Annotated in this window: 55 protein-coding genes (1 of these 55 running past the window's edge); 26 read left to right on the top strand and 29 right to left on the bottom strand. The window is 68.1% G+C overall.

Annotation, left to right across the window (positions count from 1 at the left end):
- The 3 genes in view from ACI3KU_RS13485 to ACI3KU_RS13475 are tightly spaced (each overlapping or abutting the next) and all read left to right on the top strand, a layout consistent with a single transcriptional unit that may run on beyond the window.
- Positions 1 to 367 carry the 3' end of a VWA domain-containing protein gene (locus tag ACI3KU_RS13485; RefSeq protein WP_404922822.1) on the top strand. 638 nt of this gene lie to the left of the window's left edge, so 367 of the gene's 1005 nt are visible here — the last part of the coding sequence; the start codon falls outside the window, past its left edge; its stop codon occupies positions 365 to 367.
- Positions 364 to 1143 carry a tetratricopeptide repeat protein gene (locus tag ACI3KU_RS13480; RefSeq protein ID WP_404922821.1) on the top strand — a complete coding sequence of 260 codons (780 nt, stop codon included), beginning with the start codon at positions 364 to 366 and terminating at the stop codon, positions 1141 to 1143. The genes ACI3KU_RS13485 and ACI3KU_RS13480 overlap by 4 nt, the downstream gene beginning before the upstream one ends.
- On the top strand, positions 1137 to 2450 hold the full coding sequence (locus ACI3KU_RS13475) for a hypothetical protein (protein WP_404922820.1): 1314 nt from the start codon (positions 1137 to 1139) through the stop codon (positions 2448 to 2450). Before ACI3KU_RS13480 ends, ACI3KU_RS13475 begins: the two co-directional genes overlap by 7 nt.
- Positions 2451 to 2673: 223 nt before the next feature.
- Here ACI3KU_RS13475 and ACI3KU_RS13470 read toward each other — a convergent pair whose 3' ends face one another.
- The gene (locus ACI3KU_RS13470; RefSeq protein ID WP_404922819.1) at positions 2674 to 3717 is read right to left on the bottom strand and encodes a LacI family DNA-binding transcriptional regulator; all 1044 of its coding nucleotides are present in this window, start codon (positions 3715 to 3717) and stop codon (positions 2674 to 2676) included.
- 70 nt (positions 3718 to 3787) lie between these two features.
- Here ACI3KU_RS13470 and ACI3KU_RS13465 point away from each other — a divergent pair, with 70 nt between their 5' ends.
- Positions 3788 to 5005, top strand: a complete 1218-nt coding sequence (locus ACI3KU_RS13465; RefSeq protein WP_404922818.1) for an MFS transporter — start codon at positions 3788 to 3790, stop codon at positions 5003 to 5005.
- A 142-nt stretch (positions 5006 to 5147) separates the two neighbouring features.
- Here ACI3KU_RS13465 and ACI3KU_RS13460 read toward each other — a convergent pair whose 3' ends face one another.
- The 9 genes from ACI3KU_RS13460 to ACI3KU_RS13420 form a co-directional block, all read right to left on the bottom strand.
- Positions 5148 to 6926 (bottom strand): DNA/RNA helicase domain-containing protein, encoded by a 1779-nt coding sequence (locus tag ACI3KU_RS13460; RefSeq protein WP_404922817.1) that lies wholly within the window; start codon positions 6924 to 6926, stop codon positions 5148 to 5150.
- A complete protein-coding gene (locus tag ACI3KU_RS13455) occupies positions 6913 to 7215 on the bottom strand; it encodes a nucleotide pyrophosphohydrolase (RefSeq protein WP_404922828.1) in 303 nt (100 codons plus the stop codon). The genes ACI3KU_RS13460 and ACI3KU_RS13455 overlap by 14 nt, the downstream gene beginning before the upstream one ends.
- 256 nt (positions 7216 to 7471) lie before the next feature.
- The gene (locus tag ACI3KU_RS13450) at positions 7472 to 8641 is read right to left on the bottom strand and encodes a Gfo/Idh/MocA family protein (RefSeq protein ID WP_404922816.1); all 1170 of its coding nucleotides are present in this window, start codon (positions 8639 to 8641) and stop codon (positions 7472 to 7474) included.
- Positions 8638 to 10782: an alpha-N-acetylglucosaminidase TIM-barrel domain-containing protein gene (locus tag ACI3KU_RS13445; RefSeq protein WP_404922815.1), complete on the bottom strand. Its 2145-nt coding sequence runs from the start codon at positions 10780 to 10782 to the stop codon at positions 8638 to 8640. The genes ACI3KU_RS13450 and ACI3KU_RS13445 overlap by 4 nt, the downstream gene beginning before the upstream one ends.
- A complete protein-coding gene (locus ACI3KU_RS13440) occupies positions 10782 to 11822 on the bottom strand; it encodes a LacI family DNA-binding transcriptional regulator (RefSeq protein ID WP_404922814.1) in 1041 nt (346 codons plus the stop codon). The genes ACI3KU_RS13445 and ACI3KU_RS13440 overlap by 1 nt, the downstream gene beginning before the upstream one ends.
- 1 nt (position 11823) lies before the next feature.
- Positions 11824 to 12702: a carbohydrate ABC transporter permease gene (locus ACI3KU_RS13435; protein WP_404922813.1), complete on the bottom strand. Its 879-nt coding sequence runs from the start codon at positions 12700 to 12702 to the stop codon at positions 11824 to 11826.
- Positions 12695 to 13651 carry a carbohydrate ABC transporter permease gene (locus ACI3KU_RS13430; protein ID WP_404922812.1) on the bottom strand — a complete coding sequence of 319 codons (957 nt, stop codon included), beginning with the start codon at positions 13649 to 13651 and terminating at the stop codon, positions 12695 to 12697. Before ACI3KU_RS13430 ends, ACI3KU_RS13435 begins: the two co-directional genes overlap by 8 nt.
- Before the next feature lie 10 nt (positions 13652 to 13661).
- A complete protein-coding gene (locus ACI3KU_RS13425) occupies positions 13662 to 14906 on the bottom strand; it encodes an ABC transporter substrate-binding protein (RefSeq protein WP_404922811.1) in 1245 nt (414 codons plus the stop codon).
- A gap of 142 nt (positions 14907 to 15048) precedes the next feature.
- On the bottom strand, positions 15049 to 15600 hold the full coding sequence (locus ACI3KU_RS13420) for a helix-turn-helix domain-containing protein (RefSeq protein ID WP_404922810.1): 552 nt from the start codon (positions 15598 to 15600) through the stop codon (positions 15049 to 15051).
- Positions 15601 to 15666: 66 nt separating this feature from the next.
- Between ACI3KU_RS13420 and ACI3KU_RS13415 the strand changes: the two genes are divergently transcribed.
- Both ACI3KU_RS13415 and nucS read left to right on the top strand, forming a co-directional pair.
- Positions 15667 to 16605: an NAD(P)/FAD-dependent oxidoreductase gene (locus ACI3KU_RS13415; protein ID WP_404922809.1), complete on the top strand. Its 939-nt coding sequence runs from the start codon at positions 15667 to 15669 to the stop codon at positions 16603 to 16605.
- Between the two features lie 75 nt (positions 16606 to 16680).
- The gene (gene nucS, locus ACI3KU_RS13410; protein WP_404922808.1) at positions 16681 to 17376 is read left to right on the top strand and encodes an endonuclease NucS; all 696 of its coding nucleotides are present in this window, start codon (positions 16681 to 16683) and stop codon (positions 17374 to 17376) included.
- On the opposite strand, the gene soxR is transcribed toward nucS, so the two are convergent.
- The gene (gene soxR / locus ACI3KU_RS13405; RefSeq protein WP_404922807.1) at positions 17377 to 17829 is read right to left on the bottom strand and encodes a redox-sensitive transcriptional activator SoxR; all 453 of its coding nucleotides are present in this window, start codon (positions 17827 to 17829) and stop codon (positions 17377 to 17379) included.
- A gap of 91 nt (positions 17830 to 17920) precedes the next feature.
- Between soxR and fdxA the strand changes: the two genes are divergently transcribed.
- From fdxA to ACI3KU_RS13375, 6 genes are all read left to right on the top strand, one after another.
- Complete coding sequence (gene fdxA, locus ACI3KU_RS13400) at positions 17921 to 18244, top strand: ferredoxin (RefSeq protein WP_404922806.1); 324 nt, start codon at positions 17921 to 17923, stop codon at positions 18242 to 18244.
- A complete protein-coding gene (locus ACI3KU_RS13395) occupies positions 18241 to 19599 on the top strand; it encodes an FAD-dependent oxidoreductase (RefSeq protein ID WP_404922805.1) in 1359 nt (452 codons plus the stop codon). Before fdxA ends, ACI3KU_RS13395 begins: the two co-directional genes overlap by 4 nt.
- Entirely contained in the window at positions 19596 to 20102 is a 507-nt protein-coding gene (locus ACI3KU_RS13390; protein ID WP_404922804.1) for a flavin reductase family protein, read from the top strand. Before ACI3KU_RS13395 ends, ACI3KU_RS13390 begins: the two co-directional genes overlap by 4 nt.
- 62 nt (positions 20103 to 20164) lie before the next feature.
- The gene (locus ACI3KU_RS13385; RefSeq protein WP_404922803.1) at positions 20165 to 20764 is read left to right on the top strand and encodes a superoxide dismutase; all 600 of its coding nucleotides are present in this window, start codon (positions 20165 to 20167) and stop codon (positions 20762 to 20764) included.
- Positions 20765 to 20873: 109 nt separating this feature from the next.
- Positions 20874 to 21536: an HAD hydrolase-like protein gene (locus tag ACI3KU_RS13380; RefSeq protein ID WP_404922802.1), complete on the top strand. Its 663-nt coding sequence runs from the start codon at positions 20874 to 20876 to the stop codon at positions 21534 to 21536.
- Position 21537: 1 nt separating this feature from the next.
- Positions 21538 to 22779 carry a hypothetical protein gene (locus ACI3KU_RS13375; protein WP_404922801.1) on the top strand — a complete coding sequence of 414 codons (1242 nt, stop codon included), beginning with the start codon at positions 21538 to 21540 and terminating at the stop codon, positions 22777 to 22779.
- Between the two features lie 21 nt (positions 22780 to 22800).
- On the opposite strand, the gene ACI3KU_RS13370 is transcribed toward ACI3KU_RS13375, so the two are convergent.
- On the bottom strand, positions 22801 to 23007 hold the full coding sequence (locus ACI3KU_RS13370) for a cold-shock protein (RefSeq protein ID WP_404922800.1): 207 nt from the start codon (positions 23005 to 23007) through the stop codon (positions 22801 to 22803).
- Positions 23008 to 23168: 161 nt separating this feature from the next.
- The gene (locus ACI3KU_RS13365) at positions 23169 to 24008 is read right to left on the bottom strand and encodes a DsbA family protein (RefSeq protein WP_404922799.1); all 840 of its coding nucleotides are present in this window, start codon (positions 24006 to 24008) and stop codon (positions 23169 to 23171) included.
- A 144-nt stretch (positions 24009 to 24152) separates the two neighbouring features.
- On the opposite strand from ACI3KU_RS13365, the gene ACI3KU_RS13360 reads away from it, so the two are divergent.
- Complete coding sequence (locus ACI3KU_RS13360; protein ID WP_404922798.1) at positions 24153 to 24938, top strand: hydroxypyruvate isomerase family protein; 786 nt, start codon at positions 24153 to 24155, stop codon at positions 24936 to 24938.
- A gap of 152 nt (positions 24939 to 25090) precedes the next feature.
- Here ACI3KU_RS13360 and ACI3KU_RS13355 read toward each other — a convergent pair whose 3' ends face one another.
- Positions 25091 to 26014, bottom strand: a complete 924-nt coding sequence (locus tag ACI3KU_RS13355) for an aldo/keto reductase (RefSeq protein WP_404922797.1) — start codon at positions 26012 to 26014, stop codon at positions 25091 to 25093.
- Between the two features lie 181 nt (positions 26015 to 26195).
- The gene (gene trxA / locus ACI3KU_RS13350) at positions 26196 to 26582 is read right to left on the bottom strand and encodes a thioredoxin (RefSeq protein WP_404922796.1); all 387 of its coding nucleotides are present in this window, start codon (positions 26580 to 26582) and stop codon (positions 26196 to 26198) included.
- Positions 26583 to 26773: 191 nt separating this feature from the next.
- On the opposite strand from trxA, the gene ACI3KU_RS13345 reads away from it, so the two are divergent.
- The 8 genes from ACI3KU_RS13345 to ACI3KU_RS13310 all read left to right on the top strand — a co-directional run bounded on the left by ACI3KU_RS13345 (position 26774) and on the right by ACI3KU_RS13310 (position 35638).
- Complete coding sequence (locus ACI3KU_RS13345) at positions 26774 to 27454, top strand: Abi family protein (RefSeq protein WP_404922795.1); 681 nt, start codon at positions 26774 to 26776, stop codon at positions 27452 to 27454.
- Between the two features lie 229 nt (positions 27455 to 27683).
- Positions 27684 to 29096, top strand: coding sequence for a hypothetical protein (locus ACI3KU_RS13340; protein ID WP_404922794.1), 1413 nt, complete (start codon positions 27684 to 27686; stop codon positions 29094 to 29096).
- A 37-nt stretch (positions 29097 to 29133) separates the two neighbouring features.
- Complete coding sequence (locus tag ACI3KU_RS13335) at positions 29134 to 30216, top strand: dihydrodipicolinate synthase family protein (protein WP_404922793.1); 1083 nt, start codon at positions 29134 to 29136, stop codon at positions 30214 to 30216.
- Entirely contained in the window at positions 30213 to 31271 is a 1059-nt protein-coding gene (locus ACI3KU_RS13330) for an NAD-dependent epimerase/dehydratase family protein (protein WP_404922792.1), read from the top strand. The genes ACI3KU_RS13335 and ACI3KU_RS13330 overlap by 4 nt, the downstream gene beginning before the upstream one ends.
- A gap of 10 nt (positions 31272 to 31281) precedes the next feature.
- Entirely contained in the window at positions 31282 to 32448 is a 1167-nt protein-coding gene (locus tag ACI3KU_RS13325; protein ID WP_404922791.1) for a CaiB/BaiF CoA transferase family protein, read from the top strand.
- Entirely contained in the window at positions 32445 to 33218 is a 774-nt protein-coding gene (locus tag ACI3KU_RS13320) for an enoyl-CoA hydratase/isomerase family protein (protein WP_404922790.1), read from the top strand. Before ACI3KU_RS13325 ends, ACI3KU_RS13320 begins: the two co-directional genes overlap by 4 nt.
- A 4-nt stretch (positions 33219 to 33222) precedes the next feature.
- Entirely contained in the window at positions 33223 to 34614 is a 1392-nt protein-coding gene (locus ACI3KU_RS13315) for an FAD-dependent oxidoreductase (RefSeq protein WP_404922789.1), read from the top strand.
- Positions 34615 to 34624: 10 nt separating this feature from the next.
- The gene (locus tag ACI3KU_RS13310) at positions 34625 to 35638 is read left to right on the top strand and encodes a LacI family DNA-binding transcriptional regulator (protein WP_404922788.1); all 1014 of its coding nucleotides are present in this window, start codon (positions 34625 to 34627) and stop codon (positions 35636 to 35638) included.
- A 141-nt stretch (positions 35639 to 35779) separates the two neighbouring features.
- Here ACI3KU_RS13310 and ACI3KU_RS13305 read toward each other — a convergent pair whose 3' ends face one another.
- Genes ACI3KU_RS13305 through ACI3KU_RS13285 form a run of 5 tightly spaced genes read right to left on the bottom strand, consistent with a single transcriptional unit; the run spans position 35780 to position 40970 of the window.
- On the bottom strand, positions 35780 to 36661 hold the full coding sequence (locus ACI3KU_RS13305) for a PmoA family protein (protein ID WP_404922787.1): 882 nt from the start codon (positions 36659 to 36661) through the stop codon (positions 35780 to 35782).
- On the bottom strand, positions 36648 to 37754 hold the full coding sequence (locus tag ACI3KU_RS13300; RefSeq protein ID WP_404922785.1) for a Gfo/Idh/MocA family protein: 1107 nt from the start codon (positions 37752 to 37754) through the stop codon (positions 36648 to 36650). The genes ACI3KU_RS13305 and ACI3KU_RS13300 overlap by 14 nt, the downstream gene beginning before the upstream one ends.
- An 8-nt stretch (positions 37755 to 37762) precedes the next feature.
- Entirely contained in the window at positions 37763 to 38650 is an 888-nt protein-coding gene (locus ACI3KU_RS13295; protein WP_404922784.1) for a carbohydrate ABC transporter permease, read from the bottom strand.
- Complete coding sequence (locus tag ACI3KU_RS13290) at positions 38640 to 39647, bottom strand: carbohydrate ABC transporter permease (protein ID WP_404922783.1); 1008 nt, start codon at positions 39645 to 39647, stop codon at positions 38640 to 38642. Before ACI3KU_RS13290 ends, ACI3KU_RS13295 begins: the two co-directional genes overlap by 11 nt.
- 6 nt (positions 39648 to 39653) lie before the next feature.
- Complete coding sequence (locus ACI3KU_RS13285; RefSeq protein WP_404922782.1) at positions 39654 to 40970, bottom strand: ABC transporter substrate-binding protein; 1317 nt, start codon at positions 40968 to 40970, stop codon at positions 39654 to 39656.
- A gap of 237 nt (positions 40971 to 41207) precedes the next feature.
- Between ACI3KU_RS13285 and ACI3KU_RS13280 the strand changes: the two genes are divergently transcribed.
- On the top strand, positions 41208 to 43670 hold the full coding sequence (locus tag ACI3KU_RS13280; RefSeq protein WP_404922781.1) for a hypothetical protein: 2463 nt from the start codon (positions 41208 to 41210) through the stop codon (positions 43668 to 43670).
- 97 nt (positions 43671 to 43767) lie between these two features.
- On the opposite strand, the gene ACI3KU_RS13275 is transcribed toward ACI3KU_RS13280, so the two are convergent.
- Both ACI3KU_RS13275 and ACI3KU_RS13270 read right to left on the bottom strand, forming a co-directional pair.
- Positions 43768 to 44550 (bottom strand): ABC transporter ATP-binding protein, encoded by a 783-nt coding sequence (locus ACI3KU_RS13275; RefSeq protein WP_404922780.1) that lies wholly within the window; start codon positions 44548 to 44550, stop codon positions 43768 to 43770.
- 64 nt (positions 44551 to 44614) lie between these two features.
- On the bottom strand, positions 44615 to 45568 hold the full coding sequence (locus ACI3KU_RS13270; RefSeq protein ID WP_404922779.1) for an ABC transporter substrate-binding protein: 954 nt from the start codon (positions 45566 to 45568) through the stop codon (positions 44615 to 44617).
- Between the two features lie 40 nt (positions 45569 to 45608).
- Between ACI3KU_RS13270 and ACI3KU_RS13265 the strand changes: the two genes are divergently transcribed.
- From ACI3KU_RS13265 to ACI3KU_RS13255, 3 genes are read left to right on the top strand one after another with little or no spacing between them, the layout of a single operon-like run.
- On the top strand, positions 45609 to 46658 hold the full coding sequence (locus tag ACI3KU_RS13265; RefSeq protein ID WP_404922778.1) for a FecCD family ABC transporter permease: 1050 nt from the start codon (positions 45609 to 45611) through the stop codon (positions 46656 to 46658).
- Positions 46655 to 47692, top strand: coding sequence for a FecCD family ABC transporter permease (locus tag ACI3KU_RS13260; RefSeq protein ID WP_404922777.1), 1038 nt, complete (start codon positions 46655 to 46657; stop codon positions 47690 to 47692). Before ACI3KU_RS13265 ends, ACI3KU_RS13260 begins: the two co-directional genes overlap by 4 nt.
- Positions 47685 to 48485, top strand: coding sequence for a siderophore-interacting protein (locus ACI3KU_RS13255; protein WP_404922776.1), 801 nt, complete (start codon positions 47685 to 47687; stop codon positions 48483 to 48485). Before ACI3KU_RS13260 ends, ACI3KU_RS13255 begins: the two co-directional genes overlap by 8 nt.
- An 11-nt stretch (positions 48486 to 48496) precedes the next feature.
- Here ACI3KU_RS13255 and ACI3KU_RS13250 read toward each other — a convergent pair whose 3' ends face one another.
- The 6 genes from ACI3KU_RS13250 to ACI3KU_RS13225 form a co-directional block, all read right to left on the bottom strand.
- Positions 48497 to 49045 (bottom strand): HutD family protein, encoded by a 549-nt coding sequence (locus tag ACI3KU_RS13250; RefSeq protein WP_404922775.1) that lies wholly within the window; start codon positions 49043 to 49045, stop codon positions 48497 to 48499.
- A gap of 72 nt (positions 49046 to 49117) precedes the next feature.
- The gene (locus tag ACI3KU_RS13245) at positions 49118 to 49459 is read right to left on the bottom strand and encodes a P-II family nitrogen regulator (protein ID WP_404922774.1); all 342 of its coding nucleotides are present in this window, start codon (positions 49457 to 49459) and stop codon (positions 49118 to 49120) included.
- 28 nt (positions 49460 to 49487) lie between these two features.
- On the bottom strand, positions 49488 to 50759 hold the full coding sequence (locus ACI3KU_RS13240; RefSeq protein ID WP_404922773.1) for an ammonium transporter: 1272 nt from the start codon (positions 50757 to 50759) through the stop codon (positions 49488 to 49490).
- Between the two features lie 60 nt (positions 50760 to 50819).
- On the bottom strand, positions 50820 to 52043 hold the full coding sequence (locus ACI3KU_RS13235) for an allantoate amidohydrolase (protein WP_404922772.1): 1224 nt from the start codon (positions 52041 to 52043) through the stop codon (positions 50820 to 50822).
- Complete coding sequence (locus ACI3KU_RS13230) at positions 52044 to 53237, bottom strand: FAD-dependent oxidoreductase (protein WP_404922771.1); 1194 nt, start codon at positions 53235 to 53237, stop codon at positions 52044 to 52046.
- Between the two features lie 2 nt (positions 53238 to 53239).
- On the bottom strand, positions 53240 to 54382 hold the full coding sequence (locus tag ACI3KU_RS13225; protein ID WP_404922770.1) for a tyramine oxidase subunit B: 1143 nt from the start codon (positions 54380 to 54382) through the stop codon (positions 53240 to 53242).
- 147 nt (positions 54383 to 54529) lie between these two features.
- Here ACI3KU_RS13225 and ACI3KU_RS13220 point away from each other — a divergent pair, with 147 nt between their 5' ends.
- Positions 54530 to 55438 carry a LysR family transcriptional regulator gene (locus tag ACI3KU_RS13220; RefSeq protein WP_404922769.1) on the top strand — a complete coding sequence of 303 codons (909 nt, stop codon included), beginning with the start codon at positions 54530 to 54532 and terminating at the stop codon, positions 55436 to 55438.
- A gap of 94 nt (positions 55439 to 55532) precedes the next feature.
- Here the strand turns inward: ACI3KU_RS13220 and ACI3KU_RS13215 are convergent.
- On the bottom strand, positions 55533 to 56087 hold a 555-nt coding region (locus ACI3KU_RS13215), incomplete at its 5' end, for a hypothetical protein (protein WP_404922768.1).

The following is a 56087-nucleotide window of genomic DNA, read 5'->3' as shown; positions in this document are numbered from 1 at the left end:
CTACGGCACGGCCGAAGGCGGACCGATGAAGATCACCACCGGTCGCGCGGACGGCGAGGATCCGGGATACATCGAGTACGAGGGCGCGAACGCGATGTCGGTGATCGACGAGACCACCCTGAAGCAGATCGGCACCGACCTCGGCCTCGAATACGAGCACCGCACCGCCGATGCGGAGATCTCCCTGCCGGACGCTCCGCAGTCGTCGACGAACTACGCGGAAGCGGGAAGCACCGGCAACGTCACGGAGCTGTTCTGGATCTTCGCTCTCGCGGTGGTCGGCCTCCTGGCGTTCGAGCTCGCGCGCGCGGCCATGATGATCGCCAGCATGCGTGGTCTTCGCGCGACGAAGGCGGGTGAACGATGACCGCTCCGCATGCCTCCGCCGACGCGCTGATCCGCGGCAATCGGACTCGGCGACGCGTTCGGTTCTGGGTCGCGATCGGAACCCTGCCGCTGACGATCGCCGCCCTGCTGCTGGTGGTGAAGCTGTTCAGCATGTTCGTCTTCGCGCACTTCGCGATCACCGACTATGTCGGCGGCGACGGCGAAGGAACCGTGCGAAACGCGGGATGGCAGAAGCCGCTGAACTGGTTCGAACCGTACAAGGCGCCCTACAACGCCGGCGACGGCTACGCGCTGTCGGAGAAGCTGCCCGAGGCGCGCGCGGAGTTCGAAGACGCGCTGTCCCTGGCTCGCGGACTGGAAGTGTGTGCCGTGCGCATCAACCTGGCGTTCGTGATGGAGCGTCAGGGCGACGCCGCCACCGAGGCGGGAGATCTGAAGGGGGCCCAGGCGTTCTACGCGGAGGCGCTCACCATCAACGCGGAGACGCCCGAGGAGTGCAAGAGCGACGAGGCGCAGGACCAGTCCCCGGATCCCAATCGCGATATGTCAGACACCCTTGAGCAGCAGCAGAAGGATCTGTCGGAGAAGCAGCAGCAGAATCAGCAGCAGCAGGACAGCCAGCAGAACGGTGAGCAGGATCCGCAGCAGCCCACCGAGCCGGACCAGGAGCAGCAGGACCAGCCGTCGCAGGATCAGCTCGATGAGCTGCAGCAGAAACTCGAAGAGGGCCAGCAGGAGCGGGACCAGCGCGGCGACGACGGCACCGGCGGCGGCGGAGCGGAGAAGCCATGGTGAACGACTCCGACCCGCGGCCCGAGGACATCGGTTCCGAGTCTGAAGCTGCCGCCCTGGCTAAGGGCTCTCCGGAAGGTCAGCCGCCCGCATCGGCGCCGGCTCCGCCACCGGCTGCGGTCGGTGTGCCGGCGGTGCCCGATTCCGTGCTGGCGGCGGACGGGGTGAGATCGATCCCGGTGCCCGACGGGCCCGAACGGCCGGGAACCCGTTACGTGACGAGTTCGGAGGGCGCGCCTCCCCTCCCGCCGCCCGGGGGTTATCGCGGCGCACGCAATCCCGACCTGGAAAAGGCGCGACACGCCCTCGTCTCGCCTGTCGATCTGCTGGCGCGTCCGGTCGTCTCCTCCACACCCGTCGTCGACGGGCCACGACCTCTCCGTCGCGTCGGTATCGTCGCACTCGTGGCCGCCATCGGCTGGGCTGTCGTGCTGCTCGGAGCACTAGCGGTCTCAGCGACGGACTTCCTCTTCAACCTCAATGTCGTCGTCATCCAGCTGCTGATCATCGGCGTCATCGTCGCGGCTGTGATCCTGAAGGATGCGCGCCGGCTCGGGGGCATCGCGCTCGCGATCGCACTGGTGTTCAACGTGGTCACGATCGGCGGCGTCAGTGCGGTCCGCACGGCGGCTCAGGGCAGCTACGAGGGCCAGAAGACCGAGCAGCAAAAGCTCTGGGAGCGCTACCCCGGGGTGAAAGGGATGTCGACGGCCGAGATCAAGGCTCAGCCGTCGCTCGAGGAGGTGCGCGCACGCACGGAGGAAGTCCTCGGTGCGGTGCGCGAACGCCTGAGCGCCGACTACGGCGTCACCTGGGTCGAGCAGCCCGTCGCCGAAGACGTCTCGCCCGAGCGCAACGGCTACGGCGGTGAATCGATGCTGCGGACCTACACGTCGACGATCTGGTCCACGAATGAGGCGATCACAGACAACGCCCTCAAGCTGCAGATGATGCACAGCATCGACGACGTGCTGTTCTCGTATGGCATGTCGGAGTACTACCCCGTGAACGATCCGTCGGAGTCCACCATCGATCCGTCGATCATCGAGAAGATGTTCGGCTCCACCGATCCCGATCTGCAGGCGCAGTGGGAGTGGGCGGCATACGACTACGACACCGGCGGTTGGTTCTACGGCGATCTCTACGATCTCTCGAAGGACACCACCGGCCGCTTCCGAACCGAGCGGCAGGCCGACCACGATCGCACCGGGGTCCCGATGGAGGGCTTGTCGATCATGCTCCGCGCGGAGAAGCTGCTGTCCGAAGGCGACGTCACCGCGTTCGATCAGCGTATGTCGGAGTACGAGTAGGTCCGCTGCCCTCGGCGCCAGGGGTGTCGGCGTCGGCGCACCGCTCCGCTTCGCGAAACGAGGAGATTTCGCCCGGACAGGCGTCGTAGCCCCGGTTCCGTCCTCGATTCGGGGAAATCTCCTCGATTCACGACATCACGCGTCGAAGCTCGGGCCTGCCGAAGTCTGCGGGGCGACGACGGGCGTGGGTATCCGCACGGCGGGCGGCTCAGGAGCGCGGGACTCAGGAGGGGGCGGGGCCGGTGGTGTTGCCCTCGACGAACTCACACGTGAAGCGGAAGGAGGCGGCGGGCTCGTCGGCAAGCAGCCGCGCCAGCGCCTCACCGGCCGCACGACCTTTCTCGAATGCCGGCTGCGCCATCGTGGTGAGCCGGTACGGGGCGATGCCATCCACCGTGATGCCGTCGAAGCCGGTGATCGAGACGTCCTCGGGTACGCGCAGACCCGCGTCGAGGGCCGCGCGCAGCACCCCCGCAGCCAGGATGTCGCTCTGGGCGAGCACGGCGGTGGGTCGTTCACCGGAGCCGAACAGCAGTCGTCCAGCCTCGTAGCCGTTGTCGATCGTGGATCGCGCGGTACTGACGACCACGGCATCCGGAAAGATCTCGCGGGCACCCTCCAGACGCTCACGCGTGACGTCGACCTCCGCCTGCACGGCGTGAGCGGCACCCGCCACCGACGTGCCTGTCCGACGACTCAGCGGCAGAGTGACCAGCGCGACGCGCTCATGACCGAGGGAGCGGATGTGGCGCGCCAGCTGACGCTGCGCCTCCAGCGAGTCGATCGTGATCTGCGGGACATCCGGTCCGGCATCGCCCTCGATCACGACTATCGGAATCCCGCGAGAGCGCGCGGCATCCAGGGAGTCACGAAGTGTGGGGTTGCATCCGATGAGCGCCACCGCATCGATCGGGGCCGTGGCGAGGGTGGGGCCGCCCCATTCCGGCTCGTCCCGCAGCAGCAGAATGCCCGCGCCGGACGAGGCGATGGACTCCGCGACGCCGTCCATCGTGACGGTGAGGATCGGATCCGCGAACGCGCTGCGAAGATCGGAGCCGACGACCACCCCCACGATTCCGCTTCGTCCGCGCCGCAGCGAGGCGGCGCGCGGGTCCGGGCCGGCGTAGCCGAGCTCGGCGGCGGCGGCCAGCACCTTCACTTTCGTGGTCTCCGCGACGGCGACCTTGCCGCTGTAGACCACGGATGCGGTCGAGGCGGACACCCCCGCTCGGCGGGCCACGTCTGCGAGCGTCGGCTTGCGCGTCATTCCGTCAGTGTAGCCCGAGCCGCTGGGGCTCGACTCGGAAATCGAATCGATTCGATATAGGGTGTTGCCTATGCAGGTCACCCTCACCCACTCGCAGTTCGTGCGCTGGCGCACGGCCATTTTCGTGATCTTCGCGGCCTGTGGCCTCGGATTCGCCACCTGGGCATCGCGCGTTCCCGCGATCAAAGAAGGTCTCGACATCACGAAGTCCGAGGTGGGTCTGCTCCTCGTCTCCAGCGGTATCGCGTCGATCATCGGCCTGTCGGTGTCATCCGTCCTCATGCTGCGCTTCGGGGCACGTCGAGCGATGCTCGCTCTGCTGCTCGTCGCGGCTGCCGGCATCATCACGATCGGCCTGGGCGTCGACGTGTTCCACTCGTTCGGCGTCGTGATCATCGGCCTCGCGCTGTTCGGCTTCGGCAATGGATGCTGCGACGTGATCATGAACGTCGAGGGCGCCGGCGTCGAGAAGCACGGCGGCAGGACGGTGCTCCCGATGATGCACGGCTTCTTCAGCCTCGGCACCTTCGCCGGTGCCGGTCTCGGTGCCATCGCCGAGGGCATCCGCCTGCCGGTGAGCGTGCACATCGGCATCATCGCCGCGCTGATCGTCGCCTGCGCCGTGTGGGCGGTGGCGAACATCCCCACCGCGACCGACTCCGAGACGGCGCCCGACGAAGGAGCCGAGCACCAGAGCTTCGGCGTTCGTCTGAAGGTGGCGCTGTCGGCGTGGACCGAGCCGCGCACCTATGGCCTCGGCCTCATCATGCTGGGCATGGCTTTCGCGGAGGGCGGCGCGAACGACTGGCTCGCACTCGGGATCGTCGAAGGTCACGATGGCTCGCCGTCGCTCGGCGCGGTCGGCCTGGCCGTCTTCTCCGGTGCGATGACGGTCGCGCGCATGCTCGGCGGCCCGCTGGTCGACCGGTTCGGCCGCGTTCCCTCGCTTCGCGTCCTGGCAGCCCTCGCGGTCGTCGGCCTCCTGCTCTTCATCTACGCGCCGAACATGCCGCTGGTGATGGTGGGCACCGTGCTGTGGGGAATCGGCGTCTCGTTCGGCTTCCCGCTCGGCATGTCGGCCGCGGCCGATGACCCGGCGAAGGCGGCGTCCCGAGTGGCCGCAGCATCGACGATCGGCTATGTCGCGTTCTTGGCGGGCCCGCCGGTGCTCGGCTTCATCGCGGACCACATCGGCCTGCTGAACACGCTGCTGATCATCGTGGGGCTGGCCCTCGTGTCCGGCCTCGCGTCCAACGCCGCGAAGCCGATCTCGCCCGCGAAGACCTGAACTCATCCGTGCAGTTGGCGCTCTGATCACGAAGTACTGAGCGGTGACGTGCGGTCGCACGCGCGAGTACACGCCACTCAGATCCAGATACGCCCACCCTTCCCTTCGGCGTGTTCGAACGAAAAGGTCTCAGTCTGCCGTGTCAGGCGCTGGGGATGAATGCACGAAGGTGCTCTCGCAGCGGCTTGTCGCAGACATACACGTAGGTTCCCCGGATGCCCCGAGTCAGGAGCACGGCGTAAACGTTCTTGATGTACCGCTCGAAATCGGCATCGGTGTAGAAGATCCCGCGCTGACGGTTGTTCTCGAGGCCCTTCCTGTCCCGATACTGGGTCCGGTCGAACCGGATCTGCCCCGTCATCGGATCAAGGCGCAGGTCCGGCCCGATGATCACACCGGCATAGTTGAGGTCGTATCCCTGGACGGTGTGGATCGATCCGACTTCGTCGAGCGCATCCGGCGAGTTGATCCAGTCCTTGTCGGCAGAGTTCCAGCGCCAGCGATGTCCATCGATCTCGATGTCATACGGGCGCTCCGCGAGTGGAACGCGCTTCATGCCCTTCTTCTTCGGGTCCGATTCCCACGTCCACGCGTACCCCGCAGCGAGGCGCGCGAGACCGTCACTACGATCGCGTTTGCGGATGAGCTTCTTCATCGCCCCGATATCGTCGAACAGCGCGAACTCGTAGTCACCAAGATCCGGTCGCTCGACGTTCCGACCGGCCAGCATGTCTCTCACGAATCCGACGTAATCGGCGCCAGCCTTGACGCGCATCTGGGTCTTCAACGCGAAGAAGTGGTGGCTGACTTTCGCCTCACCGACCACTTCGCCGACCACCTCGGGCGGGAGGTCTGCGGGCCGAACGCTCTGCTCCGCGTCCATCAGCAAGATGGTGTGCTCACTCTGCTCGCGGATCCAGTCGAGCTGCGTGTGCTCGGTGGAGTCGTTCCCGAAGAGCCGTTCGTTGATCTCCGTGAACGCTTTGTTGAGCGAGCCCGACGACTGGTTCGCGCGTTGGTTGAGGCGGTGCGCCTCGTCGACGATGAGGACGTCATACGGTTTGCGGTCCTTAGCGCGGTCATGCGGTCTGGCGGCCCTTCCGACGTCATAGGCGGTGAGAACCATGGATCGATCGAGCCCTGGGGTGCGGTCGAAGATCTTGGCGATGGACGTGCGGAGCGATTGCTGCGGCACGACCATGCCCACCCGCAAGCCCTTGAGACGTTTCGGGTATCCCCGGGCGAAGAAGTCGGAGATCGCGCTTCCCTGCTCGGCATCGTCGACGCCGCGGGAGGCTTCGATATCGCGCAACGTCTTGATGAGCGAGACGCCGACGACGGTCTTCCCTGTACCGGGTTGCCCCGCAACCACGAGCGTCTTATGCTTCTTGGCTTTGATGTCGTCGAACAATGCCTTGAGGATCTCCACAATCGCTCGCTCCTGATCCGGCACGAGCGATTTGAAAGGAGAGAGCTTGAAGAAGTCGCTGTTCTCGATCTCGCGTAGCGAATGCTGGAAGAGACCGCGCCTCCGAAGGTCATCGAAGATCTCTCGGAAGCGCGGTTGGAAATCAGCTCGCCCCGGGTACTCCTCGTTTCGGTGTCCGTCGTTCGCGTTGATGACGGTGTAGCCACCGTCGGAATAGAACCACTGGATGAGCAACGATTCCAGGTCATAGCAGGCGGAGCGGTGGAAAGTGTCATCGAGCAGAATCCGCGCGACGTCGAGATGCTGCTTCTTCGGGTCGCGACGATGCTGCGTCATCCGGAGCAACGCGTTCCCGGTCTCGCCAACATAGATGTCGCGACGGCTGGTGATGGCGTACACGGCGGGCCAGTTGTTCAGCCTTCCGGTGGGATCCGGGTAGTCGCGGATAATCTCGGAGTCGAAGGGAATCTCCTCGATCTCAAAGCTGGTCATACTTGGTGCTTCTGCCATGCGACGTCTCCGCCGGATACTTGCGCCGGGTGATCTCAAGCTTTTCGAGGATGATCGTCTCGGGATCGACGCCGAGCCGATCGGCGAGTTCGTAGCAATAGGTCAGTACATCGGCGAGTTCCAGTCGGACACGATCGGCGTCGAAGTCGGGTGACCACTGGAACTCCTCGAGAAGTTCCCCCGCTTCGATGGCGATCGACTTCGCAAGGTTCTCCGGCGAATGGAACTGCGCCCAGTCGCGCTCCGCGATGAAAGCGCGCAGTGCGCTCATCGCGGTCTCATCGGTCACGTCTTACAGAATAGTCAGAGCCTCGGCCAACCGTCTGCTATGTCATCTCACACGGTCGGTGACTCCATCAGATCTGCAGTCGCTGCATGTCGGACAGGTTGGCGCCCTCAGGCGGCCGAACAAGGAAGTCGAGATCGGAGTCGAGACGATCGTCTCCGCGCGCTGCGATCAACTCGCTGGGACGAGCGATTCATCTCCGACGCAGAGCTCGCCGCGCTCAGCGGGATCGGCGGACGAGTCAGGCATCGCGCTGGCCGCGCTCGAAGTAGGCGACGAGTTCAGCGTCCAGCGGCGGCACCGGCCGCGCCGAGCCGTCCGCGCGAAGTGACTCCGTCGCGATGACTCCCGTGGCCACCGCCTCACGCGCAGCCACGGGGGACGTCTGCGTCTGCCCGCCGTCGCGGACGAAGCGGCAGAACTCCGCCACCAGCAGCGCATCCGCTCCGCCATGACCGCCCTCGGCGTCGGGAATCTCGAAGGATTCGTCCGGCTCCGCCCACCCGCGATGACGCCGATTCCACAGTCCCACGCGCTCGCCCGCACCATCACCGAAGTTCTCGATGCGCCCTTCGGTGCCGATGATCGTGTAGTTGCGCCAGTAGTCCGGAGTGAAATGGCACTGCTCGTAGGAGGCCAGCACCCCGTTGTCGAGCCGGAGGTTCAACTGGGAGATGTCCTCAACGTCGATCACGGGGTTGAGGCCGGTGAGGGTCGCGGGCGGCCAGTTGTCGAGGCTGAACCAATCCCCCATCCGCTCGCCGGAACGATCCCGACGATCCTCGATCGCCCCATAGATCAGGTTGTCGCCCATCGCGGCGACACTGCGCGTGTACCCGCCGGCAAGCCAGTGGATGACGTCGAGATCGTGCGCGCCCTTCTGCAACAGCAGGGACGTGGTCCGCCGCCGATCCGCGTGCCAGTCGGTGAAGTAGTAATCACCGCCGTGGCCGACGAAGTGGCGGCACCACACCGCCTTCACCGCTCCGATCCGCCCGTCGTCGATCAGCCGTTTCATGAGCGTGATCACGGGCATGTGGCGCATGTTGTGGCCGATGTACAGCCGCGACCCGGTCCGTCGCGCCGTCTCGAGCACCCGGTCCGCGTCGGCCACCGTCACCGCGAGCGGCTTCTCCACGAACACCGCCACGCCCGCTTCGAGCGCGGCGAGAGCAGGTGCGGCATGCAGGTCGTCGGGCGTGAAGATCATCACGGCGTCCAGGTCAAACGCCAAAAGTTCCTCGAGCTCCGCGGTCACCAGAGCGTCCGGATACGCGGCGCGTGCATCGGCCGCCCCGCGCTCGCTCACCTCGCACACTGCCACCACGACGGCGTCGTTGCCCGCCCGCTCCAGCTCGCGCGCGAGACGCGCGCGCTGGCCGTAGCCGATGAGGCCGATCCGAAGTGTCATCTGTCTGTCCCGTCCTCACCCGCCGCAGCGGAGATCAATCGTGTGGCGTCGTCCACCTGCGCGAGAAGTGTGACCGCCTCGTCCGCGAGCGCGACGATGTCACCCTCCGCGGCACTGCGGATTCCGGTGCGATCCACGCTGTCCACCCAGTTCTGATCGCGCGCCCACCACTCCGATTCGGTGAGAGGCGCGACACCACTTCCCGGGCGCCCGGCGGACAGGAAGGCAGTCCATCGCGAGCGGTACAGCGTGCCCACCAGCCCCTGCGCGTCACGACCGGCGTAGTCGGAGAGCTGGCCCGCGGTAGCGGCACGCTCCGGACCCCAGCTGGTGAGGATCAGGCGCTGACTCCGTTCCAGCCGATCGCTCTCCGCCTGATCGACGCCCGCAGCGCGGGCCTCGTCCAGCAGACGACCCAGCAGCCACAGGTCCTGCGTTCCCGCGATCCGATCCAGCAGATCCATCGCAGACAGCCAGAGCACGGCGGCGTGGTCGTAGCGCGAGAGATCTTCGGCTGCGGCAGCCGCGGCGAGCGCTGGCAGCAGCTGACGCGCGATGTTCGTGACCGCCTGCCGCGCGACGTCCGCGAGGTCGAAGCGATACGCGTGGTGACCAGCCAGGTCGTCCGCGGCGGCGAGCAGCTTCGGTAGGGCGGCCGCGAAGGCCGACAGGTCATAGGTGTTCTCCGTGGGCGAGAACGACGAGGAGGTCTCCACGGTGAACGACGGCCACGCCGCAAACAGCGAGTCGTGCGGTTCGGAGAAGCCGTTGTCGTCGGGCAGCGAGTACGCGGTGCGGACGATCTGCCGCCACGCTTCCTCTGCTGGAGCGCTCGAGATCCCATACCGCGCACGCGCCCACGCGGTCACCCAGGACTCCAGGTCTACGACCCCGGAGCGCCAGCTCAGCTCGGCGAGCAGATCCATCGCCAGCGGATTGTTGAACCCGCCCTCGGGCATCGCCGCAACGCCACGCAGATGCGATCCGGGCAGATCTCGCCACCGAGTGAAGCGCTCGGTCCAGGTGCGAGCCTGCGCGCCCATCGCCGTGTCGCCGCCGAAGTTCCAGATGCCGCCGAAAGCGTAGTCGGTCCCGAGGAACTCGTCTTCACGATCGGTGTCCTCGTAGCGGTCTGACAGCCCGTCCACCACGAGCACACGTTCCCGATCGACCGCAGAGAGCACCTCGCGCGGAGGGTTGTGCTGCCAGCCGAGCATGACCCACGTCGACTCCGGTGCGGCCGCGAGCATCGCGCACTGGACGGCGACAGCGGCAGCGCCCACGGCGATCTCGCCGGGTTGTCCGCCCTCGTGCAGGAGGTCGGTCTTGTACATCGTGGCGGCACCGAGGCGACGGGCGGAGGATGCATAGAACGTCGCGGCGAGGACGGGGAACAGCGGGTCGGACGGATCGAGCCACCCGGGTCGATCGAAGCCCTGCCAGTCCCCGGACGGAACCGTGACGTGCGCGCCGGGGTGCCGGTCGCCGAAGTCGCGCGGAACCGTGCCGCCATAGCCGGGCAGCACGGCGCGCATCCCCAATTCGTGCAGTCGTTCGACGATCCGCCGTCCCAGCTCGGTTCGCTGCGCGAGCAGTCGCTCGTTCATCCCCGACGGATAGCCGGACATGTTCTGCAGCAGCCACCACGGCTGATGGCTGGGCAGCGGGATCCAGGCCAGCGCCTCCTCGCGCGAGTATCCGTAGGCGGTGAGCAGGTCGACATAGGCGACCTCTGTGCCCACCGGCACGAACACCTCGGTGTAGCCGCGCGCCGCGACACCGTCGATCAGGATCTCCCACGCGGCGAAGTCACGGTACGGACCGACATAGGCGTCTTCCGTGTCATTGCCGTAGAAGCGGTGCGGCAGCGCGAACACGCGACGGAGCGGTTCCGCGGGCGGAACAACACCCCGCGCGCGAGGGAGGATCTCGTCGAACTGATCACCGGTAGCTGCGAAGCAGGCACGCAGCCCGGCGAGAGCGAGGGCAGGCGAGGACGCCACGATGAGGGTGCGACCATCGACGGCCGAGACCTCGAAGAAGTCCTGTCGGGCGTCTTCGATATGGACATCGACGGTGTCGGCGCCGTTTCCGAGCACGCGTCGGATCGCGGCCTCAGCGGCCGCCAGAAGGGGGGACATTACTCTGACTCTCCGTGCACTCGCGCGGCTGCCGCGCGGTCGGGGATGGATGTGGATGCGCGGGCACGCAGCGACCAGTCGAACTCGTGCACCTGACCGGTGCCGGGAGGTCGGTCGGCGGCCGCGATGATCAGCTGAGCCTCCCGCGTGAACGCGTCGTCGGGACCCGCCGAGGTGAGCGACGGCGTGGACTCCTGCCCGTCCTGGGTGTTGTCCATGCCCGCGATCAGCACGTCGTCGGGGACATGCCGACCCAGGAAGTAGGCCGCCTGAACCACCTGCAATGCGGCGTCGTCGGTGTGGCACATGACCGCGCGTGGGGCGTTCTCGTCCTGGAGCAGCGCGACCGCCCGGCGGAACGCGTCCGCGCGACTGCCGTCGTACACCACCACCGGTCGTGGACGGATGGTGCCCGAATCGATCGCGGCGAGATAGGGACGAGCGCGTGAGTTGTCGGCGAGGCTGTGCGGCTCGGTGGTGAGAAACGCGATGTCGTCGGTCTGCTCTGCCAGGTGCGCCACGATCTGCGCGGCACCAGGCTCGGGACGGGGGCGAATCACGTCGAAGCCCTCCGACGGCATGATCTCGTGGTGCACGACGATGCGCTGCCCGCTGGCGGTGAGCTCCCGAGCCCAGGCCCGCGTCTGCGGCAGATCATCGAGCACCTCGATGAAGGCCACGTCCGGACGGAGCTCGGCGACCGAGTCGAACCAGTCCTCGCCGCGCGCCTCACCGGGAAGCACGATCGTGGATCGCCCGCTCTCGCGCGCCGCGCGCTTGACCGCGTCGGTCAGGGCTACGGCCCAGGGATCGAAGGCGCGATGCAGGGACAGCAGGACCACGCCGGTGCGGCCGGTGCGCACGGCTCGTGCCGCCGTGTTCACGCGGTAGCCGAGCCGTTCCGCCACCGCGCGCACACGGGCCGCGGTCTCGGCCGACGCGCCGCGCTCGATCCCGCGCAGCACGTACGATGCGGTCGCCGAGGACACCCCCGCTTCACGCGCGACGGTCTGCAGGGTGGGACGCTGAGAACCGGTCACATCAGCCCTTTCCGCCGGTGAAGGCGATGCCCTGAATGAACTGCTTCTGCAGCACGATGAACACGATCACCATCGGGATGGTCGCCAGCACCGAGCCTGCCATGAGCACCGGGATATCGGTGAAGTTCATCCCCTTCAGCGTGGCCAGCCCCACCGACAGCGGCATGTTCTCCGACGTCGATGTGACCACAAGCGGCCACAGCAGGTCGTTCCACGAGTTCAACGAGGTGAACACCGCCAGCGCGATGATGCCCGGCTTCGCGAGCGGCAGCATTACCCTCTGGAAGATCTGCCACTGGTTGGCGCCGTCGATGCGTGCCGCCTCCTCGAGCTCCACCGGGAGCCCCAGGAAGAACTGGCGCATGAGGAAGGTGCCGAACGCGGCGAACATTCCGGGGATGATGATGCCGGGGAGCGAATCCAGCAGGCCCAGGTTCTGGATGATCTCGTACTGCGGGAGCAGGAAGAGCTGCCCGGGCACCATCAGCACCGACAGGAACAGCACGAACACGAAGCCACGACCGCGGAACGGAATCCGCGCGAACGCGTAGCCTGCCATCGTGCAGAGGATGACCTGCGCGATCGTGCGACATACGGTGATGATCGCCGAGTTGAGGAACATCTGCCCGAACGGCATCGCCTCGAACGCGCGGGCGTAGTTGCTGAAGTCCCACGGGTTCGGAAGCACCTGCGGCGGCACCGCCGTGGCACCGGCGAGCGTCTTGAACGACGTCATCAGCTGCCAGAAGAACGGGAACACCATGATGATCGCGCCCACGATGAGGATCGCGTGGATCAGGTGGGGCTGGCGTTTGCGCCGCGGCCCCGCGGTGACGGGATCCCCCGTGACGAGTGTTGCGGTGGCGAGCGTGTCACTCATAGTGCACCCACTTTCGCTGCATGCCGAACTGCAGCACGGTCACGACCAGGATGATCAGCAGCAGCACGAAGGCGATGGCGGCTGCCAGCCCCGGGTTGTGGTCGATGAAGCCGGCTTCGTAGAAGAGGTAGACGATCGTCTTCACATGCGGCATGGCCGGGCTGGTCTTGGCGACCATCACGTAGATCAGGTCGAAGGCCTGGAAGGCTCCGATCACGGTGGTTACGGCGACGAAGAAGACGCTGGGCGAGATCATCGGCACGGTGACCGAGATGAAGCGGCGCACCGGGCCGGCACCATCGAGCTGTGCCGCCTCATACAGGTGGCCGGGGACGCCCTGGAGGGCGGCGAGGAAGATCACGAGCGTCGTCCCGATGCCCGACCAGATTCCGACGGCCGCAATCGCGCCGAGCGCGGTGCCGGGGTTGGTGAGCCAGCTCGTCCCGGCGATGCCGAAGAAGCCGAGCAGCTGATTGAGAACGCCGTAGTCGCCGTTGTAGATGACCTTCCAGACCGCTGCGACGGCGGCCGCCATGGTCACCACCGGCAGGAAGTACAGGGTGCGGTAGATGCCGCGCCCCTTCAGGCCGGAGGTGTTCAGCAGGGCGGCGATCACCATCGCGATCGGGATCACCAGCAGCGCGATGAGCGTGTAGATCAGCGTGTTCAGTAGCGCCTGCGGCAGGTCGGGGTTGGCGAACAGCTTCTCGTAGTTCGACAGCCCGGTGAAGGTCGATCCGCCGAATGGACCGGTCTCGGTCAGGGACATCCATGCGGTGCGGACGATGGGCCAGAGGTAGAAGACGGCAAGGCCGACGCCGACGGGGCCGACGAACAGCAGCGCCCACCACCCGGACTGGCCCGGGGCGCGACCCCGGTCACGGCGAAGGCCCGCCGAGGCGGAGCTCGGAGTTGCCGAGCCCCGCCCTGCGAAGGAGATTCCGGTCATGCGGCCGACCTCAGCTCTTGCCGTCCAGCGAGGCCTGGAGGGCGTCGGAGATCTTCGTCAGTCCGTCGGCCACCGGCGTGGCACCGGTCCAGATCTGCGTCAGGGTCTCGTCCTCCACCGCGTGCCAGTCGGCACCGGCAAGGGTCGACGGGTAGGGCTTGGCGGTCTCGGCCGCGTCGAGGAAGACCTGCATGTTCAGCGTGCTGAAGCCGGTCAGCCACGCATCCTGCGTGCCCTCATAGGCGGGGAGGGCGTTGCCGGCCTTCGCCTGAATGTCCGCGGCGCTCTTCCCGGAGGCGAACTCGGCGAACTTCACCGCGGCCTCGACGTTCTTGCCCTTGGCCGCCGCCACGTTGGCGAGACCGTGGATCACGGAGATCGAGCCGGCGGGACCCTTCGGCAGCGGCGCGACCTGGATGTTCGCGCCCTCTGCGCTCTTCAGGAAGAAATTCGCGTTGGTGTTCTGGCTGAACATCATGGCGACCTTGCCGGAACCGAACATCTCGGTGGGGGCGGTGTCGGTCATCTGCTCCTGGGTGGGGGAGGTGGCGTCGTTGATGAAGGAGAGGAGGAACTCGATCCCCTTCTGCGCGTCCGGGGAGGCGAACCCGCTCTTGCCGTCCGCGATCAGATCGCCACCGGCGGAGTAGATGGCCGGATAGACGTTCTGCTGGGATGCCGCCACCGAGGCGAATCCCTTGACATCACCGGTGGTGAGCTTCTTCGCCGCCTCCTGCATGTCGGCCCAGGTCCAGTCGGCCGTCGGCTCGGCAACACCGGCGGCTTCGAACAGGCGCTTGTTGTACCAGAGCGCGATGGAGTCGAAGTCCTTGGGTGCGCCGTAGGTCTTGCCGTCGAGCGTGTACAGATCCACGATGCCCTGCGGGTACTTCGCGGTGTCCACGTCCTTCAGCTCCGCGAGCTGACCGTTCGAGGCGTAGAGGCCGAGGTTCGGGCCGTTCATCCAGAACACGTCGGGACCGCCGCCGCCGGTCATGGCCGTCTGCAGCTTGGTCCAGTAGCTGTCCCACGGGGTGACCTCCACCTTGACGGTGATGTCCTTGTTCTCCGCCTCGAACGCGGTGGCGATCTGCTGCATCGCGTCCTTCTGGGTGTCGTCCCAGATGGCGTAGGTGATCGTCGTCGATCCTCCCGCGCCACCGGACTCGCCCGCCGAGCCACCCGATGCACCGCATCCGGACAGCCCCAATCCCAGAACTGCTGCCGCTCCAGCGGCGATGATCCTGCGCTTCACGTCATCTCCTTCGACCGTGGCCATTCGCGTGTTCGCTCGGTGAGCTAATCGATTAGCCTCATGATTGAGACGACTGTATGTGATCGACTGTGATCACGCAATGAGAGTTTCAATCACATTTACGCAACGGGTTGATCGGAGGTCACGCCAGGGGGTGTAGGTGCAGCCTCTCGCCGACGGAATTGAAGATGCTGATGACCTCGGCGGGCTTGGATCCCTCCGCCCGCATGCTGTGCGGCGTCGTCGTGGCGAACTCCGCCACCTCGCCACGGTGCAGCACGAATTCGGCGTCACCCAAGCCCAGCCGCAGCCGTCCGGACAGCACGTAGATCCACTCGTGCCCGTCGTGCACCTGGAGCGGTCGCTCCGGTGCGTCCGGGTGATAGGTGAGCTTGTAGGCGCGCACCTCCGACTCCTCCCGGGTGAGAGGTGCGACCGTCATACCCTCGCGCTGCACGGCGACGCGCCGCACGCGGGGATCGCGGTCGCCGGGTTCCAGCAGGTCATCCACGCGGATTCCGAGCTGCCGCGTCAGCGGGATGAGCAGCTCCAGACTGGCCTGACGTTTGCCGGATTCGAGTCGCGACAGCGTACTCGGAGACATTCCGGCGCGCTCGGCCAGGTCGTCGAGGGTCCAGCCGCGATCCTTGCGTGCGGCCCGCAGCCGCGGCCCCAGATTCAGCAGTTCTTCCATCGCCTCATTCTTGCCGATTCTGCAAGCGAGCGTGCGATTGTGGCAGAACCCTCGCAGACTGAAGACATGACACAGCGCATCTGGGACGCCCTCATCATCGGAGCCGGAGCAGCCGGCCTCAGCGCCGCACAGGCCCTGGGCCGCTCCCTGCGCGCCACCCTCGTGATCGACGCGGGCGAGCCGCGCAACCGCTTCGCCGCGCACATGCACAATGTGCTGGGGCACGACGGCAGATCGCCGGCCGAAATCGTGTCCCTGGGTCGTGCGGAAGCCGAGGCATACGGCGTCGAGTTCCGCTCCGGCTCGGTCGTCGCCGTGCGCGAGAGCGACAACGGTCTCGCCCGGTTTGTCATTGAGCTCGCCGATGGCGAGACGATCGCCACTCGGGCCCTGATCGTCGCCACCGGCGTTCGCGACGAGCTGCCCGACATCCCCGGGATCGCGGAGAACTGGGGCGGCAGCGTGTTGCACTGCCCCTACTGCCACGGATGGGAGGTGCGCGGTCGCCGCCTCGGCGTGATCACCACGTCACCCGCCGGCATGCATCAGGCCCGGCTCGTGCGCCAGTGGAGCGAAGATGTGACGGTCTTCAGCGCGGGGCTGGGCGAGCTGGATGAGAACACGGTCCGCGCGTTCGAAGCTCGCGGTGTGCGGCTGGTTGCCGAGCCCGTCGTCGAAGTGGTCGGCGACCGGGGGGCGATTCGTCTGGTCCGCACCGCGGATGGCGCCGAGCACGAGATCGATGCGGTTTTCACGGCCAGCACGCCCGTGGCTCGCGACGCGTTCCTGGACGGACTAGAGCTGGCCCGCGCCCCGCGCGAGCATGGCGGTGCACTCGTGGTGGACGCGATGCAGCGCACCAGCCACCCGCGGATCTGGGCCGCAGGCAACGTCGTGGTCCCATTCGCGACGGTGCCGCTGGTGGCGGGTGCCGGCGCTTTCACCGGGTCGGCTGTGAACGCCGTTCTCGTCGACGAGGACTTCGACCTCGCCCTCGGCTCCTGAGTGCCGACAATCCCTGCCTTCGCCCCGTGGCCTCGCCGCGGGGCGAGGACGCACCCCGTGACGTAGGCTTTTCCGGTGCGCCTCGTCATTGCCCGTTGCAGCGTCGACTACACCGGTCGACTCAACGCCCACCTGCCCGAAGCGACGCGTCTGCTGATGCACAAGGGCGACGGCTCGCTGCTGGTGCACTCGGATGGCGGCTCATACAAGCCGCTCAACTGGATGAGCCCGCCCTGCTCGTTCTCGATCGAGGATCTCGATGACGGTGATACCGCCGCGGGCGTCGTGGAGCGGTGGCGCGTGGTGCACAAGAAGTCGGGTGACGCCCTCACGGTGCGCATCTTCGAGCTGATCCACGACTCCGCGCACGACCTCGGCATCGACCCCGGACTGCAGAAGGACGGCGTGGAGGCCGATCTCCAGCGCCTGCTGGCGGAGCAGATCGGCCTGGTGGAGGACGGCGCCCAGCTGGTGCGTCGCGAATACCCCACCGCCATCGGCCCGGTGGATCACATGGTGCGCGACATCAACGGCAACCACATCGCGATCGAGGTCAAGCGGAAGGCAAACATCGACGCCGTCGAGCAGCTCACCCGCTACCTCGAACTCCTCAACCGCGACCCCGTGCTCGCTCCCGTGCGCGGGATCCTCGCGGCGCAGTCCATCGCCCCGCAGGCGCGGACCCTCGCCGTCGACCGCGGCATCGACGTGCTGCTGCTGGACTACGACGCGATGAAGGGCGTGGACTCCGGAGCCCCCACCCTCTTCTGATCACACCGGGATGCGACGGGCACCCGACCCCGTGTCGCCGAGCTGGTCGTCGGGGTTCAGCAGGCTGCACGCCTTCATGGACAGACAGCCGCAGCCGATGCAGCCGGTGAGCTCGCGCTCCAGGCGTTCGATTCCCTGGCGTCGCTGCTCCAGCACCTTCTTCCAGCGGCGTGACGCTCGCTGCCAGTCCTCGTGGGTCGGCGTGCTCGACAGCGGCACGCTCTCGAACGCCTCCTTGACGTTCTCCAGCGGGATCCCGAGTCGTTTGGCTACGGAGATCAGCGCCACACGGCGCAGCATGTGGCGCGGATAGCGACGCTGATTGCCCGAGGTGCGCAGCGAGGCGATGAGTCCCAGGCTCTCGTAGTAGTGCAGCGCGGAGACCGCGACGCCGGTGCGATGACTCATCTCGCCGACGCTCAGGAGTTCATCTGGACGATGCGATGCTTCCATGGCTCCCTCGATTTGACCTCAAGTTCACTTGAGGTTCTAGCGTAGCCCGTACGGGCCCGGAACAGCTCCGGGTCCTCACGAGGAGGCCTGTGTGACGTACGTGATCGCGTTGCCCTGCGTGGATGTGAAGGATCGCGCGTGCATCGACGAATGCCCCGTCGACTGCATCTACGAGGGCGAGCGGATGCTCTACATCCACCCCGACGAGTGCGTCGACTGCGGCGCCTGCGAGCCGGTGTGCCCGGTGGAGGCCATCTACTACGAAGACGATCTGCCCGACGTCTGGCAGGAGTACTACAAGGCGAATGTCGAGTTCTTCGACGGGCTCGGCTCCCCCGGCGGAGCCGCCAAGACCGGTGTCGTCCCGCGCGATCATCCCATCATCGCCGCCCTTCCCCCGCAGGAGACCGAATGACCCCCGTGATCGCGATCGTCGGCGCCGGCCCCGCGGGCGTCTACGCCGCCGACATCCTCCGGACTCGCGTGCCCGGAGTGCAGATCGACCTCTTCGAGAAGCTCCCCGCGCCCTATGGACTGGTCCGCTACGGTGTCTCGCCGGATCATCCGCGCATCAAGAAGATCCAGGACGCCCTCCACGAGGTGCTCGAGCACCCCGGCATCCGCCTGCTCTGCAACGTCGAGATCGGCGCGGACATCTCCATCGCCGAACTGCGCGCTGCCTACGATGCCGTGATCATCTCCACGGGCGCCGATCAGGACGCTGCGCTGGGGATCCCGGGCGAGAACCTGCCCGGCTCCTTCGGTGGTGCCGACTTCGTCGCCTGGTACGACGGGCATCCCGATGCGCCGCGGGAGTGGCCGCTGGAGGCGGAATCGGTGGCCGTGATCGGTGCCGGCAACGTGGCGCTCGATGTGGCGCGCATGCTCATCACGCACGCGCAGGATCTCGCGCACACGGACATTCCGGATCACGTGGAACGCGCCTTTGCGCAGAACCCCGTGAAGGACCTCCACCTGCTGATCCGCCGCGGTCCTGCCGACGTCCGTTTCTCGCCGCTGGAGCTGCGCGAACTCGGCAGCCGGCGCGATGTGGATGTGATCGTCGATCCCGCTGAGCTCGTGCTCGATGAGCATGCCGAGCGCATGATCGCCCAGTTCTCCCAGCGCCGCACCATCGTGCGCACGCTGACCGAGTGGGCAGCGATCGACCCGGCCACACGAACCGCGTCCCGGCGCATCCACCTCCACTTCTACCAGCAGCCCGCTCGCGTGCTCGGCGAGGAGCGGGTGACCGGGATCGAGATGGAGCGCACTCGCCCCGACGAGCTCGGACGCATCGCGGGCATCGGCGAGCTGATCCACCACGAGGTCGGGGCGGTGTATCGCACGATCGGCTACCGTTCCTCTCCCGTCCCCGGCGCGCCATTCGACGAGGCCGCCGGACGCGTTCCGAACGTGGGGGGTCGCGTCCTCGACGCGGACGGATCGCCGCTTCCCGGGTTGTATGCGACCGGCTGGATCCGACGCGGTCCCGTGGGGCTGATCGGATCGACGAAGTCGGATGCGGCGGAAACCGTTGAGAGCCTGATCGAAGATCTCTCGACGAAGGCTCGCGTCGACCCCGAGAGCTCGGCGCGAGTGCGCGAGCGCCTGACCGGCGTCGTCGAGTGGGACGGCTGGCTGCGCATCGATGCGGCCGAGCGCCAGCTCGGAGCCGAACGCGGCCGCGAGCGCACCAAGATCGTCGACCGTGAAGACCTGCTCGACTACGCCACAGACCGCACCAGCACCGCGGAGCATGCCCGATGAGCCTCACCAGCACCGATCTCGCCACCGAGTTCAAGGCAGCCTTCCGCGAACATCCCGCGGGCATCGCCCTCATCACCGCGGACTCGTCCGCAGGGCCGGTGGGTCTGACCGCATCGAGCGTCGCCTCCGTCGCGGTGGACCCAGCGGCGCTGGTGTTCTCCGTCACCCGCACCACCGGCAGCGCGGGGCTCATCCTGAGCGCGGGTTCTTTCCTGGTGCATCTCCTCGACGCCCGGCACGCCGGGATCGCGGCGGAGTTCGCCGTTTCCGGCGGCGAACGGTTCACTCCCGAGCAGGGGTGGGCGACACTGCCGACCGGCGAGCCGCACCTCACCACCGCCCGCGTGGCCCTGCGCTGTCGGAGCCTGCAACAGGTACCCGTCGGCTCATCCATGCTCGTGGTGTCCGAGGTGATCGACATCCACGTCGCCTCCGCGGCCGACGCCACGATGCCGCTGGTCTACCACGACCGCGCCTTCCGAGCCGTCGGCGAACCGATCTGAACAATCTCCTCCAACAACCCACGCGGACCGACCGGTCCGCGAAACCCACGAAAGGAATCGACATGTCCGTCTACACCCTCCCCGACCTCCCCTACGACTACAGCGCCCTGGCCCCGCACATCTCCGCGCGGATCATGGAGCTGCACCACTCCAAGCACCACCAGGCCTACGTGACCGGCGCGAACACCGCGCTCGAACAGCTCGCCGAGGCGCGGGAGTCCGGCAACTTCGCCAACGTCAACAAGCTCGAGAAGGATCTCGCGTTCAACCTCGGCGGGCACCTCAACCACAGCGTGTTCTGGGAGAACCTCTCCCCGAACGGTGGCGGCGACCCCGAGGGCGATCTCGCCGAGGCTCTCGGTTCGCACTTCGGCTCGATCGAGCGCTTCCGCGACCACTTCACGGCCACCGCGCTCGGTGTGCAGGGCTCCGGATGGGCCGTCCTCGCCTGGGATGACCTCGGCAAGCGCCCTGTCATCTTCCAGCTCTTCGACCAGCAGGGCAACGTTCCGCTCGGTGTCACACCGCTGCTGCAGCTGGACGTGTGGGAGCACGCGTACTACCTCGACTACGCGAACGTCCGCGCCGACTACGTGAAGGCGTTCTGGAACATCGTGAACTGGGACGACGTGACCCGGCGCTTCGCCGCAGCCCAGCGCTGACCCCGTCATCGCGGGAACGGCTCCGGCTGCGGCGCCGTTCCCGCGCAACGGAGGGTGTGGCCGCTCGTGGACGCCGTGTGCACGCGATGAACGCCGGTACGCTGGGGACGTGGCGAACTGGTCTTGCGTGCTCTGGGATGTGGATGGCACCGTCGTGGACGCGTCCGAGGGAATCCTGCGGCGCCTGACCGAAGCCCACGAGCACTTCGGCCACGTGCCGCCCACGTACGACGACCTCATCCACTGGATCGGCCCGCCGATGTACCAGTCGTTCCAGGATCGCCTCGGCATGACCTCGGAAGAGGCCACCGGCGCCGTGACCTACTACCGGACGCTGAACAAGCGCGACGGCTATGCCACGGGCGTTCGTCTCTACGACGGCGTCGCGGAGCTGATGGCCGAGATCGCCGCCGCCGGGATCCCGCAGTCCACCGCCAGCTCCAAGCCCGAGCCGCAGGTGGTGGCGCTCATGGACCACTTCGCTCTGGACGGACACCTCACCGCCACGGTGGGATCATCTCCGGACGAGCGCACGCGCGCGAGCAAGACGGACGTGATCCGTGAGGCCCTGGTGCGCCTGGAGGCGCAGGGCGCGGATACCTCGCGCCCGGTGCTCGTCGGCGATCGCCACCACGACGTCGACGGCGGCGCCGAGACCGGCGTGCCGGTGATCTTCGTGTCCTGGGGCTTCAGCGAGCCGGCCGAGTCAGACGGCGCGATCGCCGTCGCACACGATGCGCACGAGTTGCGTGCACTGCTGTTGGGGGAATGACATGTGGGAGGCGATCTATCCGTCGCTGATCATCTTCGGGGGCACGGCGGTGGCGATCGCTGCCATCACGTGGATCGTGCGACGCGTCCGGCGTCGCCCCTCTGCACAGCTCGCGGCTGAAAACGCGCGAGAGAGCGCCGGCGGCGCTCTGGTGCGTCTCGACGACGCGATCTCCGAAGCGGACATCGAGCTGGGTCTGGCCGGCGCCGTGTACGGCGGCAAGGAACCAGCTGCACTCGCCCGCGCTCGACTGCGTGCCGTTCAGGTGCGCGATGACGGTTTCGCCCGCCACCGCGCGCTCGCCGATGCGCCGCCGGCGGTTCCCGTGCTGCGACAGCGATCCGACCGACTGCGCGTCGAGGCCGATCGCGCCGCGGCTGAGCTGGAGGAGGCGCGCGGTCAGCACGCCGCGTGGCTCCGACGCAACGCCGATGCGCCGCGACAGATCGCGGCACTGCGCCGCCGTATCGCCGAGGTCACCGACCAGCTCGGCACACCGGGTGTGCGCGAGCAGGAACTGGCCGATCGATTCGCTGACGACGAGGCGAAGAACACCACCGAGCCGTTGCGCACCGCGCGCGAGCGCCTGGACGTCGCTCATCAGGCGCTGGCCGCGGCAGAGAAGATGCGCTCCGACCCCACCCAGCCGATTCTCGAACGGCTCACCGACGCCGAGCGCGCTCTGCGAGAAGCAGAACGGGCGATGCAGTCGGCCGATCAGGCGTATGAGCAGACCCGCGCCGCCGCGATCGCCGCTCCCGCCGAGATCGCCTCGGTGCGCGCGGACATCCGCCGCGTCGTCGCCCTGCAGCGAGAGGTGCCGCCCGTTGCGGCGGCGCGACTGGGCGAGGCGGCGGAGAAGGCGAGCGCCGCAGTCGATGCGCTGGAGCCGCGTGCGTCGGCGGAACCCAGCGCGGTGATCGCCGGAATCACGCGTGTGCGGGACCGCCTCGATCTGGCCGTCGGCGACGCGCGCACGGCACGAGCACGACTCGACGGCGCGAAGAACGCCCTCCCGGGAACGCTGGCCACGGCCCGCATGCTGATCGGCCGCGCCGAGCAGTCGGTGGCGGCCGGGAACTCCTCGGAGGCGCGGATCAGGCTCGCATCAGCCCGCGACGAGCTCGCTCGCGCGCGCAACGCCGACGACGTGGTCGCCGCGCTCGATGCGGCGCGGCGTGCCGTCCGACACGCGGAAGACGCTGATGCGCTCGCCCAGTTCGGGCGAGCGCATCAGTTCTGAGCTTCGGAGCGAATCCGAGATTCAGATGGGGCGGATGTTCTCCGCCTGCAGACCCTTGGGGCCCTGGGCGACGTCGAACTCGACGCGCTGGTTGTCCTCAAGGCTGCGGTAGCCGTTGCTCTCGATGGCCGAGTAGTGTGCGAACACGTCAGCGCCACCCTCGTCGGGGGAGATGAAGCCGAAGCCCTTCTCCGAGTTGAACCACTTGACGGTGCCTGTCGTGCTCATTACTTACCGTTCTTTCGGGTGCACTCGTGTCGTGCACCTTTGGGGATTGTGGTCCCCAACCTAGTGGAACGGATTCCCATATCACAGAGGTGAGTTGCGGATGGTGATCGAAACGTGACCGGAATGGGATACGAATCGTCGGAATGGGATACGAAGTCGGGTTATGGGCTCTGCGCGTCGATGACCTTGCGGAACTCCGCCTCCGGAAGGGCGCCCGAGAGGACCTCGTCGCCGATGACGAAGAACGGCACACTGGTCACCCCCATCTGCTGGGCGCGCGCCGTGTCAGCGGTGACCTCGGCAGCCAGCGAGGGGTCATCGAGCGCGGCGGTGAAGGCGGCGATATCCGGCACGCCGGCTTCCTGCGCGAAGCCGACGAGCGTCTCGCGCGGCATGTCCGGGTGACCCGAAGCGGGGGCGGCCGCATAGAGCACCCGCAGGAACTCGCCGAAACGCCCCTGGGCCGCGGCCGCGCGGGCAGCGACGGCCGCAGCGGTCGACTCCTCGCCGAAGAAAGAGACGTCGTGCACCTCGTAGCGCACGGCACCGGTGTCCACGTAGTCGGCGATGATGGCGGGCATCGTCTCGTTGGTGTACTTGGCGCAGAACGGGCAGCGGTAGTCCACCCACTCCACGATGGTGATCGGAGCGTCGATGTCACCGAACGCCATGGGGTCATCCGCGGTGCGACGAGCGACCTGCTCCGCGAGCGGCACGGCGGAGTCCCCGGAGGGAGTGCTGGTCGGCGTGGGGGTCGACGTCGCGGTCGACTCAGGTGCCGCCGCAACGGCGGTGGGACGCAGCGCCAGCAGAATCACGGCGATCAGCAGGCCCAGAGAGATGACCCCGAGGATCACGTTCACGATCGTGGCTGTCCGCAGCCGGGTGCGCAGCTCGCGCTCCCGGAGCCCTTGCGGAGACGGCGCGCCAGGCGCGGTGGTCACAGGCGGTACGGATGCCGCGTTCTCGGGAGCGGTCGGAGTCTTATCGGGTTCGGACACCTCCCCAGGGTAGGCGACAGCGGAGCGCGCCGTGCCGGACGTGGGGGCGGTATGGCGCCTACCAGCCCGAGTTCGCGGATGCCGCATGCGTACTCTTGTCGTCAGGGATATCTCGATTCCACGATCTGAAATCAAGGGCGATTCATGAGCTACACCGTCAACGCCTCCATCCTCCTGACCGAACTGCCGATCCTCGAGCGCCCGGCCGCTGCGAAGGCTGCCGGCTTCGACGCGGTGGAGTTCTGGTGGCCTTTCCCGGTCGCCGTTCCCGCCGAGGATGAGATCGACGCCTTCGTCACCGCCATCCAGGACGCGCGTGTACAGCTGACCGGCCTGAACTTCTTCGCCGGAGACATGCCCGCGGGCGACCGCGGACTGGTGTCGTGGATCGGCCGCGAGGACGAGTTCCGCGCCAACGTCGACGTTGTCGTCGGCATCGGCGAGCGGCTCGGCACCCGCGCCTTCAACGCGCTGTACGGCAACCGCATCGAAGGCGCCGACGCTCACGCTCAGGATCACCTCGCCGTCGAGAACCTCGCGATCGCTGCGCGCGCCGTGGGTCGTATCGGCGGCATCGTGCTGCTGGAGCCGCTGAGCGGCGCGCCCGCTTACCCGCTCACGACCGCCGCGGACGCACTCGCCGTGATCCAGCGGCTGAAGGACGAGCACGGCATCGACAACGTGAAGCTGCTCGCCGACTTCTACCACCTCGCCGTCAACGGCGACGACGTTGCCGCCGTGATCGCGGACCACGCGGCCGACTTCGGTCACATCCAGATCGCCGATGCCCCCGGCCGCGGCGAGCCCGGCACCGGTGACCTGCCGCTCGCGCAGTGGATCGCCGACGCCCGGGCCGGCGGCTACGCCGGCTACATCGGACTCGAATACCAGGCCAGCCAGGACGACCCGTTCGCCTGGACCCGCGCCTGACATCCATCGCGACGCAGCGCAGACACGAGCGACATCGCACTCATGGGTCTCGGCGCGAACAGGCCCATCCCCGAGTCCGAGCCTCGGGGATGGGACTGTGTCGTGTCAGCAGACGCGTCGTGGGCGGACGCCTCGTGCCGCGGTGCCTCGCGTCAGCGAGCCGATGCCGCCGTGAGGGCGTCGAGCTCGGTGTCGGTGAGCTCCAGGTCGAACGATGCCACCAGCGCCGGAAGCTGCTCGGGCGTGCGCGCGGACGCAATGGGCGCAGCCACCGACGGACGCGAACGCAGCCAGGCCAGGCTCACCGCGGTCACCGGCACGTCGTGTGCTGCGGCGATGCCGTCCAGCACCTCGAGCAGGGCGAGGTTGCGGGGGTCGTCGAGGTAGCGCGCGGAGTTCGAACGCGCTGTGTCGACATCAGCCCCGGGGCGGAACTTGCCCGTGAGGAAGCCGGCGGCGAGGGCGAAGTAGGGCACCTCGCCGATGCCCAGCTCCAGCAGCGTCGGGATCAGCTCGGCCTCAGCATCGCGCTCGACCAGGTTGTACTGATCCTGGGCGAAGGAGATCGGCGTGAGCGAGTTCTCGGCGATGACGGCCGCCGCGGAGCGAATACGCGCCGGCTCGAAGTTCGAGATTCCGACAGTGCGAACTTTGCCGGCACGCACGGCCGCGTCGAAGGCTCCGAAGGCCTCCGCCTGCTCCACGTTCGGGTCGTCCCGGTGCGCGAAGTAGATGTCGATGTGGTCGGTCTGCAGCCGACGCAGCGAGTCCTCGAGGGCTGCCGCGATGTTGGCGGCCGACAGGCCGGGACGGGACGCCAGCGAGAACACCTTGGTTCCGATCTGCACGCGCTCACGCACACCCGGTCGCGCAGCCAGCCACTCTCCGATGATCGTCTCCGACTCGCCACCCGAGTTGCCCGGGATCCACGCGCTGTACACGTCAGCGGTGTCGATCGTGGTGCCGCCGGCGTCCACGAAAGCATCCAGGATGCGGAAGGAGGTGTCGCGGTCAGCGCTCCACCCGAAGACATTGCCGCCGAGGATGAGCGGGCCCACAGTGATCGTCTCAGTCATGTTCCCAGCCTAGGAACCCCCGCCGCCGCGCGGGCCGCGACGCCGGAGGATGACGCCGCATGACGCCCCGGGGGCTGCGCGAGCTCAGCGAGACGTGCGACGGACGTCAGTCACGTTGTCGGAGATGGAAAACGCCGCGCAGGAAGCAACCCGCGCGGCGTTTTCCAGCTCTCAACCGAGATCAGACCTGGGCGCCATCGGCGGCGCCGGCCTCCTGCTCGGCGATCTGGCGGCGGACGTCGTCCATGTCGAGGCCCTTCACCGCGGTGATGACCTGCTCCAGCGCGGGCTCGGGGAGCGCGCCGGGCTGGGCGAAGACGAGGATGTTGTCACGGAAGGCCATGAGAGTCGGGATCGACGTGATCTGGAACCCGGCGGCGAGCTGCTGCTCGGCCTCCGTGTCGACCTTGCCGAAGACCACGTCGGGGTGGGCCTGGGAGGCTTTGTCGTAGATGGGCGCGAACATGCGGCACGGACCGCACCACGATGCCCAGAAGTCCACGAGCACGATGTCGTTGTCATTCACCGTCGACTCGAAGTCGGAGAGAGTCAGGTCCTTGGTCGCCATGTTTCCACGCTACGCGGTCGGCAAGCCGTCGGGGTCGAATCGATCTGTGGATACCGGGGTCGAGCACGCGCGGTGGTCTACGATGACCGTGTAAGCCCCGTGTGGACCGCTGGATCTCGACCAAGTCGCCGGGGCTTTGCTCTGTCCACAGGCGGCCTCGGACACCGGCGCTGGTGCGCGACGATTGCTGCATGTCCGACCTCTGGATCGACTCCTGGCTGAGCGGAGCCCGCTTCCAGCGCTACATCGATGAATGCTCCGGCGATCGCGGCGAGGCGCTGCGGCTGTATGAGTGGAACGCTGAGCTCTCGCAGGTGCTCATGCATGACATCTCCCACTTCGAGGTGGCGCTGCGCAACGCCTACGACGCGGCGATCATGCAATCCTGGCCGCACTCCACGCACTGGCTGCTGCATCCCGATTCGCCGGCGGTCACGCCGATCTGGCGGACGCGAGAGGTCAACGGCATCAAGCGGGGAACGGACGTCAACGAGGTGAATCGCAAGAGCGTGGACGAGGCGATCGCCCGCTGCGGCTACGCGCGGGCGACTCCCGGGAAGGTGATCGCAGAGCTGTCGTTCGGCTTCTGGCGCCAGCTGACCACCGCCGCGATGGAGAAGACGGTGTGGGTCCCCTACCTGCACCGCGCGTATCCGCAGCGCACCTCCCGTCGTCTGATCGATCGCGATATCGCCGCGATCAACAATCTGCGCAACCGCATCGCGCATCACGAGCCGCTGCTGTCCGGCACGCTCGATGTCCCGGCGACGCACCAGGCGATGCTCGCGTGCCTGCGCACACTGGCCCCGGAGGTGCATGCGCACGTGCTGCGCACCTCACGCGTCGCCGAGACCCTCACCCGCATGCACTGACCCGGTCCCGCCCTACGCGCATCGGGCACCCGGCCAGACCCCTCCGCCGCCACGCCGCGTGAGATTCCCGAAACCATGACCCGTGAGACTTCCGTCTGTGGGCGAGAATCCGCGCAACGCGGCGATTGTCACCCACAGACGGAAGTCTCGCGGGAGGGGGAGTTGCACACAACGCTTGAACAATCGATTGTGCTTCGATAGAGTCACAGCGATCAGCAATGGAGTTGATGTGTACGAGATCACCGAAGTCACGGCGCGGGTCGCGCATACCGACACGCGCATCCCGTTCCGGTACGGCATCGCCGAGATGACTCGCGCGCCGCACGCGGTGATCGAGGTGCGCGTGGCGGAGGGGCGTCGCTCGACGCTGGGCTTCGCTGCGGAACAGCTTCCGCCCAAGTGGTTCACCAAGGATCCGCACTCCGCCTTCCGCGATGACCTGCGCGACATGGTCGCGGTCATCGACAATGCGGCAACCACCGCCGTCGGGCTGCGCGCCGCGAGCGCCTTCGACCTGTGGCGCCAGCTCGATGAGGCGCAGGCCGAGTGGGGTCGCGCGCACAACATCCCCGGACTGCTCAGCGGACTGGGCACAGCACTCGTCGAGCGCGCGGTGATCGATGCCGTCTGCCGACTCGAAGAGACACCGTTCGCCACCGCGCTCGGCTCGGGTCTGCTGGGTTTCGATGCCGCAGCCATCCACGATGAACTGCGAGGCACCGTGTTCTCGCCGCAGCAGGTCGACCGCCTGCACGTGCGGCACACCGTCGGCCTCGGAGATCCGCTCACCGACGCCGAAGCCGACCCCTCGCCCGACGCCCTGCCGGTGAGTCTGGTGTCATCGATCCGGCGCTACGGGCTCACGCATCTCAAGATCAAGACCCGCGCAGACGCCGCCGAGGACACGGACCGCTTGCGCCGCATTCGAGCTCTCACCCGCGAGGAGGGGATCGATGCGCGCTTCACGATCGACGGAAACGAGTCGATGACCCGCGCGGACGACCTCACCGAGTGGTGGGAGACGCTCACCACCGACCCGGAGCTGCGCGACTGGTTCGAGAGCGGGCTGATCGCCATCGAGCAGCCCTTCGCCCGCGCGGTGGCCCTCGACCCCTCGGTCGGCGATGCTCTTCGAGCTCTGCCGCACGGCACTCGCGTGATCATCGACGAGTCCGACGATGCCGTCGACACGGTGCGCGCGGCGATGGACCTCGGCTACGCCGGCGGCACCTACAAGGGGTGCAAGGGCGTGTTCCGCGGCGCGGCGAACGCAGCGCTCATCGCCGAACGCGGCCGCACGCGCCCCACCATCCTCACCGCGGAGGATCTGGCCACGCTCGGGCCGATCACCGTTCCGCAGGACATCGCGGTTGCGGCGACGCTCGGCCTCACCCACATCGAGCGCAACGGGCATCACTACTTCGGTCGGCAGGCCGATCTCGGCGACGACCTCGAAGAGCGCCTCGCCGCCGCGCACCCCGACCTCTATGCGCGCCAGGACGGACGCGTGCGACTCGTCGTCACGGACGGCGCGATATCAACGCGCACCGCACTGGCCGCCCCGTTCGGCCTCGTCCCCCTGCCGCACCCCGACTCGCTTCCCGCCCTCACGGTCGAGACCGCCACCCTCGGCATCGACTGACCTTTCCCACCCGATCGTCGTCACCCCCTGGAGCCCCATGAGCAATCGATTGCATGAGGAGCGCGTCGCCACAGCCCGTCGTCTGCTCGCCCGAGGCGGGGTGATTCCCGCGCATCCCCTCGCGCTCGACGCCGACCGCCGACTCGACGAGCGCCGCCAGCGCGCGATCAGCCGCTACTACCTCGACGCGGGTGCCGATGGCCTCGCCGTCGGTGTGCACACTACCCAGTTCGGCATTCGCGCCGCCGGTCTGTTCCCCGACGTGCTGCGTATCTCCGCCGAGGCCGCTCGTGAGCACGCGGATCGCGAGCCCGTGCTGGTCGCCGGTGTGATCGGCGACACCGCGCAGGCCATCGCGGAGTCCGAGCTGGCACTGTCGCACGGCTACCACGCCGTCCTTCTGAACGTGGCCGCCTGGCGGGACGCGAACGAGGACGACATCCTCGCGCACTGCGCCGCGGTGGCGGAGGTGGCACCTGTCATCGGCTTCGCACTGCTTCCCGAGGTGGGCGGCTTCCATCTCTCCTACGACTTCTGGCGCCGCTTCGCCGCGATCCCGTCGGTCGTGGCCATCAAGATGGCACCCTTCAACCGCTATCGCACCCTGGACATCGTGCGCGCCGTCGTCGCCGCGGGTGCCGAGGAGCGGATCACGCTCTACACCGGCAACGACGACCACATCGTCCTCGATCTGCTCGCACCGTTCGACGTCGCGCACGACGGCGAGCTGGTGCGGGTGCGCGTGGCCGGCGGACTCCTCGGGCACTGGAGCGTGTGGACGCACGCCGCCGTCGCCCAGTTCGACACCATACGACGTGCGGTTCGCGCCGGCGCGGTGCCCCCGGATCTGCTGGCGCTGGACTCGCGCGTGACCGATGCGAACGCTGCGATCTACGACGCGCAGCACGACTTCGCTGGCTGCATCCCGGGTTGCCTGGAGGTGCTGCGCCGCCAGGGCTTCGTCGAGGGCACATGGTGTCTGGACCCCGACGAGACGCTCTCTCCCGGACAGCTCGACGCCATCGACCGCGTCTGGCGCGAACACCCCGATCTCGCCGACGACGACTTCGTCGCGGCCCACATTTCCCGCTGGCTGGACACCCCTGGAGGATCGCAATGACATCACCCACGACGCCCCTGCTGACCCGCGATTCACTGCCCGAGGCGTTCCGCAACGTCGAGCACCTCGAGGACTTCATGTCGCTGCCGACGGCGGAGACCGTGGCCGACCTCGCGGCGCTGGACGGCGACATCATGATTCTGGGTGTCGCCGGGAAGATGGGGTTCTCGCTGGCGCGCATGATCAAGCGGGCGGCGCCCGACAAGCGCGTGATCGGCGTCTCGCGATTCTCCGAGGAGGGTGGTGAGGAGCGGTTGCGCTCGCACGGCGTGGAGACGATCGTCTGCGACCTGCTTGATCGCGATGCGGTGGCGGCGCTCCCCCGCATCCGCAACATCATCTACATGGCGGGTCTGAAGTTCGACTACCGCGGCCGCGAGGACTTCCTGTGGGCCATGAACACCCTCGCCCCCGCGATCGTTGCCGACACGTTCCGCGACTCCCGCATCGTCGCGCTGTCCACGATCCACGTGTACCCGTGGTCGGACCCGCGCCGCGGCGGCGTGACCGAGGCCACCCCGCCGCTGGCCCGCCCCGGCGAGTACGCCAACTCCGTTGTGGGCCGCGAGCGCACGTTCCAATACTTCAGCGGCCTGCACGACACCCCGGGTCGTCTGGTGCGCTTCGTGTACGCGATCGACATGCGCTACGGGGTGCTGCAGGAGATCGCGAACTGGGTGCGCAGCGGTTCGGTCGTCCCGCTCGCCACGGGGAACGTCAACATCCAGTGGCAGGGGGATGCGATCAATCACTTCGCCCGGCTGCTGCGTCATGTGGAGACGCCGGCCACTCCGATCAACATCGGTGGCCCCGAGTGCATCAGCGTGCGACACGTGGCCACCCGCTTCGGTGAGCTGTTCGGCGTGGAGCCGGTGTTCGAGGGCAGCGAGTCGGACAACGCGCTGTTCGTGAACTGCGACGCCGCCGCCGACATGCTGGGAAACCCGGTCGTGACGCTGGAGCCGATGCTGCGCTGGGTGGCCGACTGGGTGGGCTCCGGCAAGCCCGCTTATGGCAAGCCGAGCAAGTTCGAGGTGCGCAATGGGATCTTCTGAGAATCCACGGATGCTCGACGGCATCCGCGTGGTGAGCTTCACCCACTTCCTGCAGGGCCCGTCCGCCACGCAGCTGCTGGCGGATCTCGGCGCGGACGTCATCAAGATCGAGCCTCACACGGGCGCCTTCGAGCGATCCTGGAGTGCGCCGGATCGGTTCTTGAACGGCTACAGCCCGTTCTTCGCGCTCGGCAACCGCAACATCCGCAGCATGGCGTTGGATCTCAAGCACCCGGATGCACACGGGATCGTGCGCGACCTGCTGGCCGACGCGGACGTGCTCATCGAGAGCTTCCGACCCGGCACGCTGGATCGGCTGGGGTTCGGCTACGACGAGGTCGCCTCCTACAACCCCGGGATCGTCTACGCCTCGCTCTCCGGCTACGGATCGGATGGTCCGTATGTGGACCGCCCGGGTCAGGACGTGCTGATCCAGGCGCTGTCCGGACTCGCCGCCGCCACCGGTGGGGCTGACGCGCCGCCGACGCCGGTGGGCGCCAGCATCGTGGACCAGCACGCCGGCGTGCTCGGCGCGTTCGGGATCCTGGCCGCGCTGCACGGTCGCGCCCGCACCGGTCGCGGTACCCGCGTGGAGAGCAACCTCCTCAACGCCGCGCTGGATCTGCAGATCGAGCCGCTGACGTACGCGCTGAACGGGCTGAGCGGTGAGCGCTCCCGTGCCGGGGTCTCCTCGATCTACTACACGGCCCCCTACGGCGTCTTCCGCACCGCGGACGGGCACCTCTGCATCTCGCTCACCTCCGCCCAGCTGCTGGCGTCCGTGTTCGAGGACGACGACTTCCTCACCGACCGCGGCGCGGCATACGAGGCCCGTGACGACATCAACACCCGCGTGGCCGATCACATGACGACCCGCACCACCGCGGAATGGACCGAGCGATTCACGGCCGCGCGGATGTGGTTCGCGCCGGTGAACGGCTATGCCGAGGTGATCGCGGATCCGCAGGTGGCGCACAACGAGTCCTTCGACGAGTTCGACGACCCGAGCGCGGGGGCCGTGCGGGTGCTGCGCCACCCCGTGCGCTACGGCGGAGTGCGCCCCGGCGTGCGATCAATCCCGCCGGAGCTCGGCGCGCACACACGCGAGATCCTCGGCGAGCTGGGGTACAGCGCGGAGACCATCGACAAGCACTACGAACAGGGAGTCGCATCGTGAGTGAGATCGTCACCCGCACATCCGGTCGCGTGCACCACGTGATCCTGCATCGGCCCGACAAGAGAAACGCGCTGACGGCCGGCATGATCGACGCGCTGCACGCGGCCGTCGACGATGCCGAAGCCGCCGGCGCCGCAGTTCTGGTCATCACGGCGGACGGTCCGATGTTCTGCGCCGGTGCCGACATCGCCGGCTACCGCGACGCAGCGGAGGATCCGGTGGCGCTCCGAGTGTTCACCGATCGTGCCCGCGGACTCTGCGAGCGTCTGACGCGCACCGACCTCGTCGTGGTGGCCGGTGTGGGCGGCACGGCGCTGGGCGGCGGCTTCGAGCTGGTGCTCGCCGCGGACATCGTGATCGCGGCCGAGGGCGCGCGATTCGGGCTGCCGGAGCTGAAGCTCGGGCTAATCCCCGGGTGGGGTGGCACGCAGCGCCTCACAGCTCAGCTCGGCCCGGCTCGGGCGAAGCGCGTGATTCTGCTCGGCGACACGTTAATGGCCGCGGAGCTGCACGAGGCGGGACTGATCGCGCGGCTTGTCGCGGATGCCGATGAGCTCGAGCGGACCGTCGCCACGGTGGCGGAATCGCTGGCTGCCGGACCCTCGGCGGCTCTCGCGGCGGCCAAGCACGCGATCACGGCCGCATACGACGCAGAAGCGGGATATCGGATCGAGCGCGAGGGACTGCTCGCGCTGTTCGGCTCCCCCGACGGCCGGGAGGGCGTGCGAGCCTTCGTGGAGAAGCGTCCCGCGGTGTGGATCGGTCGGTGATCGCGTGTTGCCGCCGCACACTTCGCCGCTGCTGGATCGGTGGCACCTTCCCCAACCGCTGAGCCCAGACCACACGCTGCCCGTTCTCGCCCACGTCGATGTGCTGGTGGTCGGTGCCGGACCCGCCGGCGTCGCCGCCGCGGTCACCGCTGCCGAAGCGGGGGCTTCAGTGATGGTCGTGGAGCGCTACGGATTCGCCGGCGGCGCGGCTGTCGCGGGGATGTCGGGCACCATCTGCGGCCTCTACCTCGCGAGCGAAGACGAGACACAGGGTCCGGTCCAGGTGGTCCACGGATTCACCGAACGCTTCCGGCGGGAGCTGGATCACCGTGGCGGTCTCACCGCGCCGCAGCGATACGGCCGCACCTTCACGGTGGCGCACGATCCGCTGCGCTGGCGGGAGACGGCCGACGATCTGCTGGCGTCCGCCGGTGTCCGCGTGATGTTCCATGCCGCCGTCACCCGCGCGATCGCTGACGGTGATCGCTGCGAGGGCGTCGTGGTCACCTCCGCCGCCGGCGAAGTGGCAGTGCACGCCGGCCGCATCATCGACGCATCGGGGGACGCCGCCGTGGTGGCGTTGATGGGCGGCGACTACCGCTTCGGCGACGCCGGCCGCATCCAGAACCCCACCATGTTCTTCCGGCTGGGCGGGGTCGATACGGATCGCTTCTGGGAAGCCTTCGGCGAGGACACGATCTGCCCGCCCTGGGTGACGGAGCGCCTCCGGGACCAGCGGGACGCGGGAGCGGACCTCCCGCGCGAGAAGATCTGGGTCTTCCGAACGCCCCGTGCCGGTGAACTGATGGTCAATGCCACCCGGTTGTCGGCACCCGATGGACGAGTGCTCAACGTCATCGATCCGGAGGATTTCACGATCGCCGAGGTAGCCGGTCGTCGTCAGGTGCGCGCCTATGCGCGCTTCTTCGCGGAGGAGATCGCGGGGTGTGCGGATGCGCACGTCGTGGACACGGGCGTGGAGGCCGGAATCCGCCAGACTCGCAGCATCGCCTCGGTCACCGACCTCACCGCCGCGGACGTGGTGGAGCTGCGCAAGCGCGACGACGGAATCGTGCGCTCGCCGTGGCCGATCGAGCTGCACGACGGAGCACGACCCCGCCTGCACTGGCTGCACGATGACTGGTACGACGTGCCCCTGGGATCGCTGCTGCCGGCGGCCATCGAGAACGTGATCGTCGCGGGCCGGTGCCTGGGCGCTGACCACGAGGCGCTCGCGTCCGCGCGCGTCACGGCGCAGTGCTTCGAGTACGGAGCGGCCGCCGCATTTGCGGCGACGATCTCATTGCACGACGACGTCCCTCTGCGCGAGGTCCCCGCCTCGCGCGTTCGCACAGCCATGACGGCCGCCGGGAGTTCCCTTGGTTCAGCGCGCTAACCTGGGATCCATGACCCGGCTCAAGGACGTGGCCGCGGCGGCGGGGGTCTCACCGTCAGTAGCCTCACGGGTGCTCAACGCCGATGTTGACGCCCGGGTGAATGCGGAGACGCGCAAGCGCGTGCTGGAAGCCGCCGCTCGCCTCAACTACGTGCCCGATCATCGTGCCCGCGCCCTGCGGCTGTCCCGCTCCGGTGCTGTGGGGCTCGTGGTGCCGGAAGTCAACAACGCCATCTTCGCCAGCCTCTATGCGGGTGTGCAGGAGACCTGCCAGGCTCAGGGGTCGGCCGTGCTGCTCGGTCAGCTCAACGCCCAGAGCGGCGGCCGCAACGGGCTCGCCTCCCTGGTGGGAAACGGACGCGTGGACGGCGTGATCCTGCAGCGCGCCGAGGGCGTCAGCGACGACAGCCTCGGCCAGCTCATCGAGCTCTCGATCCCCGTGGTGCTGTTCAACTCCCGCCTGGACGGGCACATCGGCTCTGTGGCGCTGGACGATCACCGGGCTGTGGCCATCGCGCTGGAGCACCTGGCGTCGCTGGGCCATCGTGATGTCGGCTTCATCGCCGGCGCCGACCAGCACGATGCCGCAGCGCGTCGTCTCGAGGGATTCACCGCCTCGATCGCGGCACTCGGCATGCGCACGCGCTCGGAATGGATACAGCCGGGTGGCTGGGAGGCCCCGCAGGGTGCCGCGGCGATGCGACGGCTGTTGGCAGCCGACGAGCGCCCGACCGCTGTCGTGGCAGCGAGCACGAACGCGGCTGTCGGCGCGCTTTCGGCTGCGCTGGCGGGCGGCGTGACGGTTCCCGTCGAGCTGTCGCTGATCTGCGTGCAGGACGCGTGGGTGGCCGAGTACACCACCCCCGCGATCAGCGCTGTCGCGATGCCGATGCACGCCGCGGGTGGCATCGCCGCGCGCATGCTCCTGGATCACCTCGGCGGCACGGCACTGGAGGACGTCGTGGTGGCTCAGCCCCGCCCCGTGCTCCACGAGCGGGGCTCCACGGCACCTGTCGCGGACTGAGGCGCCTTTCGTTTCCCATCGCGGTTCCTGAGCGAGCGCCAGCGAGACGAAGGGCACTCAGCAACAGCGGAAGGGGCCGCGGCGCGGGGGCGGGCCGGCGTTGCCGCTCGGGTCGGCCCGACCCCGCACCGCGGGGGCACGTTACAGCGCGGCGCGCACTGCCGCGGGGTCGACGTGCCCGTCCAGCACCAGGAGGCGGTGCCGGAAGTGCAGGGGGGTGTCGGCGGGGAGCACCAGATCCTCGTTGTAGGCGCTGGCCCACCCGATCGCGGAGAACGGGTCGAAGCGGTAGAGCCACGCCTGCACTCCGGGGGCGGAAGGATCCCGGAACGACAGCCCGAGAGTGACCGCAGCGCCGTCACCCGTGCGCCCGTGTACCACGAGCGTGCGGGACTCCGCGCCGGAGGCGGTGATCTCGCCGCCCTCCCCGAACAGACCCTCTGCGGCGAAGTTCTCCCCGAGACGCAGGAACAGACCGCCATAGCCACCGTCGGGTCGGCCCCGACCGGCCGGCGTGGACAGCGCCACGTCGGCGCCGGTGAGACTGCGCAACTCAGTGTCCAGCTCCAGCGAGTAGCCATCGGTGCCGTCGACGCTCAGGGGGACGATCGTCCACTGGCGCCGTTCGTCGATGAGCTCCTCGCCATCGCGCCCGCGCCAACGGACGCGTTCCGCGAGCTCGGCCGCATCGTCCCAGCCTTCGTGCGACATGGACCCGTGATCGTCGATCACCGTGTACCCGCGCTCGAGGTCGTGGAAGGTCCCGCCGCCCCACAGGTTGTGACCATCAACCCGCGGGAACGCGAACTGCAACCCGTGGTGCCAGGGATGATCCTCCGGTGCGAATCCGGTGATCTCCGCGCCGCCGCGGGTGCGCAGCGGATGGAAGTGCGGCTTTGGCAGGTCCACGCGACTCACGTCGGAGGTGAGCGCATAGTGCGCGATCCGGTCGCCGCCGATACTGACGTCCACGCCGTCCGGCGAGTGCTGGATGTGGACCTCGGACGGCTCAACGGAGGGCATGTTTCGCCTCCGCCCGCGCGGGTCCGGCAGCGTCCAGCGCCTCGTAGAACGGGTCTCCCGCGGCGATCTCGCCCCGGGTCACCGGAGCGCCCACGGCGGAGGACTTGTACAGCGCCGTGAGGAACTCGAGCGTCTCTCGCGCCTCGGCGCAGGTGAGCTCGGGCTGTCGTCCTTCCCGCCAGTGCGCGAGGATGTTCGCCAGCTGCGCGCGGTGCGCCTGCACCGGCTCCTCCGGCTCCGCCCAGTCCTCCACCACACGGGTGCCGTCCGCATCCGTGCGACGCACCGACCACTCGTCGAGCAGCGGCATGTACAGCGTGTGCAGGTCCACCGTGGCGTCCTCGGCCATCACCTGCAGGCGCGTCTCCTGGTTGTGACTCAGCACCGTGGAGAGCATGGTGGCGAGCGCGCCGGAGCGGAAGCGGACGGAGGCGACGCTGGCGTCCTCCACCTCGATCGGACGCGAGAGCGTGTCCGCGTAGGCGGCCACCTGCTCCCACGGCGAGTCCATCAGCCAGAGCAGCAGATCGATCGCGTGGTGCGCCTGGCTGGTGGTGGCCCCGGCGAACTCGGTGCGGAACTTCCCGCGCCAGGCGGCGTCCCAGTAATCCGGACCCCGGTACCAACTGGTGTGCGCGACACCGAGAAGCGGACGACCCCAGGTTCCCGCGGCGAGGGCATCGCGCACCTGGCGCGAACCTCCCGAGTAGCGGAACTGCGACACCGTCACACACCACTGTCCGGTGCGCTGCTCGGCCTCGCGGATGCGATCCGCCGAGGCGAGCGAGCCCGTGAGCGGCTTCTCGCAGAACACCCACGACCCGGCCTCCATCGCCTGGATGCTGAGCGGCTCATGCAGGTGCGGCGGGGTGGCGATCACGGTGATGTCGGGTCGCTCCGCGGCGAGCATCTCGCCGAGGTCCGCGTAACCGCGGGTGGGACCGAAGGTCTGCACCGCATCGGCCAGACGCGCCGGGTCGAGGTCGACGATCGCGACCAGCTCGGCCTCGTCTGCCAGTGCGGTGACGGCGGGGAGGTGAGCTGCGGCGCCGATTCCGCCGGCGCCGACAACGGCGATCCGTGCTCTCTTCATCAGTGTGGTCATCCCTTCAGACCTGTAGTGGCGATTCCGGTGGTGAGGTACTTCTGGCCGGCCAGGAAGAAGCCGAACAGCGGACCGAGCGAGAGGACGGCCATCGCGAACATCGGCCCCCAGGCATTGTCGCCGTTGGCGTCCAGGAAGGCGTTGAGTCCGAGCGGGACTGTGTAGGTGCGCGGATCCTGCAGGTAGATCATCGGGGTCAGGAAGTCGTTCCAGGTCCAGATGAACGTGAAGATGGCGGTGGTGGCGAGCGCGGGGATCGTGAGCGGCAGCACGATGTACCAGAACGTCTTCCACGGGCCCGCGCCGTCGATCTTCGCGGCTTCGTCGAGCTCGCGCGGCAGGCCGCGCAGGAATTGCACCATGAGGAAGACGAAGAACGCATCGACCGCGAGGAACTTCGGCGTGATCAGCGGGAGGAACGTGTTCACCCAGCCGAGGTTGGCGAACAGGATGTACTGCGGCACCATCAGCACGTGATGCGGCAGCATGAGCGTCCCCATCATGCAGGCGAAGAAGAACGCACGCAGCTTGAAGTTCAGGCGGGCGAACGCGTAGCCGGCCAGCGTGCAGGCGAACAGGTTGCCCACCACGGACAGCACCGCGACGATGGTCGAGTTCAGGAAGTAGGTTCCGAAGCCGATGCCCGATCCGCGCCAGCCCCGCTCGTAGTTCTCCAGCTCCACCGGGTTCGGCAGCGGGGAGATCTCCGTGAAGATGTGCGCGCCATCCTTGAACGAGGCGCCCAGCATCCAGATCAGCGGGTACAGCATCACGAAGCCGACCCCGATGAGCAGCAGGTGACGCAGCGCGTTGCGCCCGCGTCGGTTGCGTCGGAAGCCGTCGGCGACGTCGCGCGTGTAGTCGGTGGTGATCTCAGTCGTCATAGTGCACCCAGTACTTCGAGGCCCAGAAGTTCACGGCCGTCACGGCGGCGATGCCCACGAAGAGCACCCAGGCCATGGCGCTGGCGTAACCCATCTGGAAGCCGGTGAAACCGCGCTGATAGAGGTAGAGCGTGTAGAACAGGGTCGAGTTGACCGGCCCGCCCGTGCCGCCCGAGATCACGAAAGCCGGGGTGAAGGCCTGGAACGCGCCGATCAGCTGCAGGATCAGGTTGAACAGCACCACGGGGGTCAGCATCGGCAACGTGATGTACCGGAAGCGCTGCCAGGTGCCCACGCCATCCACCGCGCCCGCCTCGTACAGCTCGTTGGGGATCTGACGCAGCGCGGCGAGGAAGATCACCATCGGAGAGCCGAAGGTCCAGACGTTGAGGATGATCAGAGTGCCGAGCGCGGTCTCCGGGGATCCCACCCAGCTCTGTCCGTCGATGCCGAAGATACCGAGAATCTGGTTGATCAGTCCGTTGTGACCGAACATCTGCCGCCACAGCACCGCGATGGCGACGCTCGCGCCGATGAGCGAGGGCAAGTAGTAGATCGAGCGATACACCGCGAGGCCGCGCAGGCCCCGGTTGAGGATCATCGCCAGCAGCAGCGCGAAGGCCAGCTGCAGCGGCACCGAGACGAAGACGTAGACCAGGGTGACCTTGACAGATTCCAGGTACTTCGGGTCGTTCGTGAACAGCTTCACGTAGTTGTCCACGCCCACCCACTGCGGCGGCGCGAGCATGCTGAAGTTCGTGAACGAGAGGTAGAGCGAGTACAGCATGGGCCCGAGGGTGATCACGAAGAACCCGATGAGCCACGGCAGCAGGAACAGGTAGGGAGCGATCCGCTCGTTCAGGCGCGCGGCGCGTAGTCCGCCGCGGCGACGCGGTCCCCGCGTGGTGCGGGGGCGCTGCGTCCCCCGCACCACGTGCGGCTCGTCACCCTGCGACGGCAGATCGTCGGCCGTCAGCCGGTCAGCAGAGAGAGCCATGTCGGATCAGCCCAGTTCGCTCTTGGCCTGCGCGAGGAACTGGTCGGCCGCGTCACTCGCGGAGAGCTTGCCGAACTGCACCTGCTGCGCGAACTCCGCGAACATCGTGTTGACGGTGCCGGAGCCGGTGGGGGCGGGCACGGGTGCTGCAGCGCCGTTCTCCCGGACGCTCTCGATCAGTGCGATCGCCTTCGCGTTCGCCTCGTCGACATCCGCGGTCGCGTCCTTCACCACGTCAGCGTTGGCCGGCACACCGCGATCGATGCCGAGGATAGCGTTGGCCTCCGGGTCGTTGAGCAGGAAGTTCACCAGCTTGGCCGCCTCGGCGGGGTGCTTGGACTGGCTCGAGATGATGAGGTTCATCGCGGCGCGGAGGTACTGACCGGGGGTGTCGCCCTCGCCCGGCATGCGCATCAGCGCGAGCGGGTTCGGGGCCGTGCCGACGACGCCGGCGTACTGGTTGGCGAACAGGAACGTGGAGGTCGCCGTGCCCTGCACCACCGCGTCGTAGGGCGACGGGTACTCGCTCGTGACGTCCGGCGGCGTGGCGGCCTTCGCCTCGCGCATGTCGCTCCAGTAGTTCCAGTAGTCCACCAGGGTGTCCTTGGTGAATCCGATGCCGTCGGCGGTGAGGAACTCCTCGCCGTTCTGCTTCGCGTACACCTCGAACACCTGGTAGCTGTGGGAGAGGTCGGTGACTCCGTAGACCGTGCCGCCCGAGGCCGCCGAGATCGCCGTGGCATAGGTCTTCAGGTCATCCCACGTGTAGTCCTCCTTCGGCACCGCGACGCCGTACTCGGCGGACTTGGTCTCGTCGAAGATGAAGGCGTGCGTGCTGAGGCCGAAGGTCAGCGCGCTGAGGGCGCCGTCGATCGTGTTGGTCTCCAGCAGATCCTTGGGCCAGCCGTCCAGCGAGAGGTTGCCCTCGGAGACGGCGTCGTTGAGGTCCAGGGTCTGGCCGCGGGAGGCGAACTCGCGCAGCACCTCGTTGTAGAACTGGATCACATCGGGCGAGTTGCCACCGGTGTACTGGGTCGTGATCTTGTCGAGGTAGCCGTCGAATCCGCCGAAGTCGCGGACCACGGTGATGCCGGGGTTCTTCTCCTCGAACAGGTCGAGGGCGGCGTTCGTCTTCTCATGACGAGCGTCTGAGCCCCACCACGACATGCGCAGTTCGACGGGTTCCTGAGCCGCCGGCGACTCGCCGCCGCCGCTGCCCGCGGGAGCGGGGTCTGAGGACGCGCCGCAAGCGGAGAGCGCCAGGGACAGGACGGCCGCACCGGCCGCCAGGATCAGGCCTTTACGGCCTCGCTGTGTCACCACGATTGTTTCCGTTTCTCTTCGTTGAGCCCGAACTGACAAGTCCTCGGGTAGCGGATCGTCTAGTTCGGCGGGACGGGGGGCGATTCGAAAGCCAGTTGCACAATCGATTTCGCAACTTCTTGTCTGAACTATAGGACAGCACATCCGCTCCGGTCAACGGATTCCCAAAACGATCCTTCCGTTCCTCCCCGGAGTGCGTTAGATTCGGGCCGTCAACGCTCTGGAAAGGCCTCCGTCGTGATCGCCAATCTCTTCGTCCACCCGTTGGCGACACCGTCGTGGGAACTCGAACCCGCCTCCCCGGTGCGCCTGCATACCCGATCCCTGTGGACAGCTCCCGAACCCGAGGAGCACGGTGCGCCCGCCCGGCGCATCCTCCACAGTCGCGCCCTCTTCACGGATCGGCCGGCCACCCTCCACCGCGTCCGCGTGGGTGCCGCCCCGGGGTATCACAAGTGCGCCAGCGGGCAGGAGCGCGACGCCGTGCTGGACCTGCGCCTGTATGCGCCGGACGGCGACGCCTGGCGGGAGGTGGGACGTATCGCGGGCGATGCCGACACGATCCTGGCGCACGGCGCCACTCTGGAACTGGACGGCCTCACCACCACCGCGCTGGTCGCGCAGGCGCGTCGGGCCGCCACCGACGAGTGGTGGCCGGGGTGGAACCTCGTCACCACCGGAATCACGGTGGAAGGGACGGTCGATCCCACCTGGGAGCCCGCGCCGGAGGGTCGCCTCGAGGTCGCGGGCATCGAGGTCAGCGAGCTGCCCGACGACGTCAGCGCCACGGTGTCGCAGACCGAGGTCCGGTTCCGCACGCCGTTCCTGTCGGTCGGCTTCCGGCTGATCTCTCCCGCGTGGTCCCACCTCGGTCTCGACGAGGACGGGCAGGGCCGCACCGATCGCAACCTGCTGCAGCTGCCGCGCTCCATGGATATCGTGCGCAGTGGCGTGTATCCGTCCGGCGTCTATCCGGTGCTGCGCGACCAGAACGCCGAGTATCTGGGGCAGGGGCCGCGCTTCACCGCGATCGACGGCACGATGCCGCTCGGCTTCCTGCGCTCGGACTACCGCGGCACCACCACGGTGATCGGCAACACGGTCACCTACGACATCGTCAGCGACACCGCCGACCAGCGCTACACGCTGGCGTTCACGGTGGAACGTGATGGGATTCGACTGCGGGCGACACGACAATCGGACCGCGAGCGCCGCGCGTGGACGAGCTCCGCTTGGCACGTGGCCACGGACAATCGCGTCACGCCGTCGGAAGTGCTGGGTGCACCGACTTTCCACGGCGAGACTGGTTTGATCTCCGGCCCGCTGACCTGGCATTTTCCGCGCTACGGCACGCTCAGCATCCGCGCATCCGACGAGGCGCTGTGGCGGAGTGATTCGGTGCGTCCCCTGGATACCAACACGCTGGAGCTCAAGCTCGGCGAGACGCCCACGACGTTCGGCGACTACGTGCTGGCGGCAGGAACCCACACCGCTGAGCTCGACTTGCGCATCGGCGCCCCGCGCTTGTCCACGCTGTCCGATGACGCGTCACCCGCGGTCGCGCGGATGGTGCATCGCCACACGCTCACCGCGCTGTCGTTCCGTCCCGACACCACCACGTACTCCAACAACGGCGCGTCGATGCACTGCACCACCTCGTTAGCGGACGTGTCGGCCATCGCCGAACACTTGCGCGATGCGGACGGGATCACGCCGATGGCGTGGGTCGGCGATTCGCTGCAGCGGTGGCTCGACGGCGCCCCGAGCTACGGCAGCGGCGCGACCTCACACGGCCCGCATCGTCTGGAGGACGAGTACGTGCAGATGGCGGCCAACACGCTCGCCGCAGCCGCGCGGTTCGTCCGATCCTCCCCCGATGGCGATGCGTGGTTCGAGACGAACCGCGCGCCGCTCGTCCGCGAACTGGAGGCGATGCTGGCCCGCGACGTCGACGGTGATGGTCTGGTGGAATCCACCCTCCGTCTGGGCATTTCCGGACAGCACCAGTGGAGCACCGCCTGGGCTGACGTCATCTCCTTCGGCTGGAAAGACGCGTGGGCCAACGCCGTGGTGCACGAGATGTGGCTGCTGTGGGAGCCGCTGCTCGCGCGCCTCGGCGAGGCGGAGCTGGCGGGTCGTATCGCGTCGTCGGCGGCCTTGCTGCGCGCCTCGTACCTTCCGCAGTTCCGCAATCCGGAGACGGGGTTGATCGCGGGCTGGCGGTCACAGGACGGTCAGCTGCACGACTACGGATTCTCCGTGGTGAACGGTGCCGCATGCGCGGGCGAGCTGCTGGATCCCGACCAGGCGCGGGAGGTGCTCACGGCGCTGGCCGATGCCTGGACCGGGATCGGCCTCACCGATTTCCGTAATGGGATCCCGCTGAACCTCTGGCGCATCCCGGAGGAGGACATCGGCGGCGTGATCTTCGGCCTTCCGATGGGCGGCTACCAGCAGGGTGGATACTCCCACCACGGCGCCCGCGTGCTGGTGGACGCCTTCGACCGCGTCGGGATGACCGATCTCGCCGACCGGGTTCTGGAGGGGCTCGCCACCACCATCGCCGACGACACCGCCTTCGGCGGGCTGGGATCGGGAGTGGACTGGCGGATGGCCGATGGAACGCCCAGCGGCTACGAGGGTCAGCTGATCGAGGGCTTCAGCGTCCTGGCCAGCGCCCTCCGCCGCTACGCCGTCTGAGGTACCCGAACCCCTGTCCCGCGAGACTTCCATCTGTGGGCGACAATCGCCGCGTTGCGCGGATTCTCGCCCACATTCGGAAGTCTCGCGGGGTATGTCAGCGCCGCACGACCAGCGGAGTCCCCGTCACCGGATCATCGATCACGACGGAGTCGATGCCGAAGACCTCGCGGATGCGATCCGCCGTCATCAGATCGGCGGGCGCTCCGGTGGCCACCACGCGACCCTCCTTCATGAGAACCAGGTGATCCGCGTATCGGGCCGCCTGATTCAGGTCATGCAGGACCGCGATGACGGTCTTCCCCTCCCCGTTCAGGGTGCTCAGCAGATCGAGCAGGTCGAACTGGTGCGCGATGTCGAGGAACGTGGTCGGCTCGTCGAGCAGCATCACGGGAGCCTGCTGCGCCAGCAGCAGCGCCACCCACACTCGCTGGCGCTGTCCACCCGACAGCTGGTCGACCGCACGCTCGGCGAGTTCCGTGGTCCGCGTCGCCGCCATCGCGTCGCGCACGGCGGTGGCGTCCGCTGCTGTCCATCGCTGCAGCGGCGTGTGGTGCGGGTAGCGCCCGCGGGAGATCAGGTCCGCCACCCGCATGCCCTCGGGGGCGATCGCGTCCTGCGGGAGTAGGCCCATGCGACGGGCGAGCTCCTTGGTGCCGTAGTCCGCGAGCGCCCGTCCGTCGAAGAGCACCTGGCCGGTCTGCGGCTTCAGGACGCGCGCCATCGCACGCAGCACGGTGGACTTCCCCGAGGCATTCGGGCCGAGGATCACGGTGAAGGACCCGGCGGGCAGCTCGAGATCGACGCCGTCGACCGCGATGCGCTCGTCGTAAGCGACCACCAGGTTCCGGGCTTCGAGCGCGGGTGCGGATGAGGACATGCTTTCCTTCGGGACAGGGATCGCCCGCGCGCGCCGGAGAGCGCGCACGGGCGGGAGCCGGGGTTCAGCCGAGCAGCTGTTCGACCTGGTCGATGACGAGTCCGGCGCCCATCACGCCGATGCCGACCATCCACGTGTCATCATCCACGGAGTGTGCGTTCCCCGCGCTGACCGCAGGCAGCCCACCCCACAGACCGGTGATCTTCTGCTCGGTGGTGGCGGCAGGATCCCCGCCCGGGCTCGTGTAGAACACCACGTCGCCATCGATCTGCTCGTACAGCTCAGGGCTGAGCTCCATCATGGAGTACTCGTTCCAGTCGCGGTCGGCGCCGAGGTCGAAGCCCATGTCGGTGAGCAGCGTGCCAGAGAACGTGCCCGGACCGTAGAGGCGGAAGTTGTCGGAGCGGAATCGCACGATGGATGCGGTCTTGTCAGCGGCCCCCACGGCCTCGCCGACGCTCTTCGCTCGCTCCTGAACGCCGGCGATCAGGTCATCCATCTCCTCCGTCTGGTTGACGGCGGCGGCGGTGAGCTCGGCCTGCTCGGTCCAGTTCGTCCCGGTGTCCTCCGAGAACACGGTGGGCGCGATGGCCGACAGCTCCTCGTAGAGCGCCTCATGGCGGACTTTGGAGCCGATGATGAGGTCGGGCGCGAGGTTGGCGATGGCGTCGATGTCGGGTTCGGCGATGTAGCCCACCGGCGTGGTGGTGCTCAGCTCATCGGCGAGATAGGCCGGGAATCCACGGCCGGCGCCGATCTCCGGAGCGCCCACCGGGGTGATGCCGAGGGCGACCAGCGCGTCCAGGGGCGGCGAGTCCAGCACGACGATACGTTCGGGAACCGCGTCGAACTCCTCCTCCCCCATGGCGTGCGTCACGGAGTACCCCGTCGACGTCGCCTCGGCTTGCGCGGGCTGTCCGGCGGCCGGCGCACTGCAACCGGCGGCCAGGAGGGCGAGTCCTGCCAGGCTTGCCAGCACGGTGGAGGTTCGAAGGCGACGCAGGGTGATTGTCTTCATGGGACTTCATCCTATGAAGGTTTGGGTAGGCTAACCAAATATGAGTTCTGAGTCCCTGATCAGCGCGCGTGCCGAGGCCGGTGATCGCACCCGTGCGCGCTGGCCGTGGCGGGCCGCGTTGATCAGCGTGGTTCTGCTCGCCACCACCATCGTGCTCAGCCTCGCGATGGGAGCTCGCTTCATCCCGTTCGACGAGGTGGTGGGATCACTGTTCGGGACCGGAGACCGGAACGTCCTCAACATCGTCGGCGAACTGCGGGTGTCGCGCACCATCACCGGTCTGCTGTGCGGCGTGGCCCTCGGCGCGGCGGGAGTGCTGATGCAGGCACTCACCCGAAACCCGATCGCTGATCCCGGCATGCTGGGTGTCAATGCTGGCGCATCCTTCGGCGTGGTGGCGGGACTCGCCGCGTTCGGCGCCCTCGGCGTCGGCGGGACCGTCTGGTTGGCTCTGGCCGGTGCGGCCGTCGCCTCCGTCGTGATCTTCTGGTTCTCCGGTTCTCGCTTCGCGGCAGCCTCCCCCGTGCGGCTGGTGCTGGCCGGGGTGGCGTTCTCCGCCATCCTGGGCGGCGCCACACAGGCCCTGGTTCTCACCGACGAGCGCATCCTCGACGTCTTCCGTTTCTGGCGGGTGGGTTCCCTCACCGCGCGTCCCGCGGACGACGTGCTCGCCCTCATCGCGTTCGTCATCGTCGGCGCGGTGCTGGCACTGCTGCTGGCCCCGGTGCTGAACCTGATGTCCCTGGGCGATGACAGCGCCATCGCCCTCGGCGTGCGCCCGGGACTGGTGCGCGCTCTCGGCCTCGTGGCGGTCACCCTGCTGTGCGGGACGGCCACCGCCATCGCGGGCCCCATCTCGTTCGTGGGTCTCGTCGTGCCGCACCTGCTGCGACGACTGGTGGGCCCGGACTTGCGCGCGGTGATGCCGCTCGCACTGGTCGTCGCCCCCGCGATGCTCCTGCTGGCCGATACCGCGGGACGAGTGATCGGGCGCGGTGCCGAGGTGCAGGTGGGAATCGTCATGGCGTTCGTGGGAGGGCCGCTGCTCATCGCGTTCGTCCAGGGCCGGCGACGGGCGGGGCTGTCGTGACCGCGCTCCTGCCCGACGATCTCGTCGTCGCGCGCCGTCGCTGGTCGCTGCGAGTGAGTAAACGCATCCTCTGGTGCACCGTCGCGATGAGCGCGCTGCTGCTGGCCCTGTGCGTCACGGCGCTCATGGTGGGCGAGTACGTGGTGACCCCGGAAGCATTGGTGCGGACGCTTCTTGGCGATCCGCCGGCGCGCCTCGACGGCTTCTTCGTGCTCGGTCGCCGCCTGCCCCGCGCGCTCGTGGCGATCATCGTGGGTGTCTGCCTGGCGGTCGCCGGGGCGGTGTTCCAGACTCTGACTCACAACCCGCTGGCCAGCCCGGACGTGATCGGCATCAGCAGTGGCGCCTCCGTGGGTGCCGTCACGGTGTTCCTGGTGTGGAACGGCTCGATCGACCAGGCGGCCCTCGGCGCCATCGTGGGGGCGGTGGTCATGGCGGGTGTCATCATGCTGCTCACCGCGCGCTCGGGACTGCATGGCGTGCAGCTCGTCCTCACCGGAGTCGCGCTGTCCGCAATCGCGATGGCGGTGGTCGACTACGTGCTCACGCAGGTCTTCGTGGCGAGCGCCACCACCGCGCAGACCTGGCTGGTCGGCTCGCTGCAGGGTCGCGGCTGGTCGGATCTGATCCCCGCGGCCGCAGCCCTCGTGGTCGTGATGCCGATCATCGCGACCGTCGCACCCGCGGCGGGGATGATGCCGCTGGGCGACCAGCTGGCGACGGCGCTCGGCGTCCGCGTCACGCGTGCTCGGTGGGTGCTGCTGATCTGCGCCACGCTGCTGGTGGCCGTCGCGGTGGCCACCGCCGGCCCCGTCTCCTTCGTGGCACTCGTCGCACCGCACATCGCACGGCTGCTGTGCGGCCGGGCGAGCCTGATCGTCGCCGGGCTCACCGGCGCGGTGCTGCTGCTGGCCAGCGACCTGCTCGCCCTCTACGCCTTCCCGGCTCCCATCCCCGTGGGCGCGGTCACCATCACGCTCGGCGGCGGGTTCTTCCTGTGGCTGCTGTTCAGAGAAGGAGCCCGCCGTGGCTGATCCTGCCCGCATCGCTCGCGCCCCGCGCCGCCCCCGTCGCGTCGGTGCCCGCGTCTTCCTGGCGACCGTCACCCGCACCCGCCAGCTCACCCCGCACATGCGACGACTCACGCTCACGGCGGCAGAGTTCTCCGACTACGCGCCGATCGGGCCGGACGAGTACCTCGGTCTTCTCATGCCGCGTGATGACGAGGCACCGCTGCGCCTGCCGGAGGAGGGCGGGGAGAACATCCGCGCCGCTGTCGCGGAGATCCCCGAGCACGAACGACCCGACCTCCGCTGGTACACGCTGCGCGCGCACCGCCCTGCGCAGCGGGAGATCGACGTGGACTTCGTGGTGCACGGTGATGAGGGACCGGGCACGCGGTTCGCCCTGCGGGCTCGGATCGGCTCCGTACTGGGCGTGCGCGAGTGCACCGCGCTCTACGCCGCGCTTCCCGAAGCGAGCACCCGGATCATCGTGGGCGATGAGACCGCCCTTCCGGCGATCGCGCGGATCCTGGAAGACACCTCATGCGATCACACCCGGGTGTTCATCGAGATCGGCGACCCCGCCGACGCCCAGCCGCTCGCGGGGGACGTGGAATGGGTTCTCCGCGGTGGTGACCGCCCCGGCGATCGACTCGTGGCCGCAGTGCGCGACGCGGATCTCGGCGCCCGCATCGACTATGCCTGGGTGTGCGGGGAGCGGCTGGCGGTGCAGGAGATCCGCCGCCACCTCGTGGATCACGGTGTCGCGAAGGACCGGATCACCTTCTCCGGGTACTGGCGTGTCGGAGAGGCCCGCCTCTGACGGGCCCGCCCTCACCGGGCGGATACGGCCGGAAGCCAGCGCAGGACCGCGACGGCTTCCCGCGACACGAGACGAACCGGGTCGCGACCAGGCAGCACCACAGTGCCCGGCGTCTCATCGCGGCCCTGGATCCGCGCGTCCGCGAGCGCGACGACGGCATCCGCGCCCGTGACCACCGTCTCGCGGGTCAGCCCCAGCTGGAGCACTGCGTGCGCGCGATCGGTCATCACGTTGAGCACCGTCGCGCCCCCGATCGGAGGGTGGCCGACCACACGGTCCTCGCCTCGGAACCACACTGGTTCGCCCGGTGCGAGCTGGCGGCGCTCCGCTCCGCCGTGCAGCGTCACTCCCGCAGCTGTGAGAGGAATCTGCAGTCGATCACGGCCGGGGAGGAACGAGAACGGCGCCACCGCGTCGATGTCGGCGATGCTGATGCGCCAGTGCGGCCGCGACACCAGCACGCGGGTGACGCCGAGGCCATTGGCCCACGGCTCCGCAGGCACGTCTGTGGGCCGCACGACGTCGACGTCAGTCACCGGCTGTTCCGAATCCAGGAACATGCGCCGAGTCGATGACCGATCCGTCGGATTCATCATCGACTCGGCGCATGTTCCTACGCTCACGACGTCGGGTCAGCGGATCGCGGTGGGGCCGGTCTCACCGGTGCGCACGCGGATGACCTGCAGCACGTCGGTGACCCAGATCTTGCCGTCGCCGATCGCACCCGTCCGCGCCGCCTCCTGAATGGCCGTGACCGCGGCCTCCAGTTCTTCATCGGCGACGACGATCTCCAGGGAGATCTTCGGGAGGAAGTCGACCCGGATGCGCTGGGAGCGGTAGACCTCCACCTTTCCGGCCTGCCCGCCGTGACCCTTCGCGTCGTAGATCGTCATGCCGGTGATCCCGACCTCGGCGAGCGCGGTGCGAACCGGCTCCAGTGCGCTGGGCTGCAGAACTGCGGTGATGAGCTTCATGATCGTGTCCTTGTCTCAGTCGCGGCGCTCAGGAGCGCACATCGTCCAGGTCGTAGGCGGTCTCGGCGTGCAGCGTGGTGTCCAGGCCGGTGCGCTCGGTGCGCTGGCTGACCCGCAGCCCCACGGTGATCTTCAGCAGCCAGGCGATCAGCGCCGTCACGATGAAGGTGTACACGAACACCGCGACGATCGCGAGTGCCTGGGTGCCCAGCAGGCTCCAGTCGCCGCCGAAGAAGATGCCCGTGGCACCGGCCGGGGAGGACGGATCGGCCAGGAAGCCGATCGCCAGGGTGCCGAAGATGCCAGGGAACATGTGGATCGCGACGGCGTCGAGCGCGTCGTCGTAGCCGAGCTTCTCCTTGAGTCCCAGGGTCGCGAAGGCCACGACTCCGGCGAGGAGTCCGATGATGACCGCACCGATCGGGGACACCGAGTTGGCCGCGGGCGTGATGCCGACCAGGCCACCGAGAACACCGGAGATGGCACCCAGCGAGGTGGCCGCCTTGCGCACGATGCGCTCGATGATGAGCCAGCCGAGCAGGCCCGCGCACGCGGCGACGAGCGTATTGGTCACCGCGACGCCGGCGCTGTCGTTGATGCCGCCCGACGATCCGCCGTTGAAGCCGTACCAGCCCACCAGCAGCAGACCCGCGCCCACCACGGCGATCGGGAGGTTGCCCGGTCGGCCGACGTGCGGGAAGTCCTGGCGCTTGCCGAGGAAGAAGGCCAGCACGAGCGCCGCGACACCCGCGTTCATGTGCACCGCGGTACCGCCGGCGAAGTCAATGGCGTGCAGTCGGTTGGCGATCCAGCCGCCGATGGTCGATCCGTCTGCCGAATCGAAGGCGAACACCCAGTGCGCCACCGGGAAGTACACCAGAGTGGCCCACAGCCCGGAGAAGATCAGCCAGGCCGAGAACTTCATGCGGCCCTCGACAGCGCCGCCGATGATGCCGACGGTGAGGCCGGCGAAGATGAGCTGGAACACGGCGATGAGGATCGCCGGAACAGCGCCCTCCGGGGTCTCCGCTCCGAGGAGCGACTGGATTCCGAACAGGTTGGTGGGATCGCCCAGCAGGCCGGCGCCGCCGATCGAGTTCCCGAGCGTGAGGCTGTAGCCGAACAGCACCCACAGCACCGCGGTCACGGCGAAGCCGCCGAGCACGATCATCATGGTGTTCAGGATGTTCTTGGTGCGGGAGAGTCCGCCGTAGTAGAGCGCGAGTCCGGGGAGCATGAGCGTCACGGCGACGGTTGCAGTAAGCATCCAGCCGGTGTTCACCTGGGAGGTGATGTCCATGTCATTCCTTTCGTGATGCAAGTCGGGTAGCCCGGGAATCGTCAGATTCCGGGCGCGGGTTCAGGGGGCGAGCAGGTCCTGCAGCACGGCGGTGAGCGCTGCGACGCCCGCCGTGACATCTGCCGCCTCGGCGGTCTCCGCGGGGGTGTGCGAAGACCCGGTGGGGTTGCGGACGAAGATCATCCCGGTGGGAATGGACTCCGCCAGAACACCGGCGTCGTGGCCGGCACCCGTGTCGAGTACCGGAGCGTCGGGGAGCACGCTCTGCATGCGATCACGCAGCGCCGTGTCGAAGGCGACCGTCGGGGAGAAGGACTGCTCCGTCACGGTGACGATGCATCCCTCTGCGTCTGCGGCGCGACCGGTGGCCGCGACGACCTCGCTGACGATGCGCCGCACGGCGTCCTCGCCGCGGTGACGAACGTCCAGCCACAGATCGACCGCCGACGCGATGACGTTGGTCCCGCCGGGGGTGACCGTCATCCGGCCGACCGTCCCGCGGGCATCATCGATGACGAGCGTGTGCGCCCGCAGGGCTCGGATCGTCTCGGCCGCGACGACGACGGGATCCTGCCGATCCGCCATCCGCGTGGCACCGGCGTGGTCGCCGCGCCCCTCGATGCGCGCGTGCCAGCGGCCGTGGGCAATGATCGTGCCGGCGAGTGCGACCGGCTCGCCGAGGTCGATGAGTCCACGCCCCTGCTCCACGTGCAGTTCGATGAAGGCCGAGATCGCGGCGAGACGAGCGGGATCTGCCCCGATGGCTTTCGGATCGAAACCTGCCTCCGCGGACACCGCGGTGTAGTCGCGTCCGGATTCATCTCGAAGTTCGCGCACCCGCTCGGGCGTGACGGCACCGGAGAGCAGTCGAGAACCGAGACAGGCGACACCGAACCGCGATCCCTCCTCCTCCGGAAAGACGGCGATGGCGAGCGGACGCGAGGGTTCCACCCCGCGCTCGCGCAGCAGATCCACCGCCGCGAGGGCGCTGGCGACCCCCAGTGGGCCGTCGAAATTGCCGCCTCCGGGCACTGAGTCCAGATGTGAACCGGTGACGATGACATCGGTGCGATCGCAGCCCTCGACGTCCCACCAGGCCCAGATGATCCCGTTGCCGTCGGTCTCCACCGCGAGCCCGCGCTGCTCGGCATGGCGCTGGAACCAGGCACGCAGCTCGAGCTCGGCGCCCGAGAACACCGGGCGCGAGTATCCGCCGCGGTCGGCATCGACTCCGATCGATGCGATCTCGGCGAGGAGGGCGTTGGCATCAGCGTGCGTCGTCATTCACACCACCGCCGCGAATCGCTGACCCGTCGCGCGGAACCGCTCCGCGGCAGGCGCGGTGCCGGTGACGAGGTCGTGAACGATCTCACCCAGCAGCGGGGCGAACTTCGCTCCCTGCCCCGAGCACGGCGAGACGATCGTGATGCCGGCCGCGCGGTCGATGATCATGTCGTCGCGCGGGACATTGGTGAACAGGCACGTGGTCTCCTCGTACGGCTCCGGGACGAGACCCGGAGCGAAGGCCGCGACGAAGCGCGTGACCCGCGCGCGGTTCGCCGCGTCGACGACGCCGTCCTGCGCGTAGGCCGACACGATCCGCCTGCCGCCGTTGTACTCCGCGACCTTCTGGCCGCGAAACTGCGCGTCCCGGCCACCCGGCAGGCCATAGGTCTGGATGTTCTCCCCCTTGTAGATGAAGGTGGGCCACGACGTGGACTCGCCCGGTGCGGGCTCCCTCTGATCGGCGAGCGCGCGATAGGGGAAGTGGAAGGCGTTCTCCTGCCGCACCTCGAAGTCGGGAAGGGATCGCGCGAAGGTGCTTGGCAGGTCGAGGTCGCGCAGGAGAGCGGGCAGCCATCCCCCGGCGGCGACGATCACCTGCTCGACGTACAGGGTCTCGCCGGTCGCGGAGGCGAGCACGTACCCGCTGCCGCGATGGGCCACCGAGACCACCTCCCACCCCGTGCGCACCTGTGCCCCGGCGGCTGTCGCGAGGTCGAGCATCGCGAGCACCGACTCCTCGGCGTCGATCACACCGGCACCGGGGTGCCACAGCACCTCGGTGTCGAAGTCCAGGTGCGGCCAGCGCGACGCGGCCTCCGTGCGGGCGAGCAGCTCGTGCTCCACCCCGACGCTGTCCAGAACGTCGGCGAGAGCACGCGGATCGCGCACCGATCCGAAGTCCAGGGCTCCGCTCGGGGTGATGAGTCGGCGACCGCTGGCGGCCTCCAACTCGTCCCACGACCGGCGCGCATCGACGACGAGACTGGCGTAGAACGGATCGAGGTAGCCGTAGCGGAAGATGCGCGCGGACCCGTGAGAGCTCCCCTGCGGAGAGGCAGGCACATCGCGCTCCAGCACGATGACGTCGGCACCCGACTGGGCCAGTCGCCAGGCGACCGACGCACCGGTGAGACCTGCGCCGATGATCGCGTACGTGGCGGATTCCGCGCGTGCGGAGACGGAACCGGGCATGATCAGGCCAGGTCCGGCGTGTTCCAGAGGTTCAGCGTGGTGCCGATGCCGAGCTCGAGGGCGTTCTCGTAGACGGTCTTCGCCCACGCGACGTCCTCGACGCCCATCCCGCCGACGCTGAACAGCACGGGCTGCTCGGGGAACTCGCGACCCGCGGCCGTGCCCTGGAAGACGTCACCGATGTTCACGACGCGAGACTCGTCAAGTTCGCCGGCCTCGATGAGGTCCTGCCAGTAGAGACCGATCATGCCGAACGCCGTCTCGTGCGACGGCGCCGGGTACTCCTCGGCCCAGGCTTCATAGATCTTCTTCGCGTCGGCGATCAGTCGCGCCTTGCCGGAGAGCGTGTACTCCTTGTCCATCCGCAGGTTCGCGGGGAGGCTGAGGAAGGCTCCCGGCTTGATCCAGTCGCCGTCGATGTAGGGATAGTTCTCCGAGCCGACCAGACCCGTGACAGCCTCGGAGACGATGTCGGAGTCACGCACCGCGGCCTCCACGGTCTCAGCGATCTCGATCGTGGTGAACTGCGGGTAGTGCTCGCGCACGTAGTCAGCGAACGCCTCGGACGTGGACCGCCGACGACCATTGATGCGAATCGTGTGCAGCGTGGGCCGAGCGGCGGTCATGGCGTGCAGCGCGCTCTTGTTCATCGCGCCGGGGCCGATGATCCCGAGCGTCGTGGCGTTCACCGGGGCGAGCTTCTTGGCGGCGGCACCGGGGACCGCGGCGGTGCGGTAGGCGCTCTCCAGGTTGCCCGACATGATCGCGAACGGTGCGCCGGTCTCCTTGTCGTTCAGCACGATGAGGTGGATCGATCGCGGGAGGCCCTTCTCGCGATTGTCGACGTTGGAGCCGTACCACTTCACGCCGGCGGCATCGAAGCGCCCGCCGAGGTACGCGGGCATGGCCATGAACCGGCGGTCTGCGGCGTCCAGCGGCATCGTGGGAAACGGCGACGACTGCGGGAAGCTGATCTGCGCGCCGTGCGAGTTGGCGGAGTTCCCGGCCATCCGGTAGTCGCCCTTCGCGACAAGGACGAGCACCTCCTCCATGACCTCCATGCAGCGGTCCATGTCTTTCATGCCGGCGGCGATCACGTCAGGCTCGCTCAGGTAGAGCATGTCGATCCGGGTGTCTGCGGTCATGGTGTGGGCCTTTCATCGAGTCCTTCCCCTCCAGAGAAGCGGTCAGAACAAACCCTGGTCAAATACCTTTTCTCGCTCGGATTGATAGCGTTTTGCTCGCAATGATCCGGAAACGTCGCGGTAATACGGCCGGCGTATCGTGCCCTCATGGAACTCCGTCAGCTGCGCTACTTTCTCGCGGTGGCGGACGAGCTCCATTTCGGTCGAGCGGCCAGACGACTGCACATGTCGCAGCCTCCGCTGAGCGTTCAGGTGAGCCGGCTCGAGCAGGAGGTGGGAGTGCCGCTCTTCGAGCGCAGCACCCGGCGCGTGTCCCTCACCCCCGCCGGCCGACACCTGCAGGAGCGGGCGCGACGGATCATCGAGGAGGTCGAGGGCGTCCGCGCGGAGATGCGCGACTACGTGGACGGGCTGGCCGGGCAGCTGACGGTCGGGTTCGTCAGCTCCGCGAACTACACGGTGCTGCCCGAGGTCACGCGTCGCTTCCGCGCCGAGCGCCCGCGCGTCTCCCTCTCCCTGGTGCCGCTCACATCGGGCGAGCAGTTCGATCGGCTGCGCGAGGGAACCCTCGACGTCGGCATCGTGCGCGACGACCTCCCGAACAGCGCCTTCGGTCCGACTCTCGCCACCGAGGTGGTGTTCGAGGAACGCCTGGTGATGTGCCTGCCGAGCGATCATCCGCTGGCCTCGCGCACCGAGGTGAGCGTCACGGACATCCTCGAGGTGCCGATGATCTCCTACCCTCGCTCGCTCATGGCGGGGTTCGTCACGCGTGTGGACGAGACCCTCGGAATCACCCCCGGCACGATGCGCGTGGTGGAGGAGGTGGTGCACCAGGAGACGGCGCTGGCCTTCGTCGCGGCCGGCGTCGGCGCCAGCATTCTCCCCGAGTCAGTGCGCCAGCTCGCACCCCCGTCGATCACAGTGGTCCCGATCGCCGGATCCCCCACCACCCGCCTGCTGGCGGCATGGCGGGAGAGCGAGGACGAGGACGCCACCCGTCACGCGTTCATCGACTGCCTCCGCGCCGCCGCCACCCTCCTGCCTACGGGCTGAGGGCGCCGCAGCGCATTGATTCGGCGGTAGTCAGCGTCGGGGCCGTCGGCAGCCTGGCGAAAGACTGGATCTCGATGACCGGTGAAGATCGAGCCTAACGAGAGACCAGGGAGAGCAACACAGCACCCACGAGAAGCCCAACCGACAAGAGAGTCAGAACGACCGCGTTGATTCGCTCAGACGGTCGAGAGCGACGCTGCATTCCGGTTATGTACCGCACGGTCCCAGCGGTGGCGATCGCGCAGGCGAGAAAGAGCGGACCGGATAGCTGCATGAGGTATCGTTCCGCCAGAAGTTTAGGGATGAAGTTCAGCCAGATCGAGATCGAAAGCAATATCAAGAAAACAAACCCATAGCCGCGGATCATTCCCGGTGTCGCCTTATCAGCAGCTTTGCGACCAGGCTTCGTTGCCCCCCAGGGGGACACATCATGCATCTGTCGGTGAAAAGCCGCAGCAATGGGGGCGGGAATTGTCACCATGAACGCTCCAATAAAGAGGCTCTTCGCAGTTGAGGGTGTAAGCGAGGGCGGGCGGTTGGTTCGCGGATAGGCGTCGAGGTCTTCCAGGATGGAAGTTCTCACACTGACCATCCGCCGGAAGACCTCGACTTGCACCAGCCTACGTTCGCGACCCCTGACCTGACCACG

This window comes from Microbacterium sp. ZW T5_56 (genome assembly GCF_044987425.1).
In the GTDB taxonomy this organism is placed as follows: Bacteria; Actinomycetota; Actinomycetes; order Actinomycetales; family Microbacteriaceae; genus Microbacterium.
The sequence above is the reverse complement of the archived record's forward strand: the minus strand, read 5'-3'. Positions and strand labels throughout refer to the sequence as shown.

What these genes read in the sequence shown, in the direction of transcription:
- ACI3KU_RS13480 (WP_404922821.1), top strand. Translation starts at nt 364, where the DNA reads ATGACCGCTCCGCATGCCTCCGCCGACGCGCTGATCCGCGGCAATCGG.
- ACI3KU_RS13475 (WP_404922820.1), top strand. Translation starts at nt 1,137, where the DNA reads ATGGTGAACGACTCCGACCCGCGGCCCGAGGACATCGGTTCCGAGTCT.
- ACI3KU_RS13470 (WP_404922819.1), bottom strand. Translation starts at nt 3,717, where the DNA reads ATGACGCGCAAGCCGACGCTCGCAGACGTGGCCCGCCGAGCGGGGGTG.
- ACI3KU_RS13465 (WP_404922818.1), top strand. Translation starts at nt 3,788, where the DNA reads ATGCAGGTCACCCTCACCCACTCGCAGTTCGTGCGCTGGCGCACGGCC.
- ACI3KU_RS13460 (WP_404922817.1), bottom strand. Translation starts at nt 6,926, where the DNA reads ATGACCAGCTTTGAGATCGAGGAGATTCCCTTCGACTCCGAGATTATC.
- ACI3KU_RS13455 (WP_404922828.1), bottom strand. Translation starts at nt 7,215, where the DNA reads ATGAGCGCACTGCGCGCTTTCATCGCGGAGCGCGACTGGGCGCAGTTC.
- ACI3KU_RS13450 (WP_404922816.1), bottom strand. Translation starts at nt 8,641, where the DNA reads ATGACACTTCGGATCGGCCTCATCGGCTACGGCCAGCGCGCGCGTCTC.
- ACI3KU_RS13445 (WP_404922815.1), bottom strand. Translation starts at nt 10,782, where the DNA reads ATGTCCCCCCTTCTGGCGGCCGCTGAGGCCGCGATCCGACGCGTGCTC.
- ACI3KU_RS13435 (WP_404922813.1), bottom strand. Translation starts at nt 12,702, where the DNA reads ATGAGTGACACGCTCGCCACCGCAACACTCGTCACGGGGGATCCCGTC.
- ACI3KU_RS13430 (WP_404922812.1), bottom strand. Translation starts at nt 13,651, where the DNA reads ATGACCGGAATCTCCTTCGCAGGGCGGGGCTCGGCAACTCCGAGCTCC.
- ACI3KU_RS13420 (WP_404922810.1), bottom strand. Translation starts at nt 15,600, where the DNA reads ATGGAAGAACTGCTGAATCTGGGGCCGCGGCTGCGGGCCGCACGCAAG.
- ACI3KU_RS13415 (WP_404922809.1), top strand. Translation starts at nt 15,667, where the DNA reads ATGACACAGCGCATCTGGGACGCCCTCATCATCGGAGCCGGAGCAGCC.
- soxR (WP_404922807.1), bottom strand. Translation starts at nt 17,829, where the DNA reads ATGGAAGCATCGCATCGTCCAGATGAACTCCTGAGCGTCGGCGAGATG.
- ACI3KU_RS13395 (WP_404922805.1), top strand. Translation starts at nt 18,241, where the DNA reads ATGACCCCCGTGATCGCGATCGTCGGCGCCGGCCCCGCGGGCGTCTAC.
- ACI3KU_RS13390 (WP_404922804.1), top strand. Translation starts at nt 19,596, where the DNA reads ATGAGCCTCACCAGCACCGATCTCGCCACCGAGTTCAAGGCAGCCTTC.
- ACI3KU_RS13385 (WP_404922803.1), top strand. Translation starts at nt 20,165, where the DNA reads ATGTCCGTCTACACCCTCCCCGACCTCCCCTACGACTACAGCGCCCTG.
- ACI3KU_RS13375 (WP_404922801.1), top strand. Translation starts at nt 21,538, where the DNA reads ATGTGGGAGGCGATCTATCCGTCGCTGATCATCTTCGGGGGCACGGCG.
- ACI3KU_RS13370 (WP_404922800.1), bottom strand. Translation starts at nt 23,007, where the DNA reads ATGAGCACGACAGGCACCGTCAAGTGGTTCAACTCGGAGAAGGGCTTC.
- ACI3KU_RS13360 (WP_404922798.1), top strand. Translation starts at nt 24,153, where the DNA reads ATGAGCTACACCGTCAACGCCTCCATCCTCCTGACCGAACTGCCGATC.
- ACI3KU_RS13355 (WP_404922797.1), bottom strand. Translation starts at nt 26,014, where the DNA reads ATGACTGAGACGATCACTGTGGGCCCGCTCATCCTCGGCGGCAATGTC.
- trxA (WP_404922796.1), bottom strand. Translation starts at nt 26,582, where the DNA reads ATGGCGACCAAGGACCTGACTCTCTCCGACTTCGAGTCGACGGTGAAT.
- ACI3KU_RS13345 (WP_404922795.1), top strand. Translation starts at nt 26,774, where the DNA reads ATGTCCGACCTCTGGATCGACTCCTGGCTGAGCGGAGCCCGCTTCCAG.
- ACI3KU_RS13335 (WP_404922793.1), top strand. Translation starts at nt 29,134, where the DNA reads ATGAGCAATCGATTGCATGAGGAGCGCGTCGCCACAGCCCGTCGTCTG.
- ACI3KU_RS13330 (WP_404922792.1), top strand. Translation starts at nt 30,213, where the DNA reads ATGACATCACCCACGACGCCCCTGCTGACCCGCGATTCACTGCCCGAG.
- ACI3KU_RS13325 (WP_404922791.1), top strand. Translation starts at nt 31,282, where the DNA reads ATGCTCGACGGCATCCGCGTGGTGAGCTTCACCCACTTCCTGCAGGGC.
- ACI3KU_RS13310 (WP_404922788.1), top strand. Translation starts at nt 34,625, where the DNA reads ATGACCCGGCTCAAGGACGTGGCCGCGGCGGCGGGGGTCTCACCGTCA.
- ACI3KU_RS13305 (WP_404922787.1), bottom strand. Translation starts at nt 36,661, where the DNA reads ATGCCCTCCGTTGAGCCGTCCGAGGTCCACATCCAGCACTCGCCGGAC.
- ACI3KU_RS13300 (WP_404922785.1), bottom strand. Translation starts at nt 37,754, where the DNA reads ATGAAGAGAGCACGGATCGCCGTTGTCGGCGCCGGCGGAATCGGCGCC.
- ACI3KU_RS13295 (WP_404922784.1), bottom strand. Translation starts at nt 38,650, where the DNA reads ATGACGACTGAGATCACCACCGACTACACGCGCGACGTCGCCGACGGC.
- ACI3KU_RS13290 (WP_404922783.1), bottom strand. Translation starts at nt 39,647, where the DNA reads ATGGCTCTCTCTGCTGACCGGCTGACGGCCGACGATCTGCCGTCGCAG.
- ACI3KU_RS13275 (WP_404922780.1), bottom strand. Translation starts at nt 44,550, where the DNA reads ATGTCCTCATCCGCACCCGCGCTCGAAGCCCGGAACCTGGTGGTCGCT.
- ACI3KU_RS13270 (WP_404922779.1), bottom strand. Translation starts at nt 45,568, where the DNA reads ATGAAGACAATCACCCTGCGTCGCCTTCGAACCTCCACCGTGCTGGCA.
- ACI3KU_RS13265 (WP_404922778.1), top strand. Translation starts at nt 45,609, where the DNA reads ATGAGTTCTGAGTCCCTGATCAGCGCGCGTGCCGAGGCCGGTGATCGC.
- ACI3KU_RS13250 (WP_404922775.1), bottom strand. Translation starts at nt 49,045, where the DNA reads ATGTTCCTGGATTCGGAACAGCCGGTGACTGACGTCGACGTCGTGCGG.
- ACI3KU_RS13245 (WP_404922774.1), bottom strand. Translation starts at nt 49,459, where the DNA reads ATGAAGCTCATCACCGCAGTTCTGCAGCCCAGCGCACTGGAGCCGGTT.
- ACI3KU_RS13240 (WP_404922773.1), bottom strand. Translation starts at nt 50,759, where the DNA reads ATGGACATCACCTCCCAGGTGAACACCGGCTGGATGCTTACTGCAACC.
- ACI3KU_RS13235 (WP_404922772.1), bottom strand. Translation starts at nt 52,043, where the DNA reads ATGACGACGCACGCTGATGCCAACGCCCTCCTCGCCGAGATCGCATCG.
- ACI3KU_RS13230 (WP_404922771.1), bottom strand. Translation starts at nt 53,237, where the DNA reads ATGCCCGGTTCCGTCTCCGCACGCGCGGAATCCGCCACGTACGCGATC.
- ACI3KU_RS13225 (WP_404922770.1), bottom strand. Translation starts at nt 54,382, where the DNA reads ATGACCGCAGACACCCGGATCGACATGCTCTACCTGAGCGAGCCTGAC.
- ACI3KU_RS13220 (WP_404922769.1), top strand. Translation starts at nt 54,530, where the DNA reads ATGGAACTCCGTCAGCTGCGCTACTTTCTCGCGGTGGCGGACGAGCTC.